At 43.8% G+C, this 41,454-nt stretch carries 34 protein-coding genes and 1 pseudogene (1 of these 35 cut by a window edge); 20 read left to right on the plus strand and 15 right to left on the minus strand.

What is annotated here, in order from left to right; all coding sequences use genetic code 11:
• Positions 1–2,191, plus strand: partial view of a type I polyketide synthase gene (locus ACM0OZ_RS19305; protein WP_414584437.1) — the final stretch only. Its footprint begins 2,813 nt before the window's first position; only the last 2,191 of its 5,004 coding nucleotides appear in the window; the start codon falls outside the window, past its left edge; it ends in the stop codon at positions 2,189–2,191.
• Complete coding sequence (locus ACM0OZ_RS19310) at positions 2,188–6,396, plus strand: amino acid adenylation domain-containing protein (protein ID WP_414584438.1); 4,209 nt, start codon at positions 2,188–2,190, stop codon at positions 6,394–6,396. Before ACM0OZ_RS19305 ends, ACM0OZ_RS19310 begins: the two co-directional genes overlap by 4 nt.
• An 883-nt stretch (positions 6,397–7,279) precedes the next feature.
• Here ACM0OZ_RS19310 and sbcD read toward each other — a convergent pair.
• Positions 7,280–8,590, minus strand: coding sequence for an exonuclease subunit SbcD (sbcD, locus tag ACM0OZ_RS19315; RefSeq protein ID WP_414584439.1), 1,311 nt, complete (start codon positions 8,588–8,590; stop codon positions 7,280–7,282).
• A gap of 217 nt (positions 8,591–8,807) precedes the next feature.
• Positions 8,808–9,833, minus strand: coding sequence for a hypothetical protein (locus tag ACM0OZ_RS19320; RefSeq protein WP_414584440.1), 1,026 nt, complete (start codon positions 9,831–9,833; stop codon positions 8,808–8,810).
• Positions 9,834–9,927: 94 nt separating this feature from the next.
• On the opposite strand from ACM0OZ_RS19320, the gene ACM0OZ_RS19325 reads away from it, so the two are divergent.
• Positions 9,928–10,170: a hypothetical protein gene (locus ACM0OZ_RS19325; protein WP_414584441.1), complete on the plus strand. Its 243-nt coding sequence runs from the start codon at positions 9,928–9,930 to the stop codon at positions 10,168–10,170.
• A gap of 122 nt (positions 10,171–10,292) precedes the next feature.
• On the opposite strand, the gene cysH is transcribed toward ACM0OZ_RS19325, so the two are convergent.
• A complete protein-coding gene (gene cysH / locus ACM0OZ_RS19330) occupies positions 10,293–11,018 on the minus strand; it encodes a phosphoadenosine phosphosulfate reductase (protein ID WP_414584442.1) in 726 nt (241 codons plus the stop codon).
• A 1,008-nt stretch (positions 11,019–12,026) separates the two neighbouring features.
• Between cysH and ACM0OZ_RS19335 the strand changes: the two genes are divergently transcribed.
• From ACM0OZ_RS19335 to ACM0OZ_RS19360, 6 genes are all read left to right on the plus strand, one after another.
• Positions 12,027–16,013, plus strand: a complete 3,987-nt coding sequence (locus ACM0OZ_RS19335; RefSeq protein WP_414584443.1) for a DUF4011 domain-containing protein — start codon at positions 12,027–12,029, stop codon at positions 16,011–16,013.
• A gap of 58 nt (positions 16,014–16,071) precedes the next feature.
• Positions 16,072–17,892, plus strand: a complete 1,821-nt coding sequence (locus ACM0OZ_RS19340) for a trypsin-like peptidase domain-containing protein (RefSeq protein WP_414584444.1) — start codon at positions 16,072–16,074, stop codon at positions 17,890–17,892.
• Between the two features lie 20 nt (positions 17,893–17,912).
• Positions 17,913–19,016, plus strand: coding sequence for a hypothetical protein (locus tag ACM0OZ_RS19345; protein WP_414584445.1), 1,104 nt, complete (start codon positions 17,913–17,915; stop codon positions 19,014–19,016).
• 155 nt (positions 19,017–19,171) lie between these two features.
• The gene (locus tag ACM0OZ_RS19350; RefSeq protein ID WP_414584446.1) at positions 19,172–19,453 is read left to right on the plus strand and encodes a glutaredoxin family protein; all 282 of its coding nucleotides are present in this window, start codon (positions 19,172–19,174) and stop codon (positions 19,451–19,453) included.
• A 566-nt stretch (positions 19,454–20,019) separates the two neighbouring features.
• Positions 20,020–21,066 (plus strand): GHMP kinase, encoded by a 1,047-nt coding sequence (locus ACM0OZ_RS19355; protein ID WP_414584447.1) that lies wholly within the window; start codon positions 20,020–20,022, stop codon positions 21,064–21,066.
• Complete coding sequence (locus ACM0OZ_RS19360; RefSeq protein WP_414584449.1) at positions 21,053–21,937, plus strand: sugar phosphate nucleotidyltransferase; 885 nt, start codon at positions 21,053–21,055, stop codon at positions 21,935–21,937. Before ACM0OZ_RS19355 ends, ACM0OZ_RS19360 begins: the two co-directional genes overlap by 14 nt.
• 147 nt (positions 21,938–22,084) lie before the next feature.
• Here the strand turns inward: ACM0OZ_RS19360 and ACM0OZ_RS19365 are convergent, their stop codons facing one another.
• Both ACM0OZ_RS19365 and ACM0OZ_RS19370 read right to left on the minus strand, forming a co-directional pair.
• Positions 22,085–22,708, minus strand: a complete 624-nt coding sequence (locus ACM0OZ_RS19365) for a class I SAM-dependent methyltransferase (RefSeq protein WP_414584450.1) — start codon at positions 22,706–22,708, stop codon at positions 22,085–22,087.
• Between the two features lie 59 nt (positions 22,709–22,767).
• Positions 22,768–23,256, minus strand: a complete 489-nt coding sequence (locus ACM0OZ_RS19370; protein ID WP_414584451.1) for a DUF1772 domain-containing protein — start codon at positions 23,254–23,256, stop codon at positions 22,768–22,770.
• Positions 23,257–23,661: 405 nt separating this feature from the next.
• On the opposite strand from ACM0OZ_RS19370, the gene ACM0OZ_RS19375 reads away from it, so the two are divergent.
• Complete coding sequence (locus ACM0OZ_RS19375; RefSeq protein ID WP_414584452.1) at positions 23,662–24,234, plus strand: dihydrofolate reductase family protein; 573 nt, start codon at positions 23,662–23,664, stop codon at positions 24,232–24,234.
• 37 nt (positions 24,235–24,271) lie between these two features.
• On the plus strand, positions 24,272–24,463 hold the full coding sequence (locus ACM0OZ_RS19380; protein WP_414584453.1) for a hypothetical protein: 192 nt from the start codon (positions 24,272–24,274) through the stop codon (positions 24,461–24,463).
• Here the strand turns inward: ACM0OZ_RS19380 and ACM0OZ_RS19385 are convergent.
• Positions 24,406–24,639 (minus strand): hypothetical protein, encoded by a 234-nt coding sequence (locus ACM0OZ_RS19385; protein ID WP_414584473.1) that lies wholly within the window; start codon positions 24,637–24,639, stop codon positions 24,406–24,408. The genes ACM0OZ_RS19380 and ACM0OZ_RS19385 overlap by 58 nt on opposite strands.
• Between ACM0OZ_RS19385 and ACM0OZ_RS19390 the strand changes: the two genes are divergently transcribed.
• Both ACM0OZ_RS19390 and ACM0OZ_RS19395 read left to right on the plus strand, forming a co-directional pair.
• A complete protein-coding gene (locus ACM0OZ_RS19390) occupies positions 24,553–24,741 on the plus strand; it encodes a dihydrofolate reductase family protein (protein ID WP_414584455.1) in 189 nt (62 codons plus the stop codon). The two genes, ACM0OZ_RS19385 and ACM0OZ_RS19390, sit on opposite strands and share 87 nt — an antisense overlap.
• 189 nt (positions 24,742–24,930) lie before the next feature.
• Complete coding sequence (locus ACM0OZ_RS19395) at positions 24,931–26,775, plus strand: alkaline phosphatase family protein (RefSeq protein ID WP_414584456.1); 1,845 nt, start codon at positions 24,931–24,933, stop codon at positions 26,773–26,775.
• Between the two features lie 147 nt (positions 26,776–26,922).
• Here the strand turns inward: ACM0OZ_RS19395 and ACM0OZ_RS19400 are convergent, their stop codons facing one another.
• Positions 26,923–27,171 carry a hypothetical protein gene (locus tag ACM0OZ_RS19400; protein WP_414584457.1) on the minus strand — a complete coding sequence of 83 codons (249 nt, stop codon included), beginning with the start codon at positions 27,169–27,171 and terminating at the stop codon, positions 26,923–26,925.
• Positions 27,172–27,462: 291 nt separating this feature from the next.
• Between ACM0OZ_RS19400 and ACM0OZ_RS19405 the strand changes: the two genes are divergently transcribed.
• Positions 27,463–28,602: a trypsin-like serine protease gene (locus tag ACM0OZ_RS19405; protein ID WP_414584458.1), complete on the plus strand. Its 1,140-nt coding sequence runs from the start codon at positions 27,463–27,465 to the stop codon at positions 28,600–28,602.
• A 278-nt stretch (positions 28,603–28,880) separates the two neighbouring features.
• Here ACM0OZ_RS19405 and ACM0OZ_RS19410 read toward each other — a convergent pair whose 3' ends face one another.
• The gene (locus ACM0OZ_RS19410; RefSeq protein ID WP_414584459.1) at positions 28,881–31,853 is read right to left on the minus strand and encodes a filamentous hemagglutinin N-terminal domain-containing protein; all 2,973 of its coding nucleotides are present in this window, start codon (positions 31,851–31,853) and stop codon (positions 28,881–28,883) included.
• A gap of 215 nt (positions 31,854–32,068) precedes the next feature.
• On the opposite strand from ACM0OZ_RS19410, the gene ACM0OZ_RS19415 reads away from it, so the two are divergent.
• Entirely contained in the window at positions 32,069–32,224 is a 156-nt protein-coding gene (locus ACM0OZ_RS19415) for a hypothetical protein (protein WP_414584460.1), read from the plus strand.
• 105 nt (positions 32,225–32,329) lie between these two features.
• Positions 32,330–33,855: pseudogene (locus ACM0OZ_RS19420) on the plus strand (catalase).
• On the opposite strand, the gene ACM0OZ_RS19425 reads toward ACM0OZ_RS19420, so the two are convergent.
• Positions 33,852–34,025, minus strand: a complete 174-nt coding sequence (locus ACM0OZ_RS19425) for a hypothetical protein (protein WP_414584461.1) — start codon at positions 34,023–34,025, stop codon at positions 33,852–33,854. The pseudogene ACM0OZ_RS19420 and the gene ACM0OZ_RS19425 sit on opposite strands and share 4 nt — an antisense overlap.
• Positions 34,026–34,310: 285 nt before the next feature.
• Here ACM0OZ_RS19425 and ACM0OZ_RS19430 point away from each other — a divergent pair, with 285 nt between their 5' ends.
• Entirely contained in the window at positions 34,311–34,658 is a 348-nt protein-coding gene (locus ACM0OZ_RS19430; protein WP_414584462.1) for a hypothetical protein, read from the plus strand.
• A 104-nt stretch (positions 34,659–34,762) separates the two neighbouring features.
• On the opposite strand, the gene ACM0OZ_RS19435 is transcribed toward ACM0OZ_RS19430, so the two are convergent.
• On the minus strand, positions 34,763–35,251 hold the full coding sequence (locus ACM0OZ_RS19435) for an REP-associated tyrosine transposase (protein WP_414584463.1): 489 nt from the start codon (positions 35,249–35,251) through the stop codon (positions 34,763–34,765).
• A 12-nt stretch (positions 35,252–35,263) separates the two neighbouring features.
• Here ACM0OZ_RS19435 and ACM0OZ_RS19440 point away from each other — a divergent pair, with 12 nt between their 5' ends.
• Entirely contained in the window at positions 35,264–36,262 is a 999-nt protein-coding gene (locus ACM0OZ_RS19440; RefSeq protein WP_414584464.1) for a restriction endonuclease, read from the plus strand.
• Between the two features lie 141 nt (positions 36,263–36,403).
• Here ACM0OZ_RS19440 and ACM0OZ_RS19445 read toward each other — a convergent pair whose 3' ends face one another.
• Complete coding sequence (locus ACM0OZ_RS19445; RefSeq protein WP_414584465.1) at positions 36,404–36,568, minus strand: hypothetical protein; 165 nt, start codon at positions 36,566–36,568, stop codon at positions 36,404–36,406.
• A gap of 95 nt (positions 36,569–36,663) precedes the next feature.
• On the opposite strand from ACM0OZ_RS19445, the gene ACM0OZ_RS19450 reads away from it, so the two are divergent.
• Together ACM0OZ_RS19450 and ACM0OZ_RS19455 are read left to right on the plus strand one after the other, a co-directional pair.
• On the plus strand, positions 36,664–36,909 hold the full coding sequence (locus tag ACM0OZ_RS19450; protein ID WP_414584466.1) for a hypothetical protein: 246 nt from the start codon (positions 36,664–36,666) through the stop codon (positions 36,907–36,909).
• On the plus strand, positions 36,906–37,370 hold the full coding sequence (locus tag ACM0OZ_RS19455; protein ID WP_414584467.1) for a type II toxin-antitoxin system VapC family toxin: 465 nt from the start codon (positions 36,906–36,908) through the stop codon (positions 37,368–37,370). Before ACM0OZ_RS19450 ends, ACM0OZ_RS19455 begins: the two co-directional genes overlap by 4 nt.
• A 192-nt stretch (positions 37,371–37,562) precedes the next feature.
• Here ACM0OZ_RS19455 and ACM0OZ_RS19460 read toward each other — a convergent pair whose 3' ends face one another.
• The 4 genes from ACM0OZ_RS19460 to ACM0OZ_RS19475 form a co-directional block, all read right to left on the minus strand.
• Positions 37,563–38,525: an aldo/keto reductase gene (locus ACM0OZ_RS19460; protein ID WP_414584468.1), complete on the minus strand. Its 963-nt coding sequence runs from the start codon at positions 38,523–38,525 to the stop codon at positions 37,563–37,565.
• Positions 38,526–38,689: 164 nt separating this feature from the next.
• Positions 38,690–39,892: a bifunctional phosphopantothenoylcysteine decarboxylase/phosphopantothenate--cysteine ligase CoaBC gene (coaBC, locus tag ACM0OZ_RS19465; protein WP_414584469.1), complete on the minus strand. Its 1,203-nt coding sequence runs from the start codon at positions 39,890–39,892 to the stop codon at positions 38,690–38,692.
• Positions 39,893–40,105: a DUF2555 domain-containing protein gene (locus ACM0OZ_RS19470; protein WP_017318487.1), complete on the minus strand. Its 213-nt coding sequence runs from the start codon at positions 40,103–40,105 to the stop codon at positions 39,893–39,895.
• Between the two features lie 191 nt (positions 40,106–40,296).
• The gene (locus ACM0OZ_RS19475) at positions 40,297–40,929 is read right to left on the minus strand and encodes an alpha/beta hydrolase (RefSeq protein WP_414584470.1); all 633 of its coding nucleotides are present in this window, start codon (positions 40,927–40,929) and stop codon (positions 40,297–40,299) included.
• Positions 40,930–41,454 lie beyond the last annotated feature (525 nt).

Genomic DNA, 41,454 nt, shown 5'->3' on the forward strand with positions numbered 1-41,454 from the left:
TTCGCCAGCATATCTACAGCACCATCGCGTTTATCAGAAAGTGATAGTGCCTGCTAGTGCTTATATAGAAATGGCTTTGGCTGCTGGGGCTGCTGTTTTGAAGTCCGATGATTTAGTTTTAGAAGATATCGTCATCCAACAAGCATTAATGCTGGATGATGAACAAGAAAAGACAATACAGTTAATTTTGACACCTGATGAAAACTCAGCCTACTCTTTCCAAATTTTTAGTCTAACAGAGGAGTCAGAAGACCAACAAACAGTTTGGACACTGCATGTTAGTGGAAAAGTCTTTAAAGCAGACCAATGTAGTCAAAGTTCGCCGGAAAATTGGGAGTCTTTCATTACACAAGACACACAAGAGATATCGCCGATTAATTTGTACCAAGAGTTTCGCAGCCGAGGAATAGATTATGGTGAATCGTTCCAAGCAATAGAAAAACTCTGGCACAAGCAAGGAGAAGCCATTAAAGGTAATGGGTATGAACAACTAAGCTCAGAAGAATTTAGAATAGACCCAACTCAACCAGAAGACTTCAGCCAGCTACTAACGACGGTGGGAGCAAACCAATCTCTGTACGGAATCGTCAACTGCTGGAGTATAGATGCAGTGACAGCACAAGCTTTAAGCAGCGATAATTTACAAACAGCTTTACAATCTGTATGCGGTAGTACCTTGCACCTAGTTCAAGCAATAGCACAGGCAGGATTTCCTGAGCTTCCACGCTTGTGGTTAGTGACAAAAGGAGCGCAGTCTGTCACAAGTGCAAATTCTCAGGTTCCAGGAATAGTTCAATCTCCGTTATGGGGTATGGGAAAAGTGATTGCTCTGGAACATCCAGAACTCAATTGTGTACGGGTGGATTTAGACCCCGAGGCTGTGGGAGATGAAGTACAAGAACTGTTTGAGGAAATCTGGTCAGAAAATGCTGAAGACCAAGTTGCTTTTCGCGACCAAGAACGTTACGTGGCTCGGTTAGTTCGCCGCCAACAAATCAATGATTCTGTAATTGTTGAAAGAACTCCCCACAAGCTGCCAGTCTTGCGTGAAGATAGTACCTACCTAATTACAGGTGGTATCGGAGGTTTGGGTTTACTGGTAGCTCGCTGGATGGTCAACAAGGGAGCACGGTATTTGGTACTAGTAGGGCGCAGTGGTGCTAGTTCAAATCAAAATAACCAGTTGAAAGAGTTAGAACAAGCTGGCGCAAATGTGATTGTGGCAACTACAGATGTATCTGATATTGAACAAATCAGACGAGTACTGTCACAAATTGAAGAATCTCTACCACCTTTAGCAGGAGTGATTCATGCAGCGGGGGTGTTGGATGATGGAATTTTACAACAACAGAGTTGGCAACGCTTTGCTAATGTCATGGCTCCTAAAGTTCTAGGAGCTTGGAATCTGCATACATTAACACAAAATTTGCCTTTAGACTTCTTTGTGTTGTTATCTTCTTCTGCTTCGTTACTTGGCTCCCCTGGTCAAGCCAACCATGCAGCCGCCAATGCTTTTCTAGATGCCTTGGCATATTATCGTCGCTGTTTTGGGCTACCAGGATTAAGCATTAACTGGGGGGCTGTTAGCGAGATAGGAGCAGCAGCTGGGCGCTCTATAGGCGATCGGCTCAAGACGAGGGGAATAGGAACTATTGCTCCCCACCAGGTTTTAGAGGTGCTAGAAGAATATTTATTCAATCAATCCTCTGTTCAATTTGGGATAGTCCCGATTAACTGGTCCGAGTTTGACGAACAATTTGCACGCTGGTCTTTCTTAAGTGATTTTCAGCAAGCATCTGGGCAATTAGCACAACAGCATTCTCAATTGGTTCAACAACACGAGTTTTTCGAGCAATTAAAGAATGCTACCACTCATGAACAACAAACGCTTTTGATGACCTATGTTCGTTCCCAAGTTGCCAAAGTTCTTGGTTTAACCAACCAACTGGACGTAGATAAGCCTTTGAACAATATGGGACTTGACTCATTAACGGCTCTAGAACTAAGGAACTGGGTTCAAAATAACTTCGGGGTGGACATCCCGATAGTAAAATTTATGGAGGGACTCAGTGTCGCGAGTATAACAGCCTACGTGAGCGAACAACTAACAGAGGTGAAATCTACAACAGAAACATCTGTCGAATTAGCAGTGACATCAAACTTAGATAATTGGATTGAAGGTAGATTATGAATTTAGCACAGTTCCTCCACAATCTTTCGACGAAAAATGTACAACTGTGGGTTGAGGGTAACGAACTGTGCTACCGATCACCTCGGGACGTATTGACTCCAGCACTATTAAGCGAAATTAAGCAACATAAACTAGAAATTATAAATATTCTTATTAGGCGTGCTGCAACGCCTAATACAATTCCTCTGTCTCACGGTCAGCAAGCACTATGGTTTTTGTACAAGTTGGCACCTGAAAGCGCAGCTTATAACGTTGCCTTTACAGCCCGCATCTGCTCCAATTTAGATGTTCTAGCCTTGCGACAGGCTTTTGGAACGCTGATAGCTCGCCATCCAATGCTGCGTACCACTTTTCGCGAGCAAAACGGTGAACCAGTTCAAGAAGTTCATCAGTTTCAGGAAGTCTGGCTTGAAGAGGTGGATGCTTCCACTTGGAATGGGGAGGAACTAAAGCAGCGGGTTGTTGAAGCGTACAAGCGTCCAATTAATTTGGAAACTGGACCTGTCATGCGGCTCAATTTGTTTGGTGTCACAGAACAAGACTATGTTCTGTTACTAACCATCCACCACATCGCTTGCGATGGATGGTCTCTTTGGATACTTGTGAACGAATTGCGGTTGCTGTATGCAGCCCAAAAAGAAAGAGTCAAGGCAACTTTACCAGCAATAAATTTTTTCTATCAAGATTTTATTCAATGGCAGGCTCAAATACTAGGTGGTTCTCAAGGAGAGGATCTTTGGAAATACTGGCAACAACAATTAGCTGGTGAGTTGCCATTACTAAATTTACCAACAGACCGACCTCGACCATCAGTACAAACTTATCAGGGAGCCTCCCATGCCTTTAAGTTATCTAAAGAAGTGGTACAAAAGCTTAAAGAGTTAGCCCAAGTTGAGGGAGTAACCCTTTACATGATTCTTCTGGCAGCTTTTGGGGTGTTACTCCATCGCTACACGGGGCAGTCAGATATTTTAGTGGGTTCTTCAACCACAGGTAGGAGTAAGACTGAGTTTGCAAACATTGTTGGTTACTTTGTCAATCCAGTTGTACTGCGAGCAAATTTTTTGGGTAATCCTACTTTTAAAGCATTCCTAGCTCAAGTCCGTTCTAGGGTATTAGGAGCGATCGCCCATCAAGATTATCCCTTTCCATTATTAGTCAAACAATTGCAGTCGAATCGCGATATCAGCTATTCGCCAATTTTCCAAGTATCGTTTGTCTTACAAAAACCACAGCAAGATCAGGTCGTAGATTTACTCAACAACAGCGAAACAGGAATCCCAGTTAATTGGGGTAGTTTACTGCTGAAACCATTTGAAATGGCGCAACAAGAAGGTCAGTTTGATTTGACCTTAGAAATGGTTGAAACAAAGGAATCGCTTAAGAGTGCATTCAAGTATAATACAGACCTGTTTGATGTGGCGACTATTGAGCGAATGGCAGGACATTTTCAAACTCTGTTAGAGGCAGTTGTGAGTCATCCCTCTCAACGAGTATCTGATTTGCCATTGCTAGATGATGCACAACGCCATCAATTGTTGGTGGAGTGGAATCAAACACAAGTGAGCTATCCGCAAGACAAATGTATCCATGAATTATTTGAGCAGCAGGTAGAATGGACACCAGATGCAGTGGCAGTTGTGTTTGAAGAGCAACAACTGACATACCGAGAATTAAATAGTCGTGCCAATCAACTAGCACATTACTTGCAGAGTTTGGGTGTTGGAGTTGAGGTACTGGTCGGCATTTGCGTGGAACGCTCACTGGATATGGTAGTGGGACTGTTGGGAATTCTCAAGGCGGGTGGGGCTTATGTGCCGCTTGACCCCGCCTATCCAAAAGAGCGCTTGGCTTTTATGTTATCAGATGCCAAGGTACCTGTGCTGTTGACTCAACAGCGGTTTTCAGAAAATCTTCCCAAACAGCAAGCACAGATAATCTACCTAGACAACGACTGGGAAATTATTGCCCAGCAGAGCAAGGAAAACCTAATCAGCAAGGTAGTAGCTGACAATCTAGCCTACGTAATTTATACATCAGGAACCACAGGTAAGCCCAAGGGGGTAATGATTTCTCACCGCGCCATTTGCAATCATATGTTCTGGATGCAAGAAACCTTCCCGTTAACTGAGGCAGACAAAGTCCTACAGAAAACTCCATTTAGTTTTGATGCTTCAGTTTGGGAGTTTTACGCGCCATTACTTGTGGGAGCGCAATTGGTCATGGCTCGACCCGGAGGTCATCAGGACAGTGCTTATCTCATTAAAGAGATTGCTGATCGCAAGGTCACTGCTGTTCAACTTGTCCCATCTTTGCTACAAATCCTTCTAGAGCAAGGGGGTATCGAAACCTGTGACTCTTTAAGACGAATCTTTTGCGGGGGTGAAGTTTTGCCTGTCGCTCTTCAAGAGCGCTTGTTTGCAAATTTGAATGTAGAGTTGCACAATCTTTACGGACCGACTGAAGCTTGCATTGATACAACTTACTGGACTTGCAACAGCGGAATTCATCAGCAAACTATCCCGATTGGTCGCCCAATAGCCAACACGCAAATCTACATCTTAGACAGCAATCTGCAACCAGTGCCGATTGGCGTACCAGGAGAATTGCACATCGGTGGCGCCCCTTTAGCGCGAGGCTACCTCAACCGTCGGGAGTTAACACAAGAGAAATTCATCCCCAACCCGTTTAGCACTGACCCCAATTCCCGCCTCTACAAAACCGGAGACCTAGCACGCTATTTGCCCAATGGCAATATCGAATACCTGGGACGTATCGACAATCAAGTAAAGATTCGCGGCTTCCGCATCGAATTGGGGGAGATAGAAGCAATATTGAGTCAACACCCATCAGTTCATTCAGTTGTGGTCACAACCAGAGTAGACACTCCTGGAGATCAGCGCTTAGTCGCCTACATCGTGCCACAACAGCACACAGCACCCACAATGAGCAAGTTGCGCCAATTCCTGAAAACAAAGCTGCCAGAGTACATGGTGCCATCTGCAATAGTCATGCTGGAGTCGTTGCCCCTGACGCCCAACGGTAAGGTAGACCGCCGTGCCCTGCCGGACCCTGATACAAACAACCTCGCTATGCAAGCTAGCTTTGTCCCACCCCTTGATATCGTAGAACAGAAACTGGCACAAATTTGGGCAGAAGTTCTGAAAGTCTACCCTGTTGGAGTAAAAGATAACTTCTTTGACCTCGGTGGCCATTCTCTTTTAGCTGTGCAACTCATGGCACGGATTGAGCAGCAATTCAAGAAAAATCTCCCCTTGGCGACACTCTTCCAAAACTCAACTATTGAACAACTAGCGACTATTCTCCGCCAGCCGATAGATGCTTTAAATTGGTCTCCAATAGTACCTATTCAGCCTAATGGTTCTAAGCGACCTTTCTTCTGCGTGCCTGGAACTGGTGGCAATACCATCTACTTGTACAACCTGGCACATCATTTAGGTAAAGAACAACCATTTTATGGATTGCAATCACTCGGTCTTGATGGGGAATCAAAGCCGCACACACTCATCGAGGACATGGCAGCTTATTACATTGAAGCAATACACTCCATTCAACCCTCTGGACCGTACCTTTTGGGTGGTCATTCCTTTGGCGGTATGGTAGCTTTTGAGATGGCGACTCAGTTACACGAGCGGGGATATGAGGTGGCTCTACTAGCCCTTTTGGACTCTCGTGCACCAGGTTATAGAACTAATGAACTAGATTTTGATGGCGATGATGCTGGATGGCTGAACATGATTGCCAGCATATATGAAAATATCTACGGAAAGAGCTTAAACGTATCTGAAGAAGCTCTCAAAGTTCTTGATCCTATGGAGCAACTGAACTACTTCAAAGAGCGGTTGCAAATGGTGAATTTACTGCCTCCCAATGTTGGAATCAAGCAACTTCAAGGTATAATGCAGGTTTTCAAAACTAACTTTCAAACAGCTTGTGTTTATATGCCACAGGCAATTTATCCTGCTCAGGTTACGTTTTTCAAGGCTAGCGAGATAGATGCTGTTAGTCATGCCTACTCTGAGATTTTAGATGAACTAGGATTGGGCTGGGACAAGTTTTCTGCTCAACCTCTGGATATCCACCTTGTTCCAGGTGACCATTTCACAATGCTCAGTGAACCTCACGTTCAGGTTTTAGCAAAACAGCTGACAATCTGCATTGAGCGGTCACAGGCAGATGATTGAGGAATCACAAGATGGCGTAATATCCAACAACTATCAGTAGACCGAAAAGATTTCTAGAAGGCTTACCATCCGTTCATTTGACGGATTGCATACAATCTGCCAGAATGCGCGTATGTATCATCTGCTTTTTGAGCAATAGGGTTGTAAATGAGTTCTCCTGCTGTGGTAAGCGATTGCCCAAGGGGCACTGCGCAGAGCGCAATCGCTCTCGTCAGTCCCAAAAACGACGGCTCAAACCCTGATTCTTTCGTCAACTTACAAAAGTTTTCGGTCTACTGAAAATACTTTAAATGTATGGAAGCAAGTTTTGGCGATCGCTCTCACTCACATTGGGGTTAGAGATGATTTATAAAGTAAACCTTAAATTATAGGGTGCGTTATGGCAACGCTTAACACACCGAGAAAGATGGTGCCCTGCGGCTAATCCTCACTCTCTCAAACTCCGAAATCCAAGCATCGCCGCAGGACACCCTACTTAATATTTACTTTATAAATAGGCTCTTAGGGTTACCATGCCAAAACAAACGCGAATTTTGTATTTTAACGTGAGTTCGACGAAGTCAAAGCAGACTTGACCCCAAACCCCTCTCCAAAGTAGGAGAGGGGCTTCAAACCCTGATTCTAATGTTGCTCCTCGCTCTTCTAAAATGAGAGGGAGGAAGTGAGTGTGAGGTTTGTCGAACTCACGTTAATTTTCAGTCTCAGCCTTTTTTTGTACCTTTTTCAACCCGTCGAACTCACGTTAACAAATACTACAAGTAATACCTAACAGTGCTGACAACTCGGCTTTTGTTAGCCCGTAAAGCTGTCTTCAAGAACAAAGTTGTTTGGTTGTGCAAAAATCCTTCCCACCAATTGCGAGTCACAAAAGCAGGAATAATATTTACAGTAGAGGGAGCTGAGTATCTCTACCGCCTACCGATATATGATTCTGGGACGCCTGCTCATTCGTTGCTCCTTCTAACCATACTTCCACATCATTCGCTAGCAACTTGTGCGCTGCTTCTAGCATTGATGCTGCAATGTCCTTGAGATCTTCGCGGTTGTTCAAATATGTTTTCAACGCTTCCATTGGGTCGATGCTGTTACTCGCGCTCAATTCAGGAATGCGGGGTCGAGCCAACTGGCTGACCAATTCTGGTTGAATGGTGTAAGTATGCGCTGGACTTAAAGCGCTATGCACCTCAGTGCTATCAATTAAATCCAACTGCTCTGAGCGAAGTTTGTAAATCAGCCGCACGACCGCATCTTGGATATCGCGTTTGGCTAAGGCTTTGATGATCGCCGCCTGCGGGTCTTCAGCCTTAGAGACATCCACCTCAATTGTATGGAAAGCCCGCACTGGCAAAGCACAAAATTCCCAATCAACGCGACCTTTTTCCAGTTCTACCATTACATAGCCTTTGTCTTCCTTTTCTTCGCTAAAATCTACCCGTTCAATACTCCCTGGATAAATCACTGGCGGGTCATTAGATTTATTAAGGTTTTGATGGCGATGAACGTGTCCCAACGCTACATACTCAAAGCAAGGTCGCGTCAGCAAAGATAGGGGAAGCGTAAAACCTTTACCAACTGCTAAAAAGCGTTCGGCTCCCAAGCTAGCATTGTCCGTCATCAAGTGACCCAAAAGAACAGTGGGCACGTTGGGGTCAAGGCGGCGAATTTCTCCTTCTAGGACAATCCGCAGACGTTCAGTAAGCAGCTGGTTGACTTCAACCATAGATAAACTTTCGGTTTCCTGGCGAGTCATCAAAGTGGAACGGGTCAGCCAAGGGAGGGTGATCACCTGCACCAACCCATTGCGGGTATGGATGCGATGAGTGGTTAAGGTATCACCGACGACAATTCCCGGAACTCCCAAGGCGCGGTAAATACATAGACTGGCTCCACCTTGTCCTTGGGAATGTTGGTCGTGGTTCCCCACCAACAGCACTGTGGGGATATTTGCATCTACAAGGCGGCGAAACTGACCAGCAAAAGCTTCCTGTACGTAGGGCGGCGGTGTCGCATCGGGAAAAGCATCACCGCCAAATAGAACCAAATCTACTGGTTCTGCTAGCGCTCGGTCAATACATTTGGACAAACTATTGACAAAATCCTCCAACCGTGTATTTAATCCAGTTTCGGGATTGATGCGTCCGTGGGAGAAACCGCTTCCCATGTGGATGTCGGAGAGGTGGAGGATTTTAATCATAAGGGAATTGGGGAGTGGTGGAGGAAACTACTTTGTTTCCCCATTATTTTATATCTGTATATAACATTCTGTTTTACCAGTGCCTTGTCAGCATCTGGTGCGATTGGCAATGCCTGTGCCCTGAGTCCTTACGGACACGCTGCGCACCGAGAGTGCCTGCGCTTTGCACATACGGGCGATTGGGCACGAGGGCACTGGCACCTTTGCAATCGCCTTCTTAATGTGAAGATAAAGATGGAATTGAATTAAGGCTGTCTTGATACCATACGTAGTTTTTCATGTCGCTTGGCCATGATACTTCATTGGGTGTGGCAATTTCTAGGGTGCTGGAATTGAGTTTGTTATATAAGCCAGCAAAATCACCAACTTGAATCTGATTTTTTTCAAAGGTTTGGCGAAGAAGTTCGATTGTAAACATCATGTTATGGGCTTCAAAGCTGCCTTGAGGAAACAAACGTGGAAATATCAAAAACTTTATATCGTCTCGTTTTTGCTTAATAGCTCTTTGGGGTGTCATTCCAAATTTCTCTGGTAATTGATCGCCTTGAATGAAAACCATAATGTAATTTGGACCTCGTACCCATTTTCGATAGCCGTTTCCGAAGGTGAAGACATTGATAAGTTGACTAGTGCGCTGCTGCCACTTCTGTTCTTGAATTCGTCGTTCTGTAAAGTCAAACACCCTAGCGCGTCCACTGATAAAGTTTCTTTTAGCAACCTTAATAGCTCTAGCCAAGAAAATTGTTCCAAGACTATCGCCTGATATATTGAGAGTTACCCTGTTGTTTACGGCATAAGTAATCAAAGTTGCCGCATTTTCAATGACTGGACTACCAGATAAACCTAGATAGTCAAGAACTGCATTAATCCAGTCAAGGTATCGGTTAAGGAAAGCGATAATTGGACGTTGTTTAAGAAAAGTGGAGTTGTTCATATTGGCGATGCCAGTTAAGAGAGTAGTAGCATACCTACGGCTCCTTTTTGAAGATTCTGACTCACGTTGTCCTAGCCCAGAGATAAATATTGCAAAAAGTTCGCGCTTATCGTTTTCTGGATAATAGACGATGTCAGATGCAATCGTGGTGATTGGGTCAGGTGATGCCATCACCGAGTCATAATCAAAAACCTGTTCGTTACCTGGATTTTGAAATTGTCCATCAAATTTTTTATCAGGGAATAGAGCTTCAAGAGGCCAGCGCCACCAGGGAGATACGATTTGTTTTGCCTTATCTGATCTCTTCATACAAGATCTTCCTAAAGTACTGCATTATACACCTAAAAAGTGCAAACCTGAGAAAAGCTATGTATTTGTACAAGTATAAAAACAAAAGGAGCCTGTGTTTGAAACAGACCCCTCGCACGGTGAGTTAGAGTTGCATGACCCTTGTGACCTCAATAACGACCGACGCAATATTGTATTAAAGATTAAAGAATGTTTACGCAAGTTAGGGTTGCAAGCGACAAAAGTCCAGAAGCGATCGCTCTATTCAATTATGCAACAACGCTTGCCACCAATTGATGCAGCAACAGAGGCTGAATTAGCAGATTTGGAACAGCTTTTTCACAAAGATACTCGTTAAAGTTGCTTACAAATTGTTTTATTTAACCGCAGAGGCGCAGAGTAAGCTGAGGAGGAGAGAGGGCGAGGGGGAGAGTTATGGGAAATTCTTCTTTTCCTCCACTCCCCACTCTCTACTCCCTCTTAAATATGAATTCCACACTCAGTCTTACCAGTTCCCCGCCAACGTCCAGCGCGTTCATCTTCACCTTCGCCTACTGGTGTCGTGATCGGTTCATCGCCAATGCTGGGATAACCTTGGTCATGCAATGGGTTGTAAATCACGCCGTGTTCAGCTACATACTCCCAGCTTTTCTGGCGTGTCCAGTTAGCTAAGGGATTGATTTTTAGGCGGTTGTTGTTATCAAGTTCAAATACGGGCATATTGGCACGGGTGACGGCTTGATCACGGCGACGTCCAGTGATCCAAGCGACAGTGTTGAGTTCAGCTAAACTCCGTTGCAATGGTTCAATTTTGGTGAGTTCGTGGAATTTGGCAATGTCTTTGTCCCAAAGTGCTTCACCGTATTTTGCGGCAAAGGCTTCGCGAGTGTCTACATCTGGAGTTTTGTAAACTTTCAAATCCAGATTGTAAACTTCTTTAGCCTTAGCAACCAGTTCTAGAGTTTGGGGAAAATGGTGCAGCGTTTCGAGAAATACCACAGGAACTGGGTGCTTAAGGTCACGGTAGAAAATATCAGTGATTATTAAGTCATCTACGTTAAAGGCGCTAGTTTGCACCAGTCCAGTAGGAATATTCTCGACAGACCATGCCAGTATCTCTCTTGGTTGGGCAGTCTCAAATTTCTGATTGAGTTGCTCTAAGTCAAAACTGGCGTTTTCGGGTGTAATTGCTGTCGAAGCAGTCATTAATTATTCTCCAGTCCAATAAATTCCTTGCTTGATTAAAGTTAATTTTACACTACAAAGGCACATAGATCGGTCGGAATTCTGTGATTCGCCGGGAACCATTGCCAAGAGGGCGGGATTCGGGGAAAACTCCAGGTTCTTTCCGAGAGACTTGCAAGTGGCGTGCGACAGGCGATTGCGCGGAGCGCAGTGCCCAAAGGGCAATCGGCAATCAGGACAAATGGAGAACTAGGCAAGTTAAATGTACAACAACCTCTTTACAAAACTTTATATTTGAGCAACTTTACCAATGTCTCTATCTTGAGGTAAGTAAATACTATTGCTTTTAATAAGATTATTTACGGTTGTTTAATTTTTACTATGTTTCCATTTACATATATGGTGATCCTGATATTGTTAGTAGAATCCTTAAAATTAAAAAATTCGACAAATGAACGATTTCAAAACTCCAAATTCATTGAGCCAGTCTATAGTTATGGGCGCTTTGGTCATGCTAACCAGTGCTGGTGTTATCACTATCATGAATTTGTTCTAGGGCAACAACTGCAATTTTTAGCAAAATAACTTTACAAAACCCCTCTCAATACTGAGAGGGGTTTTTACATTGGGGGTGGTCTTATTGTTCTGGAACTTGATTTGTGGGAATAAAGATTAAGGTTCAGCGACAGTGTGTTGCTTTAACAACGTAAGTAACTACTTTTACAGGTATTTTGCCAACAGTCCTTATCCCTTATGGATGATCGCTCACTACCAACGATGGAAATCTATTTTCTAGTCAGGCTAAGAAAATCATTCAGAACATCTTCTGGGAAGCAGGGTTGTTTCATTTCCTAAAACGTCTATACTGACAAGCGTCTAGAGGATGAAAAAACAATTATATAATTTTATAGTTGTTGCAGAAGTATGTGCATTTTGTAAAAAATTTGCTTTGTCATAATCGATTACACTTATAATACAAGGTATCAAAACAATAGCCTGTCTTGATAAACTATTTGAAATCGGAAGCGGATGAGTAACTCCATCACTCAGGCAATCCAGGGTAAAATCAAATATTGGAAAAATAAACTTGCTGATGACAGCAACAGCAATCCGCTACTCAACTTCCAAAAAAGCGAAAAGCTCAGAGTTGACATTGATACACCACCCTCAATCCTATTTAAAGACCTTGCAGGAGATGAGTCTCGCCCAGTCCCAGTCAGGGAGTTGAGAACCAAGCAAACTGATGCTGAACTCACCACGCTTCTCGAAAAGCTTCGTCAAAACGCTAAATCAACCCTGGAGGAGAAGGGTTTCAATAGTCTTTTCTTAGTACTGGGTACTTTAACATGGTTCGATGCAGATAAGCCTAAGGAAAAGTTTGTCTATCCTCTTTTACTGATTCCAGTTCAATTACAAAAGAAAGGTAAAAAGCCACCAGAGTACACACTGCACCCTGTTGACGAGGAGATTTCCTTAAACTTTCTTTTAGTAAACAAGTTACGTGCTGAATTCGATATCACCTTGCCTGAAAGCGATCGCCTTCAGGAATTAGGCTATGAGAAATTTCTAGATGCAGTTCTTCGTGCGATCGCCCAAAAGCCAAATTGGAAACTTGAAGATACTGCCCATATCACCTTGTTCCAAGAGACAAAGGCAGCAATGATCCAAGACCTGCAACAAAATGAAGAGAGGATTACTGCTCACCCAATTCTACAAGGGCTTGCTCTCAAAAAAATCCCCGATAATTTTAATTCTCCTAATCTTATCAAAGAAAAAGAACTAGATCAAATCCCTCCATCATCCTTATATCAAATATGTGATGCTGACTCTAGTCAACAAGTGGTCATCGAAGCAGCAAAGGCGGGGCTTAGCTGTGTAGTCCAAGGACCGCCAGGAACAGGCAAAAGCCAGACCATTGCTAACATCATGGCTGAGTTAATCGGCAAACATAAAAAAGTGCTTCTGGTTGCTGAGAAGCAAACCGCCCTAGAAGTTGTCTCTGGAAAGTTTCAGAAATGTAGTCTTGAGGATGTCTGCCTCAACCTCCATCATCAAGGCACGACTAATACTAAAGACTTGCTTGAAGAACTCAACAAAACTATGTCTCGGCTGTCTCAAAGTCAGGAGTCACAGCAGCAAAACAGGGACGTATTCTTTCAAAAACTGTGTGACCGTAGGCAAACCCTTAATCAATATGTAGCAAGTCTACACGAGAATCAACCACCATTAAATAAATCAGCTTACGACCTCTACGGCGAACTGCTCAAACTCGAACGCGAAAAAGTACCCTCCCTCGAATTTCATCTTTCTAATATTCAAGATTGGTCAGAATATCGCTTATTGGAAGCTAATAATTTACTGGACGAACTTGGGAAATTTGAGCCATTTTTTCGGGGAACCCAAACAACTATATGGTCGAGTAGTCCGGTGCAGTCTTGGTCATCTGATGTTAACACAGAGTTGCGTCAGAATCTTGAAAACCTGGCTCAGGGAGTTCAACTCGCCCAAAAGACTGCAACTCGTTTGCGGCAGTTATTTGGCATACAACAACTCCCTAACACCTTAGCAGATTTAGACAGGCTTCAACCAGCAATAGCTCATGTTCTCACAGTTCCTCCTGTTCCAAGAGGGTGGCCTTTGGGAACAAATGTCAATGCTTTGCGGCAGCTATTTACTGAACTTAAGACCGATATCAGCAATATCCAAACTATTAGTTCTGCTTTGAGTTCTAAATACCTCAATGAGTTTCTTAACTGGAATCTACCAGAACTTAGGAAACTTAAGGAACGCTACCGCAGGTACAGAGGAATTTTTCGCTGGTTGCGATTTGTTGGGTATTGGCGCGATCGCCGACGCCTCCTCGCCGTTCGGCAAGTAAGAAATGGTGTTTCCTATCAAGAATTAATTGCAGATATCGAAAATGCCATTGAGCGCAAAAATATTTTGAAGAAACTGGAAGAGCCAACGCATTCTGCCCGCCGTGCTTTCGGCTCATTATTTGATACAGAAATGCCGAACTTAGATGGCATTGAACGAGCGCTTAATTGGTTAGAAGGGCTACAACAGTATCAACTTCGACTTCCTTTCAAAGGAATAGCAGCCGTCATCTCCTCAGATGAACGTTTACAGGAACTAAGGACGCTACAGGAAGATTTAGAAACTTCCCAAAACCTGGTTAAACAGGGGTTTCAATTCCTACGGCGACACTTTGGGCAGCATAGGATAACAGCACCAAGTGTGTTGGAAAAAACATTCTTACATGAAGTGAAAAATTTCCTTGATAGCGCCAAAGCTGGCCTGGATTTGTTCCAGCAATCATTATACTGCCGACAACAAGTGCGGAAACTCGAAGATATTGGAGCCAAAGAATTCTTGTCAAAACTGCGGGAGTCTAAGATCCAACCGAAATTTTGGTTCTCAGTATTACAGAAGGGCATTTACCAAAACTGGTTGAGACATATATTATCAGACAATTCTCAACTACAGCACTTCCGCGAAAATTCCCATGAGCAGAAAATAGAAGAGTTTTCCCAGCTTGATCCTCAACAGTACCAAGAGGCAATCAAACGTCTCCAGCAACTTCATACTGAACGGTGGCGAGAGTGGTCTACACAACCACAGGCGAAGCAGCAAATACAAAGGCTGAAGAGAGAGCGCGAAAAGAAAAAGGGACATCAAAAAATCCGCGAGTTCATCAAAAATGCTCCTGAACTCGTTACTACCCTCAAGCCTTGTTGGTTAATGAGTCCTTTAGCAGTCAGCCAATATGTAGATCCAGACGCAGTGGAGTTCGATGTCATAATCTTTGATGAAGCGTCCCAAGTCCGTACTGAGGACGCAGTACCCTCTATTATGCGGGCAAAGCAGGTGATTGTCGTTGGTGATGATCGGCAACTACCGCCAACCTCTTTCTTTAAAAGCACTGCTTCTGATGATGAGGAAGATGAAGACCAAGAAGTATATGACAGTTTGCTCAATGAGTGTTCGACTTTCTTGCCAGACTTTACCCTGAGGTGGCACTATCGCAGCAAAGACGAGAGCCTCATTGCCTTCTCAAACCAGAAATTCTACAATTCAGAACTCCTGACTTTCCCCAACCCAGTAAGAGACGCTAGTCGAGGTGTGCATTTCCATTATGTTGAAGGCGGAATATATGCTGCTGGTAAGCAGCAACGTCACAACATTCCTGAAGCAAAGAAAGTGGCAGAGTTGACACTACAGCATTGTCAGCAAAACTCTGACCAATCACTAGGAATCATTGCCTTAAATAAACAACAATCAGAAGCTATCCGCGAACAACTCAATCAACTTATTGTTAAGTATCCAGAAATAGAAGAATTTTGTCAGGAGAACTCAGAGAAGTTTTTCATTAAACCACTTGAACTGGTTCAAGGCGATCAGCGAGATGTAATTTTTCTCAGCTTTGGATATGGGTTTTATGAAAACGACCGAGACAAGCTGTATCACTTCTTTGGTCCTCTGACTAAACAGGGAGGAAGGCGACGCCTTAATGTGGCAATAACTCGTGCACTGTATAAGTTCGTGTTAGTAGCTTCGATTAAAGCAGAGGATTTTAAACCAGAAGGAAAACTTGAAGAGGTGGCGCTGCTCAAGGATTATTTTGCTTACGCTGAAAGTTGTGGTGAAAAATTGCCTGACAAGCTTGATGATGATGTGTCCTCAGATTTACTTTTTGAAGAAGATGTCTATCAAGCTGTTACAGAGCGGGGATACACAGTAAAGAAACGGGTAGGTCGTTCAGCTTATCCTATAGACCTAGCAGTGATAGATAACCGCCGGCCAGAAACAGAAGAGTTTCTATTGGGGATTGTCTGTGATGGAGCTACTTATAAAGAGTATCCCACGGCACGCGATCGCGATCGCCTCCGGCAAAAAGTTTTGCAAGACCTTGGCTGGCGCATTCACAGGATTTGGTCTCGTGAGTGGTTCCGCGATAGAAACGGTCAGATAAACCGACTCGTTTCACTGATAGAACATCTCCGTAATCAGGAATAGACAGCAGTGCTAGTGTAGCCTTTCAAGATGACGCTAGCAGAATATGGGAACTTTGCTTATGGAACCAGAACTACTTGAAGAGACTTTAACAAATATTCAAAAGCTGCAATCAATCATGATAGATGTTGCGACTGGAGAAAGTCGAATTCAGGATAAGGAGGAAGACTACACGAAACTTTACCCTAAGGTGGCATCACAGATAGCAGACCTTCAAGACGAGGGACACAAGATCGAAAATCCAAACAACTTTCAGTCACTTTGGGTTTGGCATCGCCACTGGAAACCTAACTTAAACGGATATGCTTCACGGGGAGCATTTATTCATGACCTATACACAAGCATTTTAAATCAAATTGATATTGCTTTGTGCCAGCACCTTGTTAAAGTAACCTCACCCGAAGCGTTAGGTCATGAGTTAGAAGTATCACGATTAGAAGAACTAATAGCAAAGATAGAACATATCAAGAAAATCATGATTGAGGTTGCAACTCAAAGAGATCCAACTTCTCAAATTCAGTATGAAGAGGAAGACTACAGCAAGCTTTACAGAGAGGTTACATTACAGTTAGGAATTCTTCGGGAATTAGATATACACGTTTCAAATCCCAACGAGTTTAGGTCTCTTTGGCAATGGTACAGTTTCTGCCAAGACCAACTGTTCACAAGGGATTCACGGCGGAAACACATCCTTGCACTATATACAAGTGTTGTTGAGCCAATTAATAAAGCTTTGAATAATCACCGACGCAAAGCTACCTCATCGGCAGAGTTTGTTGAAGATTTAAAGCGCCGCTTCAAGAAGCAAACATCGGCTCATACTTCCACTTCTACTCCGATATCACCGCCTCAAGCTATCAACAACTCTAACCTAGCTGATACAAATTTACAAGAGGAATCTATTGCTGTTCAATCTTCTCCTGTAAACTTAATTTCAGTTTGGACAGATGAAAATGTAATGAACCCAGAAATATTCTTGGAACAAAAAGATGTTCCACAGTTAATGATTGCTTTAAACCAATTTGCTCTTAAGGTAAGCGTTGCTAGCGATCGCTACAATGTTTTGGAAAGTGCCGATATTGATTCTGCTTTCCTCAGTAATTTGAGATTTGATACACAATCTAATATTTTTGCTCAAGGATTAGTAGCAGCATTTAGAAGTTACCCTATCTCTAATCAGCGCTTGAATTACCACCCAATGGTGAAATTACTTGAGTATCTACGCGACTTAGCTCCAGTTTATGGACTGAATGACCAAAGTGTAGAATTATTCACGCGATTAGTAGAAAAAGGTCAGGAGAACTTCAAAGCTTTAGCTGCTCGTAGTGCTGTGGGCAGAATCGAATCGCCTATAGGAAATGCCATAGGCACAGGAGTGCTAATTAAAAACAATTTCTTACTAACTTGTAATCACATTTTTAGCAAAAGTCAAGTGCAAAAAGCTTGGGTACGCTTTGGCTACAAAGCAGGAACTCATGACTCAGCCAAAGATATATTTGAACTAGATTTTATCAGTCACCATAGTCGCTCTGATTATGCTTTGCTCAAAATCAAGGGACAACCTGAACAACAGAAGGCTACTTCTATAAATAATAATGCCATATTAGATGAAGGGCAAGAAATTCGCATCATCCATCATCCCCAAGGCACACATGTGGTAATTTCGGACTTAGGGCAGATTATGCAAGTTGGAGAAGATTACATTGACCACAATGTTAATACTGATGATGGCTCCTCAGGCGCACCGATTTTTAATAGCCAATGGGAACTGATTGCTATTCATCAAGGAAAGGTCGGTATTGGTCGTAACTCTGAACCAGGGACAACAGGAGGTATCCCTATCCGTGCTATCTGGAATCAAATTTTATCATATTTGGACTAATTTGATAGAGTAATAATTTTATGAATATTTTCCAAAGTGTATCTGAAACTTTCAGCCGTGAAGCTAAGAAATACAAAACCCTTTTCTTGCCAAAACATCGAGTAGATGTAGACTACGATGACACACCCATTCTTCCAGGTGAAGGCTATTGTCGTATCTGGTTAGAAGATATGAACATAGCCAAAGATGTGGAGTGGTTCAAACATCGTTATCCAGTAGTTCATGCTGCTGTCCGTTTCAATCACGGCGGTGAGTTAGTGACTATTCCCTATCTAGCAGCGCCTGGTCAATTGAAGGACTTAGGAACAAACAATTTGGATAAAGTTATTCAAGATAGATATGCTCTGACCCCCCTGTTTCCATTTAATCAAGGTCTGGTGGAGTTTCAAGCTGGTTTGTTCAGTATCGCTGCTAGTGACTCCATCGGCAAATTTATCCAGACAATGGGAAGATTTGCCAAATTGTTACCTGTACCGGAACTATCAAGTGTTTTGAATTTAGCAGAACCTGTGTATCGCGGAATTGAAGATTTACTTGACATAGGAGAGCGTAGATTAGAGCTTGGCTATCAACAAACTTTCTCTGATGCTCTTGGAGGTGGTAGTACTTTTCTTAAACCAGGATATTTTACTGTAATATTGGCGGAGGAGAACGAAATTAATAGCGAAAACCTTTGCGTTGTAAATGATAACTTAAGACATGGCTCTCCTGGAAACACTAAAGTGTTTGTCCGTGATAGCAAACCTCTTAAAGGTTACAGCTATATGTTGTTTCGGATAGAAAAGCGCCTCCAGCAAGATTGGGAATCATTAAAAAGTATAAAAGAGCTAGTTACTCAAGCCCAAGATGCTGTTTTATCTGGGGAATATGAGAAAGTAAAACAATTTCTTTTGCCTGCTATTCAAACGGCAATTTACCGTAGCTCTGATGTGACGAAAGCTGACCGTCCCAAGATGGTATTAAGGATTAAAGACCACTTGCGGGAGTTGGGTTTGCAAGCTGCAAAAGTGCAAAAGCGATCGCTCTACTCAATCATGCAACGACCATTGTCAGAAGTTGATGCAGCAACTCAGGCTGAATTAGCAGCTTTAGATGAATTATTTAATAATATAAAGCAAACCTAAAATTGTTCACTGGGTGTATCAAGGTGTTGCCAAAATATGTTAGATACAAGAGCTTACGCTTACCACGCGGCTGGCTCGTTTGTGGGGAACCCCAAAGCCCCGCGTTGTAACAACTGGCGTGGAGCGGTCACGCGGATCTATTTTGGTTAAACTAAATGCGAATCATCTTATATAGCAAGCCGGGTTGCCATTTGTGTGAGGGCTTGCAGGAAAAGCTGGAACAGATACAAAATCTCAAGTTTGAGCTAGAGATCCGGGATATTACGACTCGTGAAGATTGGTTTCAAGCTTATCAATACGAGGTACCAGTGCTTTTTCTAGTAGACCGCAGAGGTACAGAGGGTACACAGGAGGAAGAAAAGGAACTACCCTTGCCCCGTCCCTCTCCTAGAGCAACGGTACAGCAGTTGGAGAAGATGCTTCAGAAGTATTTCTGACTAAAGTATAAGCAATTATACAATGTCTCCACTTGCTCTGTATGGTTTCAATTTATTCTTGCCCAGAGAGTGAGTCTGTTTTATTTGTACATAAAAAAGCGCTTGAGACTTTCTTCACCCCAGCGCTTCTTCTGTATAAAGCTATACCAAATCACCGCTTTGATGCAACATTTGAAACCCGCAACATTCTGTCGGTGAGACGAATTGCGAATATAAGCTGTGGCAAACATATCGTGAAATGGTATCACTCCTTGCACTAATAAAGAATATCTCTTCTAGAATGAAACGCGGAATCTGGTGAGTGACAGTTTGCCAACTGACCCTAGTAGATGAGTTGCTAATTTAGCAATGATTACGGAATTGACTTCTGATACTTTTTTTGACATGAAAGTCAAGAGAATTATGAAACCCTACTGAAAGAATTTTATTTGCTTATTTTCAATTTTCAATTTTTAATTTATAACTTTTTTTCCATATTTATGTGTCTGTGTTAACCTATTTATTTCAACTTGACCAAGTCATAGTAATTTATGACTGGAGAGCAGGAGGATTTCAGGGTAGACTAAATGCAAATTTTCGTTCCTGGGCGTCTTTGTCTGTTTGGTGAACACAGCGATTGGGCGGGAGAATATCGTCGTCACAATCGTGAGGTTGAAGTAGGTTACACGCTGCTTGTAGGTACCAATCAGGGGCTTTATGCTAGGGTGAAGGCTCATTCAACTCAGCTTGTTCTTCACACGTCTCTCACTGATGGAACTTGCAAAACCCTGATACCAATGGAAAAGGAGGCTTTACTATCGGAAGCCAAAAAGGGCGGTTTTTTCAGTTATGCGGCTGGCGTTGCTTACCAATTTCTCGCTAGCTTTCCTGTCGCTGGGCTGGAGATTGACAATTACCTGACAGATTTACCAATTCAGAAAGGGCTATCGTCCAGTGCTGCGATTTGTGTACTGGTAGCCCGGTCATTCAATCAGGTGTATGACTTAAAGATGACTCTCCAGGAGGAAATGGAATTTGCATATCTCGGCGAGATTACTACGCCTTCCCGATGTGGGCGCATGGATCAGGCGTGTGCCTACGGTAATCGTCCTATTGCTATAATATTTGATGGCGATTGCACTCATATCATAGAGTTAAAGGTACCGAAGGATTTATTTTTTGTGATTGTGGATCTCGGTGCTAGCAAAAATACTCAAAAAATTCTCACTCAACTCAATGAGTGTTATCCGTTCGCTACCAACGAAGTGCAAGCGAATGTGCAGAAATATCTCGGTTCCATCAGCTATCAAATAACCCAAGCAGCGGTTGATGCTTTACAAAAAGGCGACGCTGAACAAATTGGTATTCTCATGAAACAAGCACAGGCAGAATTTGACAAACATTTGATACCCGCCTGTCCAGAAGAGTTAACTGCTCCCGTACTGCACCAACTTCTTGAGTATGAACTCATCCAACCTTATATTTTAGGTGGCAAGGGCGTGGGTTCACAAGGAGATGGTACTGCACAGTTTATTGTTAAAGACGCAGAAAGCCAACAAAAAGTTATAGATATTATTGAGCATAATTTTCCGCAAATGCAATGTTTAAAACTGACAATTTATGCAACAAAATAAAGTAAGAAAAGCTGTGATTCCAGCGGCTGGCTTTGGGACTCGATTGTTTCCAGCTACTAAAGTTGTTAAAAAAGAACTTTTCCCAATTATTGATAAAGATGGCAGGGCAAAACCTGTGATTCTGGCAATTGTTGAAGAAGCGATCAGTGCCGGAATCGAAGAAGTTGGAATTGTGGTGCAACCAGGAGATAAAGAAATTTTTGCAGAGTTTTTTAAAAGTCCACCTAAAAAAGAACTTTTCAACAAACTTTCACCCCAAAATCAAGAATACAGCAAATATCTTCAAGAATTAGGCAGCAAAATCACTATTTTGACGCAGGAAGAACAAGAAGGCTACGGTCATGCTGTTTTCTGTGCCAAGGAATGGGTGAAAGATGAGCCATTTTTGCTCATGCTAGGTGATCATGTCTACGCCTCAGATACTGAAAAATCCTGTGCTAGTCAAGTTATAGATGTTTACGAACAAGTCCATCAAAGCGTTCTTGGGTTGACAGTAATGCCAGCAGAAATTCTCCATCTAGCTGGCTGTGTCACAGGAATTTGGCACTCATTCAATTCGCTTCTTTCACTCACGCAAGTTTACGAAAAACCTTCCATTGAGTATGCTCGTCAACATTTGCGTGTAGAGGGAATGAGAGATGATGAGTTTCTCTGTATGTTTGGGCTGTATGTACTGACACCGAAAATATTTGATTTTTTGGAAGAACACATCAATCAAAATTTTCGGGAACGAGGGGAATTTCAGTTAACATCTTGTCTGGATGGATTGCGTGAAGAAGAGGGAATGACAGGATATCTTGTGAAAGGAAAGTGTTTTGATACAGGATTGCCAGATACCTACCGCCAGACAATGATTGATTTTAGAATTTAGATGTTTGGCGTTAGATTTCTTGCAAAAATCCGGTTTAAGAGTATTTGGAACCGCAGATACACGCCACGCAGATAATTTATCTGTGTGCATCTGTGTTTATCTGTGGTTTAACAACGCTGAGTGTCTTCACAGCAGCCAAGATCGTCTTCACTTTCTGAACAAGAATGATGCAAGTCTGGGTGGTTTATTTTGATCTTGTTCATGCCACCACTCTCTGAAGTTCTCAAGCATGAAACCATGATTTTTCGCTGCATACAAAAAATCTGATATGTGATGCACAAATGCTGGGATTTCAATGACCTCTTGATTTCTTTGAAAATTAGCTTGTGTTCCTTGATATTGCCTGAATGGATGGAGTTCACAGATGAAGAAGTATCCTCCTTTGACTAACACACGAACCGCTTGTGAAAATATAAATGAGAGGTCTTCTATGTGTTCTAGAACGAGATTGCAGCTGATCAAATCAGCAGACTCATTGCGACAAGTCCATTGCTTGGTGATATCTTGTGTAATAAACACGACATTAGCTGAACTCACTTTCTCTTTCGCCTTTTCGATCATGTATGCTGAGAAATCGATCGCATAAACTTCAAGAGCAATTTGTGAAAGCAGAAGCGTATTTTTACCTGTGCCACAGCCAATTTCAACTACTGATTTACACCTCAAACCCATCAAGGTTTCTCTGGTGACGGTTTGATCCAGATCGCGCGTCAGATTTTCGTCAGCATCGTATGTGGCTGACCAATTATCGTATGCTGCTTGAACATTCATATAGCTTAATTTTACTGATCAAAGGGTATCACACGTATTCATTATTGCTATTTCACCGCTCAGTCACAGAGTGTGATGGTAACTGCTGCTGCTGCCGCAAGTGCCGCTATTGTCCGAACGTGGTTCCAGAACGTCCAATTGATTAGGTATCTAGCCCATAGGTTTGCGCCCTCTGTGCTGTCCGGTTTGGCGATCGCCAGCGCATTGTTTAACGGCACATTGAACACGAGTGTCACCCCAACGGTGCCAATGAGATAGAGCAGGCTGCCGACAAGCAAGTAGGTAGCACCATGTTGATGCCACTTTAACACCGAGGAAACCGCTAGAAAGATGCAAGCCGCAGCCGTTCCGAAGAGCGCCACCATGAACAACGGATTGATCGCCGTGATATTAATGGATTGCATGGCGGCAATACCCTCCTTGGGCGGGAGTCGTGTAAGGGCATTCATCACGAAAGTCGAAAAGGCAAAGAAGACGCCAGCCACCAGCCCACAGCCTAGTGCCGAGAACAGCTTCAATGCGAAAAGCAAGTGATTACTGGTTGCCATAAAGCCTCCTATAGATTACCGTCTCAATCCTGTGTCGCCTGCGCTACCGCCAAGCTATCTTCAAACAGCTGATAACTGGCGATTCAGCCGCTCCTTAAGCTCTTCGAGTATTCCCTTTTCTTGCTTTTTTACACTACATTTGTAGTATAAGGTAATATAATAAGAGAACCCGATTATCAAGCAACAAGTGTTCGGCTTTGCTGCCAGATGCAGTACCTTGCCTTGGTACAGGCGAAATCGCAACTGTTGATGATGTAGTAGTTAGGTGTCAATGCAGGTTTTGGGCGGGGTTCTTGTCGTTGATGCTCATTGCTGTCCTTCAGCGCTTAAACAGTCAAGAGAAAAGGCGAGTGTTACTCCCCAGAATTGTATAACAAACTTCACTTTGTTTAGAGGACATTGAGTATGCGTGAACTTAAATATTACGTAGCTTGTACCGTCGATAGATTTATCGCCCGTTCTGACGGTTCGTTTGACTTTTTTCTGATGGAAGGCGAGCAAGTCGCCGATTTGCATACAACCTTTCCTGAAACGATTCCGGCTCACTTTCGGGACAAACTAGGCATCAGTGCCGACAATCAGTGCTTTGATGTCGTTTTGATGGGACGCAGGACTTACGAGGTGGGACTCAAGGAGGGTTTTACGAACCCTTACCCGCAGATGAAACAGTACCTTTTCTCTCGTACCCTGACAGAAAGTCCAGATCAAAATGTTGAGCTTGTAAGAGAGAACGCACTGGCACTAGTCAGAGAATTGAAGACGCAAACGGGCAAGGACATCTGGCTTTGCGGTGGTGGCGATTTAGCGACAATGCTTTTTTCAGAGATCGACGAGATGATTCTGAAAGTGCATCCAATTCTGCTCGGTTCAGGCATTCCACTCTTTTCTGGTGTCGTTAAGCAGACTTCACTGGAACTCACCGATAGCAAAATCTACAACAACGGTTTCATGTTGCTGCACTATCGCGTGAAGCATTGAAATCAGGACATGAATTTAAGTACCCTTGTGACGTAGCATGAAACAAATATTAAAAGCATCGATACCAGAAATAAAACTAGCAGCGGTTGAGAAAGCACTTCAATATACGTTCAATACCAGAACAGTTGAAAGCATTGAACTGTTAACAGGGGGGCTTTCCTCTGCACTGGTCTATAAAATTACAGTGAGCGGTAAACCTTGCAAGAGGTTGAGTGGAATGCAAGCTTGATCAAAGGGAATATTGCCCAAGAAGTAGCCTAGCTGAAGCAGCAGCCTGGTCAGGACATTTTGGTCTTTGGCAGTGGTGATCTTATCCAGATGCTGATGCAACATGACCTGATTGATGAGTATCGGCTCATGGTTTACCCCATTGTTCTGGGGAGCGGGAAGCGTCTGTTTCAACATGGGAGCGATAAGAAGGTTCTGAAACTTGCCCAAACCAAGACGTTTAGTTCAGGTGTCATTGTTCTTACCTACCATCCCGCACCAAAGGAAGTAAAGGAATAGCACAACCGGAAGGGTTCTGGCGAACTTCTTAACCTGCTCCCACCTGACAAACATAAATTCACTTTCACTAGAAAATACGGTACAAAAGTCAAGTTATGACCTTTAAAAAACAGCCATTTGGTGTATATCCATAGGATGAAATTTGACTAACTAGTAATACAATCTTGGTGTCCTCACATCCGGAAGTTTATGCGGTTTTTTACACATGGTCGCCGCTGGTTATTCCTGACGCTTTTTGTGATTGCAGTTATCGCAGCGTGTACGGCAATGCCTGGAAAACGCGCTCAGCAAGCGATACAACACAGTGTGGTCATTTTCGTTGCTGATGGGCTGCGTCCGACTTCGATAAATGCTACCGATACTCCAACCATGAACGAGATACGGGAACGAGGAGTCAAGTTTTCCAACAGTCACTCTTTATTTCCGACCTTCACCACCGCTAACGCTTCGGCGATCGCCACCGGTCACTACTTGGGCGATACAGGTGATTTTAGCAATACGATCCAAGTCAGCGCTCCGGTCAAAAGTGCCAAAAACAGCGTAGTTCCGTTCCTAGAAAACAATGCTGTTCTCAAGGAAGTTAACAAACAATTTGGTGCCAACTTCCTCAACGAACAAACTCTGCTACAAGCAGCAAGAAAAGCAGGTTTCAGCACAGCGGCTGTCGGAAAAATCGGACCAGTTTTGATTCAAGACGTGACGTTGCAAAAGGGCGAACCAACAATCATTTTTGATGACGCCACCGGCACGCCGACGGAAATTTCTCTGAGTTCTGAGGTTACACAACTGCTTGCCAAAAACTCATTGCCAACAGCAACGCCATCGCGGGGAGAAAACGGTAATCATGGGGACAGCAAGACTCCAGGTACCAAAGTTGCAAATACAGTTCAGCAGCAATATTTTGCTGATGTGACGACTAAGGCAATCCTGCCACTTTTCAAGCAGCGGCAAAAACCCTTTGTGCTCGTCTATTGGTCTCGTGACCCGGACGGTACACAGCATAACCACGGCGACAGCCTCAACCAACTCGTTCCTGGTATCAATGGTCCCACTGTGCAAGCAGCCCGCCAGAATGTTGACAAGAATCTGGCTCAAATTCGCACTGCATTAAGGGATTTGGGTTTGGAAGAGACGACAAATATATTCTTGACTGCCGACCACGGATTTTCGACTATTAGTAAGGAGAGCAAAACCAGTTATGCGGCAACACTTTCTTACCCGGATGTGCCAAAAGGTTTTTTACCAACTGGTTTTTTGGGAATAGACATAGCGCATGAGTTAAAGCTATCTATGTTTGACCCAGATCAAAACAATGCTCCACTTAATTCTAGTAAAGGGCAGACTTCTAGAAACAGTATCATTGGTAAAGACCCGAGAAAACCAGATGTCATAGTTGCCGGTAATGGTGGTTCTGATTTGCTGTATCTGCCTAATGCTGCAAACAAAAAAGCCACTGCGAAAAAGATTGTAGATATGCTGCTAAAGCAAGACTATATCAGCGGCTTGTTTGTGGATGATTCTTTGGGAAAAATTCCTGGGACTTTACCTTTAGAGGCGATCGCTCTTCGAGGAACAGCAAAGACTCCCAAGCCATCTATCTTAGTAAACTTTCGCTCCTTTGACACAGGTTGCGGCAATCCCACAGCGTGTGGTGTGGAAATAGCAGATACAACCTTGCAGCAGGGACAAGGAATGCATGGAAGCTTTAGTCGTGCTGATACTTACAACACAATGGCAGCAATTGGACCTGACTTTAAACAGGATTATGAAGATGTGGCTCCGGTGAGTAACGCAGATGTAGCACCAACCTTGGCGAAGGTACTGAATCTAAAGTTGTCTCCTCAGGGTAAGCTTGTTGGTCGAGTGTTAAGTGAAGCGCTCCTCAGTGGATCTGACAACGTTCAGTATAAGTCTTTTACCCTGAAATCCCCATCTGCTGCTAATGGTTTGCAGACAATCCTCAAATATCAAACAGTCGGAAAAACTCGCTACTTTGATGTTGCTGGGTTTCCAGGTCGTACCCTGGGACTGTGATTAGAACTACATTATTTAATTAGGGTGCATTAATTCATATTTTATTTAGCGATATGCCAACATAAACACTTCGACCTACGTATAGACGATTTTCCACTCATATTCTAGGGTTTTCTGTTCGGGAGCAATTTGAATCCCCAGAGAACCCTAATTTTCTGTGTTGGAATCAATCCCAAGTGCAGCATAGCTGTGTTGTAACTGTTCCCAGAGCGCGTTTATTTGCTGGTAAGCGTCTTCTTGGGAGAGCTTTCCCAGAGTCTGTAAGTTGCAAATGTAGCCAACTCGTGTTGCAAATTCTTGTAAGTTAGCGTTGAATACCAGAGCCTCTGGCGTGAACTGACCGTGGTAACTTCGCTTCTGATAGAGAAAGGTATGTTTATCTATCTGCTCTTGCATAATCCACCTCTTGTCTATAAAATTCCTCTTCTTTCTTTGTATGCCAAAATAACGATAAAAACAAATATTCTTTTTTGTTAATTTAATAAAAAAAAATTATTAAAATGAGAGTATTTAGGTAGATTCACTTATTGCACTCAATATAATACCAATATTTGAGTAAAATAAATCATGGTAAATTTTGGAGAATTTTCCGGTTTTGGGTGGAAGTTACCCTTATAGGTTTTTAGTTTCGCGATTTGCGACACTTGAAACGTAAAACAACCAAACCAAACGATGAGGCAGATGTGCATGGCAACTTTGAAACATCAATCAATAGCCGTAGTTGGGGCGGTGCTTTCTACCTTGGGAACAGCAGAATTAGCAGGGGCAATAGTTACTGCTGGTGATCCACAAAATTACCAGGTTGCCCCTGGAAAGTTTAGTGGTGTTGTACCAATAAATACTTCACTTGATCTCTGCACTGGTTCCTTGTTAAAAGGGGGTTTACATATTCTCACAGCAGCCCACTGCATCACAGACAAAAATGGTAAATTTAATACCAGTATTTTGAATAAAACAAACGTAACTTTCAAATTGCCTACAGGTTCAGTCTCAATGCCCGTTGTTGACTATTTTGTGCATCCTGGGTACGATAGTATTTTTTACAAAGGTAACGACATTGCTGTTTTGCGACTAAGTACGCCAGCACCCAGCCAAGCTCAACAATATGACATTTATCGTGCTCAAGATGAAGTCGGTAAAATTTTCACGCAAGTAGGATACGGCTACATTGGTAGCGGAAACCTAGGAGAAAATACTCAGAGTAATCTTTCCCATCTAGGTTACTCTGCAATAAATAAGTTTGATGCCTTGGCTGATATTACTAGTTCGCTGTTTCAGCAGCAAATTCCTGGATTTACAGGCATCATCTCTGGAAGTCAATTATTGTTTGATTTCGATAGTGGCTTATCTGCGAATGATGCTTTTGGCACTCACTTTGGTATCAACGATTTAGGCTTGGGAACCAATGAAGGCAATATAGCTGGCGGTGATTCTGGTGGACCTGCATTTATTAATGATTTGGTTGCTGGTATTGCTTCCTACAGCTTTAGCGATTCATTTCTTTTCCCAAACGGAGTCCACACAGATTTGGATAAGACAACCAACAGCAGTTTTGGTGAACTTACAGCAACAACACGGGTGTCTAATTATGCCTCATTTATTGATGATGCAATTGCTGGTAAGATCCCCTCTGCTATACCTATTCAATCACGGTCAACGACAAACTCGCCAAGTGCGAAATTGCAAACTCTGAAAGTGCGGCAAGGTACAGACCAAACTCTAAAAACGATTCCAGAACCTACCTCTATACTGGGGATGTTAGCGTTTGGCACTGCTGTTTGCTTTCTTAGAAAGGGTCAAAAACCATTGGCGAGACGCAATAGTTAAGGAGCATAAATAAGAAAGTTCTCTCAAGTCCAACATATTGCCAAACTTCCTATCCAACAACAGAAAGCCGAACCGCAGGCACATTTATTCCAAAGCCTTGTGCATCGGCATTTCAGGGACAATTGTAATTTGATTGTTTCTGAATTATAGCGGTTCTGCTGTTGACTCAAATACAGGACCTAACCCCCTAGCCCCCTTCCCACCTCTCCCTAACCCTCCCCTTTTAGGGGAGGGAAGCGGAAAAACTTTTTTTGTTGGAAGGGGGAAACAAGTCCCAATCATCGGTTTTGGCAGCTAGCAGGAGTAGATCCCAAGTTATTGGAATTGGAAGCATGGGAGATGAGGGTAACATTCCCCTTGCCGTCGAACACCCACCCCGTAGCAGGTACAATCTGTACAGCTTCAGCTTTAGCTTTAGACACTGGTTTAGCTGCGCTTCCTTCTGAACGTCGCTGTTGTGTTGCGATATTTGGTATACGATTATCTGACCACACGACATCAGTACTGAGGAAGTCGTAAGGGCTGGGAGGCAAACCACCGCGTCCGGTAACAGTAAAGCTATTACCCTCTCCATCAGCAAAGGCGGCACAGCTAGTGTCTATGATGTTTGATGTATCGGCTAGTACTGTGGGCAGTTCAACAGATTCCAACCTCTGCTCAACATCGGCTCTATTAATTGTTATCTCGCCACTGATTCCACTTTCAGAAAAGGCAGTGATGTTATTTTCTGGCGTTAACTGAAAGCTAGGCTGGATTCCGAACAGACCAGATGTGTTGATCTCGATTTGACCACCTTTGCCAGTGAAAGCATTAGCGGTGATGTCACTGTTTTCACCAGGGACTGCAACAATCAAGCCATTGGGAGCATTGATACTGATGTTGCCGCCATCGCCTCCACCAGCCCTATCAGTACCCGCAGTGGCTGAGATGCGGCTACCACGGCGTAAAAGTAATAGATTTCCCGGTTGGAGTCTGATATCACCACCCTTACCGGAAGCAGTTTCAGCGGTGATAAATCCTTGGTCAACGCGGATTGAATCCCCAGTTGTAATGGCTATATCACCTGCATCTCCCTGACCAAAGGAACTGGCAGCCAATTGAGCATCATTCTCTAAAAATAATGATTTACCGGAGATATTAATACTGCCGCCACGGCCTACTGCCCCAGAACCTAAGCGAGTAAACACTCCACTCTCTATACCGTTTGCACTTTTGCCAGAGATTGTAACTGCATCACGAACATTAATGTTCACATCGCCACCTCTACCTTGACCTCCAGCAAGGGTATTGGAAGCTGGACTTACAATTGCATCCACTTTTCCGCCATTGGTTAAGGAAAGCGACTGAGCTTGAATGTTAATGCTGCCTCCATTGCCCACAGATCCTGCGCCCACTCTGCTAAAGGCACCGCTGGAAGCATTGTTGCTATTGACACCATCAAAGGAAACGGTATCCCGAACAGTTATTGTTATACTACCTGCGTCTCCTTGACCAAAAGTGCTAACACTCAGCTGCGCTCCTTCAGTTAGGGTAACTGCGCTAGCGCTGACCCGAATGTTGCCCCCCTTCCCTACGGCTTGGGGATTTACCTGGCTACGGATGTTGCTATTGACCAGCGAAACCAAACCTGATGCCTGTACATCGATATTGCCTGCATTCCCCCTACCAAAGGTAGTGGCACTGATAAATCCTCTATCTTTAACGGAAAGAGAGCCTGTAGAAATACTGATATTCCCTCCCTCTCCCGTTACATTTGGTTCGACAGTTGTAGTAATTTGATTGGGAACTATCAGACTACTCTGCCTAGCAGCACTAGGACCTTCTCCTTCCAAAGTGATAGAATCACGAGCAACAATTTTTATATTGCCTGCATTCCCCCGGTTCTCCGTATCAGCAAGTAGTGCTGAGCCATCCTTAAGCACAAGAGAACCTGTTGTAATGTTGATATCACCTCCGGTGCCCACACCGCCTCGCTCACTGACCTCGCTAAGAATAATCGAGTTGAATAAAGAAACTTGGTCTTTCGCCTGTATAACGATATTTCCGGAATTTCCTGTTCCATAAGTACTGCTATCTAGTTGAGCACGATTAGCGATCACAAGAGAGCCTGTAGTGATTTCAATACCACCACTGTTGCCTGTAGCTCCAGATCCTACTCTACTCAAAGCCGCACTAGGAAAGCTATCGGTGCTGTCCCGTCCGTCAAAAGTAACAGTACCACCAGCCATAATCTTTATCTTACCTGCATTCCCCCGTCCACTAGTGCTGTTACTGATTTGACCAGCATTGGTTAGAGAAACTGATTCTGTTGCATTGAGTGTAATATCTCCTGCTTGAGTGTCAACTGAACCCAAATTTCTCAAGATTCCAGCACCTAGAAAGCTATTATCCAAATTTATGTTCTTAGCAGTAATGGTAATATCGCCACTTCCGCCACCAGCCACAATAAAGCCAGCGTCATTTGTTAGGGATACATTAGCTCTAGGTAAAGCATCTGGAAAACTTAAACTAAGATTGTTTTCATCCAGGTTTAATCCTACGGTTCCAACTCCTGCAACTGCTCCTAATTCGATTCGACCACCAAAAGCGACTATTCCACCGCCATCAGCCTTTACGTCACCGCCTACTAATAGTAGACTTCGACCATTTGGAACTTTTAAGCCAAAATATCCAGAATTACCTGCTGGATCTGATCCTGCGTCAGATCTTGACCTGTTTTCAATAGAGGCGGCAATTTGATTGAATAATAAAGCGGAAGGATTGACCGTCAACAGTGGAGGAGTATTCGGATTCGTTGCACTGAAAATCCCTTGATTCCCAAATTGAATTGCATTAGCAGTGGATGCAAGAAACGAACCGCCAACATTTAAACTGGCATTTTGTCCAAAGACAATCCCATTCGGGTTTATCAGAAATAGGTTAGCCGTCCCTAAGGTGCGGATCAACCCATCAATATTGGAAACTGATCCACCTGTGACACGACTAATGATGTTCGCAATGTCAACCGTATTGTTAAAGAAAGCAGTTTCGCCATTGCGGATAGAAAAATCCTTGAAACTATGGAACAGATTACCGCCAGCTTGGGTTCCGCCTATGATGTTGAAGGTGTTCCCATTGATGTTGACGATAGAATTGTTTGGTAGAGTGCTATCTGGGATGACTTGAGCAGAAGCGCAATTGCACCAGAAAGAAAAGGCGCTGCCTGTTGCAATTCCTAAGAACCAAGCCCAACGAGTAGTCAACCTAAACATTACACCCTCTCCTAGCGTTGCAACGAAAGCTGAATAAAAGTGGTACACCACTACTAATAAATAAACTAAATCTAGTATTAGGTAGTTTGACAAGTTACTAACAAAACTTTGCAACCGACTTGTACCAACTGTTGCACTGAGGTATCTGCGGTGCCGTACCTCAGCTTTTTATTTTCTGGCGGGTTGCGATTGGCTTTGCCACTGCTCCTTGGGCGGTGGCGCAGAGCGCCCACCTCTTTGAGGCGATCGCCATGCAGGGTAACTCCTCCAGAGCATTACTTCCACCAGGCGCGCCCCGGCGAGTGTTCCGCACCATCGCCACTTTACAACTGGTTCAAATCGTCACCCATCTCAGAACCGTTCAAATTTAAAAAAAATCTAAAACTTAGTTGCAAAGTCATACTCATTACGACTACGCTTAAAATATCTCATCGTTGGGATGAGTCGTAACCTCAATCAAAGGAATCATTGTCGGCATGAGTGAAGACAAGAAGTTAACGACGGCAACAGGTTGTCCGATTTTTGATAATCAGAACTCAATCACGGCTGGTCCGCGTGGTCCTGTGTTGATGCAAGATGTGCAGCTTTTGGAACAGATGCAGCACTTCAATCGAGAGCGGATTCCAGAACGAGTCGTTCATGCCAAAGGTTCTGGTGCATATGGAACGTTCACCGTCACTCGTGCTATTCCTGAATATACCAAAGCGAAGTTTCTCTCAGAAGTAGGCAAGCAAACAGAAGTCTTTTTGCGTTTCTCCACTGTTGCTGGAGAAAAAGGTGCCGCCGATGCTGAGCGCGATGTACGCGGTTTTGCCGTCAAATTCTACACTGAAGAAGGGAACTGGGATCTGGTGGGCAACAACACACCTGTCTTCTTCATCCGCGATCCGTATAAGTTTGCTAATTTTATTCATACACAAAAGCGTCATCCCCAAACTAATCTGCGGGATGCTAATATGCAGTGGGATTTTTGGTCACTGAACCCTGAGTCGCTGCACCAAGTTACAATTCTGTTTAGCGATCGCGGTCTACCCGCCAGTTACCGCCACATGAACGGCTATGGCAGCCACACCTTGTCCTTTGTGAATGCAGCAGGTGAGCGGTTCTGGTGCAAGTTCCATTTCAAGACCCGTCAGGGCATCAAGAATCTCACCGGAGAAGAGTCTGCCAATCTCATCGGTATTGACCGCGAATCCCACCAGCGGGATCTATTTGACGCGATTCAACGGGGCGAGTATCCGAGTTGGACAGTCAAAGTTCAGGTGATGACCGAGGAACAAGCGAAGACCTTCCAGTGGAACCCGTTCGACCTCACTAAGGTGTGGCCCCACAGCGACTATCCGCTGATGGAGATTGGCATTCTGGAGCTAAACCGCAATCCCGAAAACTATTTTGCCGAAGTAGAACAAGCTGCGTTTAGTCCCTCAGTATTTGTACCCGGAATTGGTCCTAGCCCTGACAAAGTGTTACAGGCGCGACTGATGTCTTATCCTGATGCTCAGCGTTACCGCATCGGCACAAACTACCAGCAGTTGCCCGTCAACCAGCCTCGCTGCCCGGTGATGCACTACCAACGGGATGGTGCTATGTCCACAGGTTACGGCGGCAGTAGCCCCAATTATTATCCCAACAGCGACAGCAACGCTCCCAAAGAAGCGCCGCAATACCGCGAACCTGGGCTAGCTCTTGGTGATGTAGTTGCCGATCGCTATGACTCTCGCGATCAGGATGACTATACCCAGGCAGGCAATCTCTGGCGGATCTTCTCTGAAGATGAGAAGAATCGTACAGCGCAAGCGATTGCGCGCAGCGCAGTGCCCAAGGGGCAATCGCAGGAGCGTTGAGTGGAGCACGGCAAGATATCCAAATGCGGCAACTATGTCACTTCTTCCGGGCTGATGCAGATTACGGTCGGCGCGTTGCTCAGGCATTAAATATTGAGATTGACCCTGGTATGCTGCAACACAACCAACAGAACAATCCTCAGCCTGTAACAGCCTAAATAATCGCGATCGCCCAAACGACATTTTTCCGTGAACTACGGTAAAACATTGGAAACAGGCGATGGGCAAAGCCCCGCCTTGTCCTGTCGGACACGCTTCGCGCCGAGAGTGCCTGTCCGCAGGACTTACGGCGATTGCCCTTTGGGCACTGCGCTCGGCGCAATCGCATTTCTTTTCAGACTTATTTAAAATGTTGCATATTAACTAATTGATAATTTCTAATTACCACAATTACTAAAGAAAGATTGTAATACTTGTTGGTGAAATGGTAACCGTCACCCCTACACATAACCGTAAGAGCGATCGCATAATAAAATTGTAAGAACAGGTGTACATAGCAGCAGTCACTTAGATAAACGGTATTTTCATCGGCGTTGCTCTTATTAAAACAGTTGCAGCCAGTGAGAGAAAATACTCGTATTATTTTTGAGCAAACGTGTAAGGATTACAGATAATGCAAGTTTTAAAAAGATCCATCAAACCAGAACTTTATATATCGTTCCTCCACATCTACCCAACGACTTGGGGGACTGCTGGTGATATCTGTTTAGTCCGTGAATCAGTAGCTAATTCAAGTGCATCGAAGTTCGTAGGTCACAAACTTCAACTAGCACTCCCAAAAGGCATAGAGCGCGATCGCTTAGTGGGCGTTCCGGTGATCAAAGTTGCAGGTCATGTGAGCGAGGGACATCCTAAAGATCCGCACTCCGAATGGGAGGTTTATGAAGGTGTAGATAGAGAAATAGCGATCGCGGCTCTAAAACCTTGGGGCTTCAAGTTAATTGACTCTAATGTGGCATAATGTGGCAATCTGATCAAAGTTCCAACAGTCAGCCAACAGAACATATTTTTCGGTCGCGTAGGATGCGTTAGCCTTTGAGTACAGCATTTATCAAACCAACTCGCTCACCCATCCTCAATATTTATTGCGATTTCCGGTGCTTGCATCTCTCCCCAATCTGCCGCATAGATGCCCTGTGCAACAAAGCGATGAAAACTGGAATATGCCCATTTACTAGGTGCAGAACACAATCCATGTTTAACTGGATTGTAATGGATGTAATCACAATGCTGGACAAAGTCTGCCTGATCGCGAATCCAATCCTCCCAGAATCGTCGCTGCCAGAGGTTGCTTTCCTGCCGCTTTTGCCGTGAGTCATTAATGCTGGCATCAATTGCTAAGGTGCTTGTTCTGTGTTTTGTAACGTAGGTTTTGATAAGGTCGCTCATTTTAGTAATTTTGTACTGTTGTTGAGGTATGCGGCATAATAGACGCCTGCACGGGACGATTGGCAACTTCTGGCTTCGTTGGAGCGATATCTGCCGCCGATGATGCTGAAAGATTTGGGTGTACCTCAGTTGCTTAGGAAACGCTATATTGTCTTGGACAAGCATGTTTGAAAAGTTATGAGTAGCACAATAGCCCAAAGTGCATTCGAGTTCGAGCAACTAGTTTCTGAGTTATTGAGTGCCTTGGGTTTTGAAAATGTAACTACGCTCGGTGATACGGACTGGGGTGTGGATATTCAAGCTTCTTATAGTACAAAGTCACCAATTGGTGAAAATATCTCTCAGTTGTGGCTTGTAGAAACTAAGTATTACCTCAACAGCAAAGTCAACGCCAGCACAATTGCACAACTATTAGCCATACTCAATGTCAAACACGGAGCCAAGGCTCTCCTTGTTACCTCAAGTAATCTGACTTCTTCCGCTTGGGATTATGTCCAGAGATTTAATACTTCCGTTGAAAAAAGACTTGAGATATGGGACAGAGATAAACTACTTAATCTGTTGGCAAGGTTTCCAGAACTAGAAGCAAAATATCAACAAATTATCTCTGGTTTCCCATTAAGTTTATCTACTGCTAAAAGTCAGGCATCTTCTTCGCTGATACAGCGTTTGTCGAATTGCCCTCCAGGAATGAAAGGATGGAAAGATTTTGAAGATATTTGCACGGAAATCTTGACTGAAGTTTTCGTTCCTCCCCTTAAATTCCCAAAGCGGCAGCCTCGTACTTTGAATGGGCTTGAAAGACGTGATGCACTTTTCTCACTAAGAGATGCAGATACAGATATTGGATGGGCGAAAATATGTAAAGATTTTGATTCTAGGTTTCTACTTTGCGAATTTAAAAACTATACCGAGCCATGTAGTAAAGATGAGGTAAATCAAACTAGAAATTACTTGAAAGAAACCATTGGAAGACTTGGTATCGTTTTTAGCAGAAAGGGAGCCGATTGTAATGCTTACAGGATGCAAAATAGCATTTATTCACAAGAAAAGAAAGTTATTTTGCTTTTCGATGACAACCATTTGATTGAATTACTTCAACTCAAAGCAGCCAATCAAAATCCAATTGATTTGATTCGTGACGCTATAGATGATTTTTACATTTCGTATGAATAATAATAAGATTTCGGTTCTGGACAGCAGCCCAGCAACGGATTAGCGCGATTGCCTCCTCCAGGTGCGCTTTGCGCAATCGCCAATCTTGTAGGATGCGTTAGCCCAGAGTACAGCATCAATCAATCCGATCTGCTCTCTTGCTCATGTTGGCATCAATTGCTGGATGCGCTGTGGCTCCTTTCCCAGCCAATCTGGATTTTGGGCTGTGCTGTCAAAAATTGATGAGGTTTTAAATGGCTCAAACTCTCCGCGTGATGCTGATAAAGCCGTTTTTGCTAAGAGCGATCGCACCAGAGGATCGTTCATTGGCTGGAACGTACATGCTGCTTCAACTGAAATACTTGGTTAAGAAGTTGTATCGGTTACGATAGAAGAAAACTGCTTTCGCACAACCATTGATTATGCTGCGAGAAAAGCTCAAGCAAGAACTAGACAAGCTGAACGAGGAGCAACTCAAGAAGATTGCTGATTTTATTGCCTTTATTGAGTTTCAAGCTAAGCAAATCGAATCATCTACTCCTTTTTGGCAAAGGACAACCCCAGTGGAACGGGCTAAGGAATTTCGCGAGTGGGTTTCTCAGCTTCCTAAAACCAATGTGAGCCTTTCTGATGAAGCCTTCAGCCGCGAAAGCATTTATGAGGAATGACCAAATACCTGCTTGATACCAATGTTGTTTTGCGTTTCTGCAACCCCTCCGATATACAGCATAGCCTTGCAAGAGATTCAATATCTTATTTACTGACACAAGGAGACGAATGTTTCCTGACAGCACAAGTGCTTGTTGAACTGTGGGTTGTTGCTACCCGACCAGTTGAAGTGAACGGTCTAGGGTGGGCTGTAAAGCACGTGAGAAGCACCATAGATCAGCTTCTCAATCGTTTTCCCTTGCTAGAGGAATCATCACAAATTTTTCCAAATTGGTTAGAGTTGGTCACAGTCAACGGAGTCATGGGTAAGCGTACCCATGATGTTCGTATTGTTGCAACTATGCTTGCACATGAGATTACACATCTTCTAACTTTTAATCCGAGCGATTTTGCAGTCACATCAGCCATTACAATTGTGCGACCCCAGGACTTGGCAATTCCTAAAGCCGATGAGTCGTAGCCTTAGCCAAGTGCAGGCTAAGATACGTTCTGAGGAAGACAAGCGCCATCGTTTCCAGCGAGCGCTAAGGGCAGAGCACACGCACTCGGGTTTGCGCGATTGCCTCCTCCAGGTGCGCTTTGCGCAATCGCCAATCTTGTAGGATGCGTTAGCCCAGAGTACAGCATCAATCAATGCGATCTGCTTTGTTGATCATGTTGGCATCAATTGCTGGAGGCGCTGTGGCTCTTCTCCAAGCCAATCTGGATTTTGGGCAGTACCGTCGAAAATTGATGAGGTTTTGAATGGCTCAAATTCGCCGCGTGATGCTGATAAAGCCGTTTTTGCTAACAATGCTTGCACCTGCTGCTCGTTCATCGGCTGGAACGTCCGCACGGCTTCAAACGCCTGATCGAGAATCTCCATGCTGTCAATTCCCGTAATTACAACTGATGTGGGCAGATTCAGGGCATAGTGTAGACACTCAATTGCCGTTACAGTATTTGACCGTAAAAGAATACCGTTTGCCAAGCTTTTCATCCCAAGAATGCCGATGTTTTGTTTGACTAGTTCTGGCAGAACCAGCTTTGCGAAACTGCGGTAGTGCGCATCCATCACATTCAGCGGCATCTGCACTGTATCAAACTTAAACGCGCGATCGCCTGCAACTTCAAGCATATGCAGATGAACATAGGGGTCTTTATGCCCGGTGAAGCCAATGTATCGGAGCTTACCAGCTTCCCGCGCCTCAATGAAAGCGGCATTTGCCCCTTCTTCGTCGAAAACTCGATGCGGGTCTTCGTGTCGGAGGATTTCGTGGTGCTGAACGAGATCGATGTAATCTACTTGCAAGCGTTGAAGTGATTCGTCTATCTGTCTTGCTGCTTCTTTCTTGGAGCGACCGTCGATTTTCGTCATCAGGAATACTTTGTCTCGGTAGCCATCGCGGAGGGCTTTCCCCATGCGAATCTCGCTCACTCCATCGTTATAATCCCAACAGTTATCCATAAAGGTGATGCCACGATCAATCGCTGTACGAACAATACGTATGCCCAGTTGCTCATCAACGTACTTCAAGCCGATGTGCCAACCACCCAGTCCGATCGCGGAAACCCTCTCTCCTGTGCTACCGAGAACTCGGTATAGCATTTCTGAATTTGACGTACTTTCTGACATCTTTTCTCCTTGTATGCCAGCTATTGCTTTAGTACATATAGCTGTGAGCCAATTCAAACACAAGGAAAAGTTCACAGAATCTTCCTAAAGACACACTAGATCTGGCTGTTGCAGCTATCTCCAAACGCCCAAGACTTGATTAAACTCTCTTGAACGCTACTACTTTATTTATTTCCCAACAAATCAAAAATATGATGAGCCATTTGTAATTTGGAACAAGGGGGAATTTCTATCTTTTGTCCTTGCTTATCCAAAAATATCGCTTGATTATTATCACTGCCAAAACCGCTATTCGGTTCATCTATAGGATTAGCAACAATGGCATCCAGATTTTTTCTGTGCAATTTCTCTAATGCTGGTGTGACAATATCCCCTGTCTGTGCAGCAAACCCAATTAAACGCTGATGCGGTTGTTTGAGTTGTGCCAATTCGGCAACGATATCTGGTACAGGTTCTAGGGGTAAGGCTTGCGGCAGCGATTTCTTTGCCAACTTCTCGTTACTATACTCCCGTGGCTTCACATCCGCTACTGCTGCCGACATAACAATCACATCCGCACTCGGTAGATTCTGCACCATGCTGGTTCGCATTTCTTCAGCACTGACAACAGGAATTGCTTGCACTCCCAAAGGGACATCCCAACTCGCTGGAGTGTGTACCAATGTCACGCTTGCTCCTCGATGCAGTGCAGCTTGTGCTAAAGCTAACCCCATTTTCCCTGTGGAAGGATTGCCGATAAACCTGACTGGATCAAGATGCTCTCGCGTTCCTCCAGCACTAATCAACACCCGCTTACCTAGCAAATCTCGCTTACCTGTGGTGTGTAACAACGATTGAACGTAAGCAATAATCTCCAGGGGTTCTGCCATCCTACCAGCACCGACGCGATCGCACGCCAACAACCCCGAGCCCGTATTCATCCCATGAAATCGCCTATCTGTCAATAGCTGTTGCCAATTGCGCTGCACCGCCTGCTGTTCCCACATATCAGTGTTCATGGCTGGCGCTAGCAGCACGGGACAAGTCGAAGCCAAAACAGTATTTGTGAGCAAATTGTCCGCCATACCGTAGGCTAACTTTGCTAATGTATTTGCTGTTAGAGGTGCAATAACAATTAAATCTGCCCACTCACCTAAGTCAATATGCAATGGACGCGAGTGAGTTGGTTGCCAAAAATTTTCATCTGTATAAGCTGGATGGCGGGAAAGCGTCGCCAAAGTTAAAGGCGTAATAAATTGTTGTGCCGAACGCGTGAGAACGACTCTTACTTCCACTCCCATTTTAAACAAAGTGGAAATAACCTCACAGATTTTATAGGCGGCGATGCCGCCGCCTACTGCAATTAGAACTCGTCTACTAGGAAACATCTACGCCTCATCGTAGGGTTCCAAATCTAAAAGGTGGATGTATGGTTCAACTAACTCTGGACGCTGAAACGCGATCGCTCGCAGTAAATGCCAATCATTCAAACCCTCAAAAGCATTACTGTAATTATCTTGCTCCAGACGTACAGCTAACATTTCCACCTCTTGTGGAGTCATGACAGCAATTTCTGTCTTAGAAATGCTTAGAGTTTTCATTATCCTCGCCCCTCCCTTTTGCAGCATTCGCATCCAGCATGGGTTGAGTTGCGTCGAGCGCACCCACCCAATATATATTACTCACTTGCAAGCAATAATTTCGTGAAATTTTTCCGGATTTCTATCGAACTGTGTAAAAATTTTGCAATTTAGACTGAATCATGTTTAAACAAAAGACAGATTCTTAGTATTTATGCATTGGCAACAACAAAATTCCTTAACAACTCTAGCATTTCGGGTCGAATTTCATGACCCATATCAAACTCATAGTATTGTACCGTAGCCCCCAAAGATTCAAGAGTTTCCCGTGCTAAAACAGCTGCTTGCAATGGCACAACTGTATCTTGTCTACCATGCATGATTAAAACCGGTGGTAGAGACGCCAAATTTTGGGTTTCTACATTTCCTGCACCAGGATGTAAATATCCACTCAAAGAAACTAAACCAGCGAAGGGTAACTTTAATCCTATATCTAAAGTCATAGCCCCACCTTGAGAAAATCCGCTCAAAATTGTCCGCGATAAAGGTACACCAGTGCTACTCTCTAAAGATTGCAACCAATCTGTTAGCAGTTGCCGACTTTCTGTTAATCCTTGATACATATTTTCCACGGTGAGGTCATACCATGCTCTACCAATAGCAGAATAGGGATAAGGAAAAGGTGCATTGGGAAACAGGAACTGATAATCCGGCAAATTAAAATACGGCAACAAATATGCCACATCTTTAGCATTTGCACCCCAACCGTGCAAAATCACAATTAAACCCTTAGGTGGTTGGTTTGTTTTTGGAGGTACGCTAATAAAATCTAGAGTATGAGTCATGAGTTATGAGTCCTTAGTCATTAGTCCTTAGTCATTCATCACAGAACACATGACTAGGGACAAAGGACAGTCAATCATAAAAACTATGGAATGACAAGATAAAAAATTTTGCATCAGTAATTCTCATGTGGCGACTTGTTATGGGACCGAAGTACCGACGCAGTTAAGAAACCTCATCATGCGTTCCGAGGGCGGAACCCGACGCCCACCCCACAAGATGAATAATTTATTTCTTGGAAATCCGTTGAAATTTTGATCAGCCAGGAATTGTACCATTTTGAATTACCCGTGCTGACTTTGTCTAGCCAGTAAGCGATCGCGTATTCCAACCGGATTCAAACGTTATTGTGCCGCTGTGAAAGATTACTCAAGCCTAACTGCTCTCAAAAACTCTTCTACTGTGACTATCTTCACATCACGAAATGGGTTAAGCACCAGCAGATCGTTATCGTCGGTGACAATGTACTTTGCTGCTATATAAATTCTAGACTTGTCTAGACATTTACTTCTTTCTTCATAGGGAGC

Source organism: Scytonema sp. PCC 10023, assembly GCF_963920835.1.
In the GTDB taxonomy this organism is placed as follows: Bacteria; Cyanobacteriota; Cyanobacteriia; order Cyanobacteriales; family Nostocaceae; genus Kalymmatonema.

Bases quoted from the DNA above. Each gene is read 5' to 3' on its own strand.
- ACM0OZ_RS19310 (WP_414584438.1), top strand. From the start codon at position 2,188: ATGAATTTAGCACAGTTCCTCCACAATCTTTCGACGAAAAATGTACAA.
- sbcD (WP_414584439.1), bottom strand. From the start codon at position 8,590: ATGATTAAAATCCTCCACCTCTCCGACATCCACATGGGAAGCGGTTTC.
- ACM0OZ_RS19320 (WP_414584440.1), bottom strand. From the start codon at position 9,833: ATGAAGAGATCAGATAAGGCAAAACAAATCGTATCTCCCTGGTGGCGC.
- cysH (WP_414584442.1), bottom strand. From the start codon at position 11,018: ATGACTGCTTCGACAGCAATTACACCCGAAAACGCCAGTTTTGACTTA.
- ACM0OZ_RS19335 (WP_414584443.1), top strand. From the start codon at position 12,027: ATGAGTAACTCCATCACTCAGGCAATCCAGGGTAAAATCAAATATTGG.
- ACM0OZ_RS19340 (WP_414584444.1), top strand. From the start codon at position 16,072: ATGGAACCAGAACTACTTGAAGAGACTTTAACAAATATTCAAAAGCTG.
- ACM0OZ_RS19345 (WP_414584445.1), top strand. From the start codon at position 17,913: ATGAATATTTTCCAAAGTGTATCTGAAACTTTCAGCCGTGAAGCTAAG.
- ACM0OZ_RS19350 (WP_414584446.1), top strand. From the start codon at position 19,172: ATGCGAATCATCTTATATAGCAAGCCGGGTTGCCATTTGTGTGAGGGC.
- ACM0OZ_RS19355 (WP_414584447.1), top strand. From the start codon at position 20,020: ATGCAAATTTTCGTTCCTGGGCGTCTTTGTCTGTTTGGTGAACACAGC.
- ACM0OZ_RS19360 (WP_414584449.1), top strand. From the start codon at position 21,053: ATGCAACAAAATAAAGTAAGAAAAGCTGTGATTCCAGCGGCTGGCTTT.
- ACM0OZ_RS19365 (WP_414584450.1), bottom strand. From the start codon at position 22,708: ATGAATGTTCAAGCAGCATACGATAATTGGTCAGCCACATACGATGCT.
- ACM0OZ_RS19370 (WP_414584451.1), bottom strand. From the start codon at position 23,256: ATGGCAACCAGTAATCACTTGCTTTTCGCATTGAAGCTGTTCTCGGCA.
- ACM0OZ_RS19375 (WP_414584452.1), top strand. From the start codon at position 23,662: ATGCGTGAACTTAAATATTACGTAGCTTGTACCGTCGATAGATTTATC.
- ACM0OZ_RS19380 (WP_414584453.1), top strand. From the start codon at position 24,272: ATGAAACAAATATTAAAAGCATCGATACCAGAAATAAAACTAGCAGCG.
- ACM0OZ_RS19390 (WP_414584455.1), top strand. From the start codon at position 24,553: ATGCTGATGCAACATGACCTGATTGATGAGTATCGGCTCATGGTTTAC.
- ACM0OZ_RS19385 (WP_414584473.1), bottom strand. From the start codon at position 24,639: ATGTTGAAACAGACGCTTCCCGCTCCCCAGAACAATGGGGTAAACCAT.
- ACM0OZ_RS19395 (WP_414584456.1), top strand. From the start codon at position 24,931: ATGCGGTTTTTTACACATGGTCGCCGCTGGTTATTCCTGACGCTTTTT.
- ACM0OZ_RS19400 (WP_414584457.1), bottom strand. From the start codon at position 27,171: ATGCAAGAGCAGATAGATAAACATACCTTTCTCTATCAGAAGCGAAGT.
- ACM0OZ_RS19405 (WP_414584458.1), top strand. From the start codon at position 27,463: ATGGCAACTTTGAAACATCAATCAATAGCCGTAGTTGGGGCGGTGCTT.
- ACM0OZ_RS19410 (WP_414584459.1), bottom strand. From the start codon at position 31,853: ATGTTTAGGTTGACTACTCGTTGGGCTTGGTTCTTAGGAATTGCAACA.
- ACM0OZ_RS19425 (WP_414584461.1), bottom strand. From the start codon at position 34,025: ATGCGATTGCGCCGAGCGCAGTGCCCAAAGGGCAATCGCCGTAAGTCC.
- ACM0OZ_RS19430 (WP_414584462.1), top strand. From the start codon at position 34,311: ATGCAAGTTTTAAAAAGATCCATCAAACCAGAACTTTATATATCGTTC.
- ACM0OZ_RS19435 (WP_414584463.1), bottom strand. From the start codon at position 35,251: ATGCTTGTCCAAGACAATATAGCGTTTCCTAAGCAACTGAGGTACACC.
- ACM0OZ_RS19440 (WP_414584464.1), top strand. From the start codon at position 35,264: ATGAGTAGCACAATAGCCCAAAGTGCATTCGAGTTCGAGCAACTAGTT.
- ACM0OZ_RS19445 (WP_414584465.1), bottom strand. From the start codon at position 36,568: ATGAACGATCCTCTGGTGCGATCGCTCTTAGCAAAAACGGCTTTATCA.
- ACM0OZ_RS19450 (WP_414584466.1), top strand. From the start codon at position 36,664: ATGCTGCGAGAAAAGCTCAAGCAAGAACTAGACAAGCTGAACGAGGAG.
- ACM0OZ_RS19455 (WP_414584467.1), top strand. From the start codon at position 36,906: ATGACCAAATACCTGCTTGATACCAATGTTGTTTTGCGTTTCTGCAAC.
- ACM0OZ_RS19460 (WP_414584468.1), bottom strand. From the start codon at position 38,525: ATGTCAGAAAGTACGTCAAATTCAGAAATGCTATACCGAGTTCTCGGT.
- coaBC (WP_414584469.1), bottom strand. From the start codon at position 39,892: ATGTTTCCTAGTAGACGAGTTCTAATTGCAGTAGGCGGCGGCATCGCC.
- ACM0OZ_RS19470 (WP_017318487.1), bottom strand. From the start codon at position 40,105: ATGAAAACTCTAAGCATTTCTAAGACAGAAATTGCTGTCATGACTCCA.
- ACM0OZ_RS19475 (WP_414584470.1), bottom strand. From the start codon at position 40,929: ATGACTCATACTCTAGATTTTATTAGCGTACCTCCAAAAACAAACCAA.